A 57,361-nucleotide genomic window follows, 5' to 3' on the forward strand; every position below is an offset into this window, starting at 1 on the left:
TGATGGCGAAATCGTTCATACACGTGAAGAAGCAGCTGCTTTCTTCAAAGCGCAAGACGAAGCAACTAACCTTCCATACATCTACTTGAGTGCAGGTGTATCCGCTAAACTCTTCCAAAAAACTCTTGTCTTTGCCCATGAATCAGGCGCAAACTTCAATGGTGTTCTTTGTGGACGTGCTACATGGGCAGGATCAGTTGAAGCTTACATCAAAGATGGTGAAGCAGCAGCTCGCGAATGGCTTCGTACAACTGGATTTGAAAACATTGATGAACTCAATAAAGTACTTCAAACAACAGCTACTTCATGGACTGAACGTGTAGAAGCATAGATCAGAAATAGAAGAAACGACTTTTGTTAATAAAATATCTATGGTTTCTTGACAAAGGTGTTTGTAAATCATACAATAAAACCATAGAGAGCGAATGCGCTTTCTATGGTTTGTTTACTTAGTTGAAATAGAAAAAGGAGAGAAGGATGAAAGCATACACAGAACGTGTATTTGGGAAAGTTGATGGCAAAGATGTCCTCGCTTACCGTTTTGAAACGGAGGCAGGCTACCAACTGGAAATTATGACCTATGGAGCAACAATTCTACGCTATGTAACTCCAGATAAGGCTGGCAATTTTGCCAATGTTATCCTAGGTTTTGACGATTTCGAAAGCTATGTGGGAAATAGCCCTAAACATGGAGCAAGTGTAGGTCCAGTTGCGGGTCGTATCGCAGGTGCAACATTTGAACTCAATGGGAAGACCTATGAACTCGAAGTCAACAACGCAAGCAACTGTAATCACAGTGGCTCAACTGGTTGGGATTCTAGCTTGTTTGAGCTAGTCGAAGTGAATGATCATGGTTTGACTCTTTACACAGAAAGAACAGATGGGACTGGAGGTTTCCCTGGAAATCTTAAGATTTGGATTAGCTACAACTTGGAAGAAAGTGGTGCCTACGAAGTTAGTTACAAGGTAACGACAGACCAGGATACCTTGGTCAATCCAACCAACCACAGCTATTTCAACTTGTCTGGTGATTTCACTCAGACGATTGACCGTCATGTCTTCCAATTAAACACAGAAGGTATCTATCCAATCGCTCCTGACGGTGTTCCAGCTAAAACCCCAGATGCTAATCGTGATGTGGTCAAACATATCTATAATGGTGCCTTGTTGAAAGATATCTTTGCAGAAGAAGATGAGCAAATCCAACTCGTATCTGGTTTGGACCATCCATTTGCTCTTCCTGCAGGACATGACAATGCTGGATTCCTCTATGACCAAGGTTCAGGTCGCTTCTTGCTCTTCAAGACAGAGGCTCCTTGCTTTGTGGTCTACACAGCAAACTTTGTGGATGAGAGTGTCATTATCGCTGGTCAGCCAATGATTCAGCACAATGGGATTGCTCTAGAAGCGCAAGCTTTACCAGATGCTATTCATAGTGACCTTAAAGACCAAGTCATTCTCAAAGCAGGTGAAACTTTCACCAGCAAAACTCGTTACGAACTTGTTGTGAAATAATGATTGTTTTCTGAGTAAACCTAGACTTTAACCGTTAGTTATTTACTAGCTGTTAGAATCTAGGTTTTTTGATTCTTGAAAAATAAGGAAATAATCTCAAGTTTAGAAGATAATTCTATATATCAAATATTTTTACTGAATAAAGATGATTGACTTATATTGATAGTTGAATGCGTCAATAATATCTAATAGATATATTTATATGATAGCTCTTTTGCTAAAAATAAGGTATAATTAAAATGGAATAAATCTAGGCTTTTGACTAAAAAATACTAGATTTTTATAAAGATTTTTGGAAAAAAACTCTCTATAGAGACTCGTGTTCTTGGTCGAAGTTATAAGGGGAAGATTAGCAATGGTATCAGTATCTGGAAAATTCTGTATATTTTCACATAAAAATAAGCAACATCAGCGCTTTTTTCAACTGTTACCCGATGGTCAAATCAAGGATATTGGTGGAACCGGTCATGATAATGAGCGGTTTTGGCATATGCAGGAGAATAAAATTCAACTATTTTCTAGCTCGAAAGAATTGACGGCGATTTTTGACTGTTGCTATGAGGAAGTCGGCTATTCCTATTGGGAAGGTTTGCATCAGGGAACGATTCCTCTGGAAATTCGTGTCTATGATTCGCGTTCGGATCTGTTTGATTACCTTACGAAATTTACTAGTCGCTATTTGATTGACTACGGGGCCTTAACAGTGGGCAATCATACTTATGGTATTCCTCAATTAGTTGACTATGACCATGGAGGACAGGTCATTATTGGTGATTATTGTTCTATTGGACAAAATGTTCAATTTGTAACAGCAAATCATGATGTGGAATTGATTACTACTTATCCATTTAAGAGTTTGGAGTTGTTTTACACAGACAAGCCCCTGGATATGACGGATGACCACATATTGAAGAATCCTACTCGTGTTGGAAATGATGTTTGGATTGGAAACAATGTTCAGATTATGGCAGGGGTAACTATTGGAGATGGAGCGGTGATAGCAACAGGTGCTGTAGTGACTAAAGATGTGGAACCCTATGCTATTGTTGGAGGAAATCCTGCTAAGCTTATTCGTTATCGCATAGCAGATTCTACTGCCCGTAAGCAAATGCAAGAAATTGCCTGGTGGAACTGGTCAGAGGAATTGATTGCTGAGAGGCTGGACAAAATCATGAGTAAAGATATTTCAGCTTTCATCAAAGAATTTCTTCCACAAACTAGAGAAAGCTAGTAGTGAGTTGGCAATCTATTGGAGAGTTGTTTCCCCCTAATTTAAGAAAAGTACAAATAGAAATATAAAAAAATGACAGAAAAAATTAGTGTAATTGTACCCGTATATAACGTTGAAAAATACCTGAGACAATGTCTGGATAGCATTCTAAGACAAACCTATCAAAATCTAGAGATCCTGATCATCAATGATGGCTCAACTGATGGAAGTGATGCGATTTGTCGAGAATATCTTGAAAAAGATGCACGAATTTCCTATCATATTAAGGAAAATTCTGGTATTTCTGGCACAAGAAATGTTGGACTACAACTGGCATCTGGTGAATATGTGACCTTTGTAAATCCTGCAGATTGGTTAGAGAAAAATTACCTTGAAGAACTTTATGCTAGCTTAAAAGTTCATGATGCAGACATTTCTATAGCTAACTATTCTCTCTTTAAGGAATCAGAGAAGATTTTCTATTTTTATATAGGTGAGACTGATTATTATGAGCGTCTCTATTCGCCTTATCAGCTTTTAGATGAGCTTTATGAAACAAGATTTAACAAACATATTGCTTTAACATCTGCTTGGGGAAAACTCTATAAGCGTTCCATTTTGGAATCCTTACTTTTTTCAAATAATCGAGTTGAGAGAGATGGACTTTTTAATTTTAAAGCCTATCTTATGAGTCAAAGAGTAGTATATCTCAACAAAGCTCTCTATACTTGCCGTGAATATTCTGGAAGAGCTCTTGAGGAAAGGACGGAAGATAGGATATCGGATTTGATAGATAGTATGGAAGAACGACTAGTATTTTTAGCTAGCAAGGCTTATCCATTAGAGAAACATATAAAAGCCTATCGTACCACCTTAGAGTCTATCTTGGCAAACCTTGAGAATCAAGGCCTGAAGGATAAAGATGTTTATGCTCGTGTTCAGGAAAAATTACAGTTTTTAAAAACTAGACCACAAGCCTACAGTGAACAGAAACAAGCCATTGTACTTGCAGCTAATTATCCTTATGTTGATCAAGTGCTAGCAACCATTAAATCGGTTCTCTATCATCATAGAAATATTCGTTTCTATCTGATTAACGGTGATTTTCCACAGGAGTGGTTTACGGGAATCAATCGACATTTACAAGGTCTGGATAGTGAAATTATCAACTGCCGAGTCAGTATGGAGCAGATTCAACAGTACAAGACGGATATCTCCTATACAGTTTTCCTTCGCTATTTTATTTCTGATTTTGTTAAGGAGGACCGTGTCATATACATGGACTGTGATATGGTGGTAACAGGACCTCTAGATGAGCTCTATTCACTTGATTTAGAAGGTCATCCTATCGCGGCAGTTAGAGACTACGGAGGACGTGTTTTTTATAATCGTGAGATCTTTAATGCAGGATTTTTAGTCATTGATAATGCTTATTGGAAGGTACATCAAATGAGTCAATATCTGATTGAGATGACGAATAAATGGCATGATAAGGTAGATCAGGCAGACCAATCTATTCTCAATATGGTATTTGAAAATAATTGGTTGGAATTGCCTTTTGATTTTAATCATGTGGTACTTCATAGTCATTTTACAAACTACCAGATCCCAAATGGGCAGTCTTATCCTAAGGTTATCCATTATTTATCTCACAGAAAGCCTTGGTTTCCACTAGCCGCACAAACCTATCGTGATGTTTGGTGGTTTTATGCTCAATTAGATTGGTCAGAAGTATCAGAGAATATTGGTTTAGAGCCTCTTCGTGAGACGATGATTTATCCTAATGGCAGACCTTTTACCTGCCTCATTTACACAAGCATGGCAGAGATTCCACATTTGGAAGACTTCATTCGAGCACTTCCGCAAGTAAACTTTAAAATAGCAGCTCGTGTGCACGTAGCAGACAGTTTAGCAAGATTGATAAGGTATTCTAATGTAACAGTTTATTCTGGAATTAGTGAATTGCATGGACTAGATGATGAATTGGTTATGACAAGCAATGTTCTATTAGATATCAATCCAGGGGAAAAAACAATTGAAATTCTGGATCGTTTTAGTCAGGATCATAAACCAATCTTGGCATTCCAAGACTTAAAATCAACTGAGCATGGCCAACGACTTTTTGAAAGAGAGAACTGGCAAGAGCTAGCAAGGGCTATTGATAAGATTAGAAAAGGAGAGGATTAGAGATGGTGGACTTTCATAAAGCAGGTGAGTATCAATATATATCTATTTCTCCTACAGCTCAGGTTGAATTGGGACAAGATGTTACTTTACGCTCATTTGTATGTTTAGAAGTGGGGAGTGAAGCAACTTTCAAACTAGGAAATCGCGTCTTTTTCAATAATCATTGTAGTATACGTTGTGAACATCATATCGAGATTGGGAAAGATACCATGTTTGGAGATGGTGTGCGTATTTTTGATCATAATCACCAGTATTCTAATTATCATATTGAAAAAATTAGTTTTAATAAAGGGCCAGTTATCATTGGTAAAAACTGCTGGATTGGCTCTAATGTTGTCATTCTTAAAGGGGTAACAATTGGTGATAATGTTATCATCGGTGCAGGAGCAGTTATCCATAAGGATATTCCAAGTAATTCAATCGTAGTCAGTAAGGAAGAGTTGGTGATAAAGGAACGTCCCCAGTTGGATTACCATGTGTTTACGTTAACGGCTTCGGATACCCTAGAAAATCTAACATATCTTGTGGAACATTTGCCTGAGGTGGCCTTTCATATTGCAGCAAAAACAAATGTTTCGGATCGTTTAGAGGCCTTTAATGCTTATGACAACGTCACTCTTTATACAAATGTTCACCATGGTGACATTATCGAAGATTTATTGGAAAAAGCAGATATTTACTTAGATATCAATCACTGGGGACAGGTTGATGAGATTGTCGATCGTGCCATTGCTAAGGGAAAAACTGTGCTGGCCTTTGATAATGTAGCCCATCGAGCAGAACTCCGTGATAAAGTGTTTTCTCATGAAGAACCTCAAAAAATGGTAGATGAGATTCGACAAATTTTACAGGTAAATAGAGAAGAAAATGAACGTTAGACAAAAGGAATTGAAAAATGAGGAAAGCAATCGTACTTGGAGCAGATAATGGATATATGGATAAGGTAGAAACTACTATCAAGTCTGTTTGTGCTCATAACGATAATATAAAATTTTATGTCTTTAATGACGATCTACCTTCGGAATGGTTTCGTATTATGAATCAGCGATTGAAAGCTATTCATTCAGAAATTGTAAATGTAAAGATTTCTGACCACACCCTTAAAAACTACCGTTTGGCGATTAGTTATCTTTCGTACGCAGCTTATTTCCGCTATTTTATAGGAGAATTTGTTGAGGAAGATCGAGCGATTTATCTTGATTCCGATAACGATAGTAACAGGTTGCTTGGATGATTTATTTGCAATCGATTTGGAAGACTATTGGTTGGCAGGAGTAGCAGATTACTTTGACGGAGCCTATACAGGTGGTTTTAACTCAGGTATGATGGTGATTCCTGTTAAAAAGTGGAAGGATAATGATGTATCCACTCAGCTATTACAATTAACAGAACAACATCATCAAACAGTTTTTGGAGATCAAGGGATCTTAAATATCTTGTTCAAGGATAAGTGGAAAAAACTAGGACGCATTTATAATTTTATGGTTGGAATGGACACCTTGGCTCAAGTTGTCAATGACCAATCTTGGTATCAGTCTGCTCTTCCAGATGGTGTTTTTCCTGTAATTATTCACTATACAGGAGAGAAGCCTTGGTATCATCTATCAAAGAATCGTTATCGATCTACGTGGTGGTTTTATAATAGTGTTGACTGGTCAGATATTCTCTTGAGAAAGAACCCAATAAAATCTCAAAAAGCAGGGGATTTTAACACTCTGATTGAACCTCCTCGCTTTCATACTGCAATTTTTACAAATTCATGTGAATTGGAGCAGATTGAAAAACTGTTAACAGAGTTTCCGCAGATACATTTTTCAATCCTTGCCCATACTTCATTTGCTTCATCAGTTATTGATTTGCAACGTTTTACCAATGTATCTGTGTACCCTGGTTTTATTCCTTTCAATTTCGATGAGGTGATGAATAAGCTAGATTTTTATTTGGATATCAATAATGGAAATCAGATTGCTGACATTATCCATAAAGTACATGCATTAGGGAAACCAATTTATTCATTTGATGTTACCAATCATGATGACAGCGGACAGAATAAAGTGTATGCAGTTTCTGAAGTGATGCAAATGATTGAAGATATTAGAAGCCATCTAGCTACAATAGAAAGAAATTAGAAAAATGCATAAAATAATTGCTATGGGAGCCGATAATGGCTACATGAGTAAGGTAGAGACAACGATTAAATCAATAGCTGCCTTTAATGATCAATTCAAGATTTATATATTTAATGATGATCTGCCGTCTGAGTGGTTTCGTGTCATGAATCAGCGGTTAAAGCCCCTTGATTCGGAAGTTATTAATGTAAAGATTTCTGACAATCATCTCCGAAAATATAATTTACCAACGGCGCATTTATCATACGCAGCTTATTTTCGCTTTTTTATTCCAGACATACTGAAGGAAGATAAGGTTTTATATCTTGATTCGGATATTATTGTTAATGGAGATTTAACACCCCTTTTTGCAATAGATCTAGGTGATAGCCCAGTCGCAGCAGTTAGAGATGAATTGCAGCAAACAAATTTCAATTCAGGAGTTTTATTGATAAATAATGCCCATTGGAGAGAGCATGCGATTTCAACAAAATTGTTTGAATTAGCGGATCAGTACCATGAGGTTGAGTTTGGTGATCAAGGAATTTTAAATCGATTTTTTGTAGGGCAATGGAAAGAGCTAGATGTCAATTACAATTTTATGGTTGGAATGGATACTATTGCGACACGTTTTCAAAAAGATGGATGGTATGTAAAAGCGAATCAATATGAGTCAGCGGTTTCTGTTATTCATTATACAGACGGGAAACCATGGTCAGCTATATATAAGAATCGCTTGGGAGATAGATGGTGGTTCTTCTATGCTTTAGATTGGTCAGATATTATCTTGCGGAAAGAGATTATCAGACATGGTTTAGAGGAGCTTACAGAAAAAGAAAAATATCATACTGCAATCTTTACAAATGCTTGCGAGATGGAGCACTTGGAGTTTTTGATAAAAGCACTACCTAATGTTCATTTTCATATTTTGGCTCATACTAGTTTTGCTTCTCAAGTGGTCGATTTACAACGATATTTAAATGTGTCCATTTACCCACAGTTCAATCCTTATAATTTTGAAAATGTTCTTAGTAAAATCGATTTTTATTTAGATATCAATCATTTTAATGAAATTATGAATATCACTCAGGAAATTCATAATTTAGGGAAACCGATCTTTGCTTTTGATAATACCAGTAAGGATCAAACGGGAGAAAGTCAGATTTTTTCTTCGCAAGCTCCTGAAACGATGGTAGTGGCGATAAAAGCTTACCTCAATTCGTTAGATAAATGAGATATTTTTAGTAGATAATCTAATCATCCGCTAGTTCACTTCTTTTATGGAGTCCATGCTTTGATGCTTGTGATTAGAGTTTAGTTTGGAGTTAAAGAATGCTTTACACTTTTAATCTTATGGTTGGTTTAGAACCAAATGGTGTAGATGTTGCTCAAGCATATCGTGGGAAGGTTTTTCGCGACTTGGGCCTCCCTGCCTGTTTTGTTTTTACACAAGTCCCTCCTCGATTTAAATGGGACTATTACCTATCTTTGGGTCATCTTGAGGAAGAAATCCTGTTAGCACATATGTTGTTGACAGATCAGCGTGATATGAGCTTGGGAATCCGTATAGATGATATGAAACAGCTCTTACATTTGACTGCTGAATATAAGGAAAATAATTGTGAATTGATTTTTCAGGAACAAGATGGTATCATTACCATTCTGCATAAAAATAGTCTAAAACCGGATTATGTGGATTATGTAGATTATTATGCATTTGGTCGTTTACTTCGTAGAGAACATTATGGTAAGAAAAAACTGTTCACAGAATTTTTCACAGCAGTGGATGCTGGATTTGGTCTAGTAGCTAGAGTTGTTCGCCGACTGTTTCATAATAGAGATGGTTCAGTAGCCTTTGAAGAGATTAAGAAAGAACCAGGTGAGGATACTGAAGCAGTTTATCGGTGCGGAGCAGAATGGTTCTATAGTGAGTCTGAATTTTTAGAGCGAGTCTTATCAGAGTTGCAGTTTAGTAAAGAGGATCATGTATTTCTTGATCGTATAGGGGGTCTTCCCTTTACATCCCCTCTTTTACGTTTAAAAGGTGAAGCGAAAGTATCCTGTGTTGTGCACTCTATCCATTATTGGGGAGATCAGATTAATTCTGAATATTATTACCTCTTTCAATATGCCGAAGAATTTGATGGTATTTTAGTATCAACGCAAGCACAGAAGGATGAATTGGAAAAACATTTAGCATTACTAGGAAAAACTGGTCAAGTTCGCGTTCTTCCAGTAGCTGCCCTATACCAGTTGCAACTAGCTGATGAACGAAAACCATATTCTGTGATGCTCGCCGCTCGATTTGTACGTCGAAAACGATTAGACCTAGCAATTAAAGCAATCGTTGCTTTTCATGAAATTTGTCCAGACGTCAACTTAGACATATATGGTCAAGGGATGCTGTGGCAGGATATTGAAGCAGAGATTGCCAATCTAGGAGCGCAAGATTATATTCAACTTAAGGGGCATCAGACAATTAAGAATCGCTTCAAAGAGTATGAGCTTTACCTGGCTACCTCGGAATGGGAAACTTTTGGTATAACTTTGTTAGAAGCAATTGGTTCTGGACAAGCTCTTGTTGGTCTAGATGTACCATATGGAAATCAGACCTTTATTCAGGAGGGTAAAAATGGTTATTTAGTTCCTTTTGATGCTCGTTCGGATGAGGAAATTGTGGTTGATTTAACAAAAGCTTTAGAGAAAGCCTTCAAACAAATCAAACAGTTCAGGGAAGGCTCTTATCGCTTGGCTGAAGAATATTTATCAGACTGCATAACAAAACAATGGTATGAATTGTTGACTAGAGAATGGGAATAAAAAAAGAAATGATGTATTATTATCTGACGAGGGAATGGTCTTCAGATGACGATCGCCTAAAAAAAGATTTAGAACTTATGGGGATGGAACTGAAACTATTAACGATTAACAATATTTTTACTAGTTTTTTTTCTAATCATGAAAATTCAAGTCCCTTACACATGACCCAACTTCCCTTACCTCGATTTTGGGAGGTTCTTTCTTCAGGAGATATCATAGCGGAAGGAAATAAAAAAGGGAAGATTTACTGCTATCCTCAGTGGCCACAAATGGTGGAGGTAGTCGAATGGTATGATAACAAAGGTGTTTGTTGTGCAAGAGATCATTACGATTTATCGGGAACTTGTTTTCATAGAGAAATTTGGAGTGGTGGAAAAAAAGAGATAGACATTTATGGTCAGGAAAATCAAGAGCAACTCTATCTTTTTTCATCTCATGATCGTGCACTTTATCGAGAAGCAAATGGTCGGGAACAGGGCTTTTCTTCAATTGATGAAGCAAGAAAACTGATTTTAGATAAACAATTATCTACAGGTGATTGTTTAGTATTATCAGATATAAGCTTACTTAGGGATATGCCTAACCTCTCATCTAATCAGTTAGTATTTTATATGAGAGAAGAGTTATCCGCGAAAGATATTTCATATCTAAAAGAGCGTTGTGGGAAATTACTGACCCGAGATTTGAAATTAAAGACAGACAATATGAATCTTCCCCTGATTTATCTGCCAACGTTTCTTGGTGCCTTTAGGGAGTTTCGTCCGCATATTTTAATTTTGACAGATACGCAAGAACTAGAGCAAATTGAAGTCCTTGTATCTGCCCTACCAGATTTTGAATTTCATATTGCTGCTTTAACAGTAATGGGAGGGCGCCTGCTAGATCTGGATTGTCATGCAAATGTTCATCTCTACCCAGGTCTGTCTAGAGAGATATATGAGAAACTTTTACAAACGTGTAGCATTTATCTGGATATTTCTCATGCGCAGGAAATACTTGATGGCAACCGTGCAGCTCTTGAAAATGGCATGATCCTTTATGCTTTTAAGGAAACGTGCCACCAGCCAGAGTTTTATGCCACTGACCATGTGTTTCCAAGGGATTGTATCGCAGATATGATTGACGAACTATCCCAACTTGCAAATCCAGAAAAATATCAATCTGCTTATGATAAACAAAAGATGAATCCGTACTTAGTGACCAGGGAAGAATTGAAGTTACTTCTTTAAATGACGAATAAATAAGGGAAGTATCGTGAATTCCAAATATGTTTATGGCATCTATTGTTATACTGGGGATAATATAGAAGAATAGTACTAAATAAAATCTAGATCTTGTCCGATATGTATTCGTAGGGTTCAAGTTTACTTTATTCGTTTAAAAATAAATAAGTATTTAATAGATAGGATAATTGAGAAAAGAAAAGGAGAATGGGGTAGTGAGAAGGGCAATCGTACTTGCAGGTGATAATGGTTATATGGAGAAGTTAGAAGTTGCCATAAAATCTATTGTTGCAACAAACAGTCATATTAATTTTTATGTTATCAATGATAATCTTCCTCAGGAGTGGTTCTGGTTGATGAATAATCGCTTAGAGTCTGTTCAGTCAGAAATTCAGAATGTTAAAATTTCTTCCGATCAGATAAAGGGCTATTCCTTGCCTATGGATCATCTTTCTTATGCAACTTTTTATCGCTATTTTATTGGTGAAGTAGTCGCAGAGAATCGAGCTCTTTATATAGATGCAGATATCGTTGTTACAGGCGATTTAACTCCTCTCTTTGAGATGGATTTAGAAGGATATGCTTTAGCAGCTGTAACTGATGGTTTAGATGTGAATAAATTCAATGCAGGTGTTTTACTGATTGATACTGCTCTTTGGAGAGAAGAAAATGTCTGTCAGCAACTATTGGAGTTAACCAATCGTTATCATGAGGAAGAATTTGGTGATCAAGGGATCTTAAATCGACATTTTAAAGGACGCTGGAAAAAATTACCAGAAAAATATAATGTGATGGTTGGTATGGATACCTTTGCTCATACTTTTAATGCTTTTGAGTGGTATGATCGAGCGAATCAGTTAGAAAAGGAAGCGGTTATCATTCATTATGCAGGAGATAAGCCATGGAATCAGTGGAATTTGAATCGTTGTCGCGATATTTGGTGGTTCTATTATGGATTAGAATGGTCTGAAGTCTTACTTAGAAAGAGTGTTCTCAAACATGGGTTTAAGGATCTGGTAAAGAGGCCTCGTTATCATACAGCGATATTCACAAATTCAGCTGCGATGGAACAACTTGAAACTTTGATAGAAGCACTACCTGATGTTCAGTTTGAAATTTTAGCACATACAAATTTTGCACCAGGTGTCATTGCTTTGGAGTCTTATCCAAACGTTTCTCTCTACCCTCGATTTACTCTTTATAACGCTCAGGTAGCGTTAGAGCATATGGATTTTTATCTGGATATTAATTACCATGAAGAAATTTACGATATTATTAACAAGGTAACTGCACTGGAAAAACCTATCTTTTCTTTTGATGTTACCCAACATAGTCATAGTGAGAATGAAAATAATGCTTACTGTTTCAGTGTAGATAAAGTTGAGGATATGATTGCCTCAATCCAGCAATATTTGAAGAACTTAGACTAAAAATTGAATAAAGAGAGAAATAAAAATGGAAAAAATAAGTGTTATTGTCCCTGTTTATATGTCAGAGGCCTATCTTGAAAAATGTTTAGATAGCATTCTTCAACAAACTTATCAAAATCTTGAAGTTATTTTAATCAATGATGGCTCAACTGATGGTTCGGCAACTATTTGTCAGCGATATAAAAATCAAGATGCGCGTGTTAAAGTTTACCATAAGCCAAATGGAGGAGTTGCTTCCAGTCGCAATCGTGCCTTGGAAGCTGTGACAGGTGATTACATTGTCTTTGTTGATAATGATGATTGGCTAGAGTTAGACCATATCCAAAGCCTTTATGATTTATTGAAAAAAACGGATGCAGATATTGCAATTGGTAATTTCACTCAGTTTATTGAAGATCAGGGGAGTTTTTTAATCCATGTAGGTGCAGACAACTATTTTGAACAAGTGTTCAGCCCTTTCGATTGGTTCCATCATCAATATGATGGAAAGTATAATCTTAGTCAATGTTTTACAGTTCCGTGGGCAAAACTCTATAAAGCAGAGCTTTTCAAGGATATTGTCTATCCAACGGATCAGAAGGTAGAGGACGATTATACGACCTATAAGGTTTACCTTCAAGCAGATAAGATAGCCTATATGAATAAAGCCATTTATATTCATAGAAAACGCTCCACAAGTGTGACTAGAACAGTTAATCTTGCAGATGTTTATCCTTTAAAGAGTATTGAAGAGCGTCTGACTATTTTGAATCTGATTGGGGCACCTCAGGAGTTGTTGGATAAGGAAATTCAGGCTTATAAATGGCGATTATCCATTCATGAAGAAGAATCATTGAAACGCGGAGATATGGAAGCTTATCAACAGATTTTGGTGAAAAAAGCTATTGAGAGTAAGCAGCGGTAAGAGTTATAAGTCTTATAGAATAGTTGATTAAAGAAAAATACTTGACATAACTTGTCGTGAAATAATAAAAATTCTCTGAAGTCTTATGACTTCAGAGAATTTTTTCTTATTCTTCATCTGGTGTGAGAATCATCGGAATGATGATTGGTTCACGTTCAGTATTTTCGTAAAGGAATGGTCGAATGGCGTTTACGATAGCGCCATTGACAGACTGGACGCTGGCATCTTTGTTTTTCAATGCGATACGAATGGCATTGAAAAGGATACGTTGGCTTTGGCGAATCAAGTCGCCGGACTCTCTCATGTAGACAAATCCACGGCTGAGAATATCTGGTCCAGATAGAATCATCTGAGACTTGAAGTCAACGGTTGCGACAGCCAGTACAACACCATCTTCAGATAGGTCTCGGCGATCTTTAAGCACAGCTGCACCGATTTCACCGATACGATTACCATCGACGTAGATATCCTGAGCGTTGAAATGACCTGCGATACGGGCAGAATTTGCAGTAAGGGCAAGCACATCACCATTGCTCATGATAAAGATATTGTCCTTCTCAACCCCAGTATCCACCGCTAGTCCAGCGTGGACTTTCTGCATGCGGTATTCACCGTGAACAGGCATGAAGTATTTTGGCTTGATGAGGCGGAGCATGAGTTTTTGCTCTTGCTGACCACCGTGTCCAGATGTATGGATATTGTTAATCTTACCATGGATGACTTCAATACCAGCTTCAGAAATGATGTTAATCAATTTGTTGACGCTAGTGGTGTTTCCTGGAATTGGGCTAGATGAGAAGATAACGGTATCACCAGGTTGGAGTTGCACTTGACGGTGAGTTCCGTTAGCGATACGAGAGAGGGCTGCCATAGGTTCGCCCTGACTACCTGTACAGAGGATAAGGATCTCACCCGCAGGGTAGTCTTTGATTTCATTTGGCTCGATAAAGGTTCCCTTAGGAGCCTTGATGTAACCTAGTTCAATCCCGTTGACAATGGCTTTTTCCATAGAGCGTCCAAAGACAGCAATCTTACGCCCTGTTTTAACAGCAGCATCAGTTGCTTGTTGGAGACGGAAGATATTTGAGGCAAAGGATGCAAAGATGATGCGTCCCTCGATACCTTGGATAATCTTCATGATCGACTGGCCGACAACCTTTTCAGAGTTTGTAAAGGTTGGAACCTCAGCATTGGTCGAGTCAGAGAGCAAACAAAGCACTCCATCTTCACCTAGGGCTGCCATACGGTGCAAGTCTGCAGGTTCACCAACTGGTGTAAAGTCGAACTTGAAGTCACCTGTACAGACGATTTTCCCTTGAGGTGTATGGATGACAATTCCCAATGGCTCTGGAATCGAGTGGGTTGTTCTAAAGAAAGTTGCTTTAAGATTTTTAAAAGTCAACTCCGTGTTGTGGTTGATTTCGTGAAGTGTAGCGTTGCGTAAAAGTCCATGTTCTTCGAGTTTTCCACGGATCAAGGCAAGGGCCAGTGGACCTGCATAGATAGGGATATTGGCTTGCTTAAGCAAGAAAGGAATCCCTCCGATATGGTCCTCGTGTCCGTGTGTAATCAAAAGAGCCTTAACGCGGTCGATATTTTCTACAATGTAGGAGTAATCAGGGATAACGTAGTCGATACCGAGAAGGTCATCCTCTGGGAATTTAATCCCTGCATCAACGATGATGATTTCATCTTGATATTCGATACCATATGTGTTTTTTCCGATTTCTCCTAGACCACCAATGGCAAAAACGCCGACTTCTTCTGGTTTAAGAGTGTAGGCCATATTAGAACTCCGTAATTTCGAATGCGCCAGTTTCTTTTTCGTAGTCTAGCAATTTGTCAGACAAGAGTTCGATAAACTCGATATTATATTCTGGACGATTTTCTTCGACAAGTTGGCGAGCAGCGATACGTCCTTCAAGTTCTGAACTAGCATCGATGTCCAAGTAGAGTGAGCGTGTTGTTTCACGACGTGGGCTGCGTTCTTTTGTTTCTTGATAAAAAATTTTGTAAATCATATGTTTCCTTTCTGCTTTCAGGTCAGCTATATTCAAAAATGCTCAGTTTGAAGCTGGTTTGATTCCAGTTCATTTTTTGTCTTTATTGACCTTGATTCGTTACAATTATCTCAATTATAACATAAAAAGGGGAATTAGTAAAAGCAGGAAACATGAAAGTAAGGAGCTTGAAATGCGTTTCATTTTACCTTGTATAAGTATTTGAAGACATCAGATGCAAGTGCTATAATAAAGTTAGAAAAGAGGTTTTTCCTTATGAAGGAGGGCACGATATGTTTCAACTAGCTATTGTCATTCGTCTTCTGGTCTTTGCGGTATTTGTTGCTTGTGTTTATGGTGGCAATCTACTATTTCTTCGTCTAGAACATAGAAAACTAGCTGTATATTGGAAAATTGTCTTTGTAACACTGTATTCCATTTTCCTTCTTCTGGTGACCTATGTGGTCTGGCTTGTATTTTACTTTGGTTTGAATGCTTAGCTTCAGTTGTTTATTTATATCTGCTGATTGAACGAATGCATATCTTTAAAATAGGTTATAAAAAAATAGCGAACTCAGCTGCACAAAAAATCCACCCCAACTATTAAGATAGGGTGGATTTTTCAAATTCGGTGTCCAATTTTCCCTCAAACGAAGGTCATATTTTCAGGCCTTATCCTTATTTTTACAGTAGTGATTGTTCTGTTCAAAAATAGAGTTGAAGCATAAAAATAAAACAATACAAACAGATAAATCAATTGGCAATGGTATAGTAGTAATGCTTAAATCGTTGAGAATACTGATCAAACTGTAAGAGATGAAGAAAATAAAATTCATCCTTCTATAAATGTATCTTTTATCTAGCATGACTTATCCAAACTTTTTACGGAGATTTTTTCCAATGGTGTAAGCTGCCATAAATAAAGCTATACCAACACCTACACCAAAACCACCCTTGATTTCTTGCAATTCTTTATTAGAAATTTCATGATATTTGTCTAAATCTTTAATCATACTAACCTCCTAAAAACTAACCAGCTGCTAAGCCAGAGCCTACAAGTGCTGTTCCGCCAGCAACAGCTTTCCAAGAAACTGCTACACCAAAGATAACCAAGGGAGCGAGACCACCATCAATATCTGATAATTCATTTTCAGATAGCGATACAAATTGATTGTCAATATTTTCGAAATTTGTCATTGAACTTTCCTCCTTTTTTCTTGTTCACTTTTATATTCGGAAACGAAAAGGAAAAGTTGCAATGTTTTTGAAGATTTCTTTTCACTGTGATTTTTGATACAAAACAAAGAAAATTCCCATGTGCCTTCTTTTGTAGTATAATAGTAAGCAGACAAAAAGATAGGAATGTGTTATGAAAGTATTAGCTTTTGATACGTCCAGCAAGGCTCTTTCTCTAGCTATTTTAGAGGACAAGCAGCTTCTTGCCGAGACGACAATCAATATCAAAAAAAATCACAGTATTACCCTTATGCCAGCCATCGATTTTTTGATGACCAGTCTAGATTTGACGCCCAAAGATTTGGATCGAATCGTTGTCGCAGAGGGGCCAGGTAGCTACACAGGTTTGCGAATCGCGGTAGCAACTGCCAAGACCTTGGCTCATACCCTGAACATTGAGTTAGTGGGCATGTCCAGCCTTTTGGCTCTGGTACCGAACCAACAGGAGGGTTTGATTGTCCCTTTGATGGATGCACGTCGCAACAATGTTTATGCAGGATTTTATGAAAATGCTCAGCCTGTCTTTCCAGAGGCGCATCTGTCCTTTGCAGAAGTTTTGGAGCAAGTCAAAGATGCTGAACGGGTAACCTTTGTCGGTGAAGTGGGAGCCTTTGCTGAGCAAATCCAAGAGCGTTTACCACAAGCCAACTACCAAGAAACTTTGCCAAATGCAGCTAACCTAGCCCTCTGGGCCTGGGACAAGGAAGCAGACTCCTTGCACGACTTCGTGCCGAATTACCTCAAACGTGTCGAGGCTGAGGAAAACTGGCTCAAGAATCACACTGAGTCTGGTGGGTCCTACATTAAACGCCTATGATAGAAATCAAACGAATCCAACAGCAACCTGACTTGGCTCAAGCCATCTATGCTGTCATGGTAGATGTATACCCAGTCAGTCCTTGGACTCTGGAACAAATCCAAGCAGACCTGTCCCAAGACCAGACCTGGTATGCTCTAGCTTACGATTGCTCTGAAGTGATTGGTTTTTTAGCCGTTCAGGAAAATATCTTTGAGGCAGAAGTCCTGCAAATCGCTGTCAAAAAAGCCTATCAAGGTCAGGGAATTGCGTCAGACTTATTTGCTCTATTACCGACAGATAAGGAGATTTTCCTCGAAGTCAGAAAGTCAAATCAACGAGCGCAAGCATTTTACAAGAAAGAAAGAATGGCAGTCATCGCTGAACGAAAAGCCTATTACCATGATCCAGTCGAGGACGCCATTATCATGAAGAGAGAAATAGATGAAGGATAGATATATTTTAGCATTTGAAACATCTTGCGATGAGACCAGTGTCGCCGTCTTAAAAAACGACGACGAGCTCTTATCCAATGTCATTGCTAGTCAAATTGAGAGTCACAAACGTTTTGGGGGTGTAGTGCCAGAAGTGGCCAGTCGTCACCATGTCGAGGTCATTACAGCCTGTATTGAGGAGGCGCTAGCAGAAGCAGGGATTACCGAAGAGGACATAACAGCTGTTGCGGTTACCTATGGGCCAGGATTGGTTGGAGCACTGCTAGTTGGTTTGTCAGCTGCCAAGGCCTTTGCTTGGGCTCATGGCCTTCCTTTGATTCCTGTGAACCATATGGCTGGTCACCTCATGGCGGCTCAAAGTGTGGAGCCTTTGGAATTCCCCTTACTAGCTCTATTAGTCAGTGGTGGACACACAGAGTTGGTCTATGTTTCTGAGGCTGGTGATTATAAGATTGTTGGTGAAACCCGTGATGATGCAGTTGGTGAAGCCTATGATAAGGTCGGACGTGTCATGGGCTTGACCTATCCAGCAGGTCGGGAGATTGACGAGTTAGCCCACCAAGGTCAGGATATTTATGATTTCCCACGTGCTATGATCAAGGAAGATAATCTGGAGTTCTCATTCTCAGGTTTGAAATCTGCCTTTATCAATCTTCACCACAATGCCGAGCAAAAGGGAGAAAGCTTATCCAAGGAAGACCTGTCAGCCTCCTTCCAAGCTGCAGTCATGGATATTCTCATAGCAAAAACTAAAAAAGCCTTAGAGAAATACCCTGTTAAAACCCTGGTTGTGGCTGGTGGTGTAGCTGCAAATAAAGGTCTTAGAGAACGTCTAGCAGCCGAAATCACCGATGTCAAGGTCATCATTCCACCTCTGCGTCTTTGCGGAGACAATGCAGGCATGATTGCCTACGCAAGCGTTAGCGAGTGGAACAAAGAAAACTTTGCAGGATTGGAGCTAAATGCCAAACCTAGCCTCGCTTTTGATACTATAGAATGAAAAGTCAGCTTGAAGCTGGCTTTTTTGCTAAAATATTTTATAATATGTTAAAAAAGTAAAAAGTTTTTACGAATAGAATAGTAAAGAGTATCTTAAAAAGGGAGTTTGGTCATGATTGAAAAACAGGAATTAGGAGAATTTTACAAGGAATTGCGCCTGGCGAGAAAGCTCAAGCAGTCAGATGTGGCTTGTGCTGGACTAACAGCCTCTCAGCTATCCAAGTTCGAACTGGGGCAGTCCATGCTGTCTGCGGATAAGTTGATCCTAGCTATCCAAGGGATAAATATGACCTTCGATGAGTTTGGGCACAAGCTCAACAACTACCAAGAATCTCCACATATGCGATTTGGTAGAAGGATTGTGGATCGCTTTGCCCATCAAGATATTGCTGGTTTAGAGCAACTCTTGGAGGAAGTCGAACAAGAACAGATGGCGCAGACTTATCGCCGTTTGAACTCTATTGTGATTAAAGATGCTATCCATTCACTAGATAAAAGCTACCCACTAGCAGAGGAGGATAGCGAGTTTTTAACCACCTATCTCTATGCTATCGAGTCTTGGACCTGGTTTGAACTCTATATCTTTTGCAATACCATGCCTTTTTTGAGCAACCAAGATTTGATATTTTTATCAACCTCCTTACTTGAAAAATCCAAGGAATTTAAAGAATTGGCACACAATAGACTGTATATGAAAAGTGGCTTTCTAAATATCATCTCAGAGCTTATGGAGCGCAAACTTTTCTCCTACATCCCAATCTTTGAGTCCGAGTTGGAGAGTATGCTCCGTCCGTATGATGTTTTTGAGAAAGTATCATGGCAATTTTTAAAGAAATTGAGTGTTTTCCTTCAAACCAAGGGAAGCAATCAAAAAGAGATTGAACACTTTATCCAATCTCTGCAAATATTAGAAAATCCACAATTAACAGCCCTTTTTGAACTACGCTTACAGCAATATAAAGAACTTATCGATTAGTTAGAAATCGCAAATGTGAAATTCCTACCAGAAAAAATGTCAAATATGCGATTTTTTAAAATATAGAATTTTTCGTGTTATACTGTCTTCATTCCATAGTATAGGAGAAAATAGAATGAAAAAAATCATCTCACGCTACTACTTTTTTATAGCCATTCTACTTGTCATTGCTTACCAGTACTTCAGTGGTCTGGTTTTAAACAATGATTTTACTGCTGGTCTATCTAAATTTGGCTATTATTTTTCGGATATGATGTTGAACTTTCTTGTGGTTCTGCTTGTTTTTATTTTTATGGTAGGGGCAGGAAAATGGCAACAAATCAACAGTAGAAAATTTAAAGGGTCCTATCTTTTTTATTCCTTTTTAGCTTTTCTTGCTTTATTTATTTGGAATTTCGTTACATTTTTCCTATTCCCACCTACCCAAAATGGACTTGCTTACCAACTCGCTGTTCCGACTTTTACAGGCGCTACGGCATTTTTGATGTATTTTTTCTATCCTGTGATTGCAGGTCCCATTTTTGAAGAGATGATTTATCGTGGATTGGTGATGACCACTTTGGAAAAAGGGAAAAAATGGGGACTGGATGTGCTTGGTTCTGCTGCTTTATTTGGAATCTTGCATATCAGTAATTATGGTTGGGTCTTGACAGACTTTTTCGTATATATGGGCGGCGGTATTATATTTGCGGTCTTGTTTAGAGTGACAAAGTCTATTTATTGGCCTATTGGACTGCATATAGTCTATAACGGTATCGGGCATATACTTCCTTTGCTGTTTTAGAGGATTTTGAGAATCATAAATCAAGGGATGAGTCCTCATCGTGGTGCTTTTGCTTGGGTTGTAGATCCATCAGTTGAGTTGTTTAAGCGTAGTAGAAGATAGAATACTATAGGAGTTGATTAAATGAAGAAAATGAAAGAAATGAAATTTCACCTAGCAACTGGCTTGTTGCTTTTGATCTATTACCTCATTTTTAATGTCATACCAGACTTAGATTTTACTGTAGCTTTGTCTGATGAGATCTACTATGTGTTCCAGGTTTTATTCGTACTTATCCTGGGAACTGTATCTACAATTATTTTTGTCAAAAGTGAACATTGGAAAGAGTATGGTCGTTTCCAGTTTCGTTGGTCTTACCTAGGTGTTTTCTTTCTTTCTTTTTTCTTATTATTTGTGTGGGCAAATCTAGCAACTCGTATCTTTCCTCGTACGCAAAATGGAAGTACGGTAGTGGAAGTAGCCACCAGTTTGACAGGAATTAGCTATTTTATTACGCGTGTACTTTACGGTAGTCTTATCGCACCTGTAGCAGAAGAAATCGTGTGTCGTGGCTTTTTGATGACAAGCTTGTCTAAATTTAAAAACTATTATATTGATGTTCTTGTTTCTGCTGCCATATTTGGCGCTATGCATGTTTTACAGCATGGTTGGATAACGACAGATTTCATACTCTACTTTGTAATGGGCTTGATATTTTGCATGATGTTTCGCTATACACGCTCTATTTATTGGGCCATAGCTTTACATGCTTCATGGAATACCTTCTTGCTTATTGTTAGTTTATTGGTGTTTGGATTTTAGAAGGGTGATATATGAAAAAGATCATCTCACGTTACTACTTGTTTGTAGCTATTCTACTTATCATTGCGGACCAGTTCTTCATCCGTCTGGTTTTACACAGCGACTTTGCTGCTGGTCTATCTGATTTTAGCTATTACTTTTCGGATATGATGCTAAATTTTCTTGTAGTTTTGCTTGCTCTTATTGCCATGGTTTGGTCAGGGAAATGGCAACAAATAAACAGTAGAAAATTTAAAGTGTCCTATCTTTTCTATTTCTTTTTAGCTCTTCTAGCTTTTTTTGTTTGAAATTTCGTTACATTTTTTATTTTCCCGTCCACCCAAAATGAAATTTCTTATCAACTGGATCTTCCTACTTTTACAGGTCCTACTGCATTTTTGATGTATTTTTTCTATCCAGTGATTGCAGGTCCCATTTTTGAAGAGATGATCTATCGTGGATTGGTGATGACCGCTTTGGAAAAAGGGAAGAAATGGGGACTGGATGTACTTGGTTCGGCTGCTTTATTTGGAATTCTGCATATCAGTAATCATGGTTGGGTTCTGACAGACTTTTTCGTATATATGGGTGGCGGTCTAATAATGGGAGTCTTTTTTAGAGTGACAAAGTCTATTTATTGGCCTATTGGATTGCATATAGTCAATAATGCCATTGCTCAAATTCTACCATTGTTGTTTTAGAGGTTTTTAAGAATCATAAATCAAGGGATGAGTCCTAATCGTAGTGCTTATGATTGGATGAGATGGATTTGGGGAAGTTTAGCTGGAAGATGGTGTAACTAAAACTTTAAAGGATCAATGATGAAAAGGAAAGAAACGAAATTTTACTTGACAACTGTTTTGATCATAGCCACCTATTACTTAATTTTTAATTTTGTAGCAAGGTTAGAATTTGTTAATCAATTATCAGATTCTGGGTTTTATGGCTTGCAAATTTTATTGATCGCCCTTGAGGGGATTGCTGCTACTGTGGTTCTTGTAAAGAGTCAAGGTTGGAAAGAATGCGGTCGTTACCAGTTTCGTTGGGCTTATCTGGGTGTCTTCTTTCTTTTCTTTATACTGATGTTTGTGTGGGTAAATATAACGACTCTGATTTTTCCTAGCACGCAAAATGGGAGCGAAATGATGAAAGAAGTTGCCAATTTGACAGGAATTAGCTACTTTATAATGCGCATTCTCTATGGCAGTCTCATTGCTCCTATCGTTGAAGAGTTGGTTTTTCGTGGGCTTCTAATGACAGCGTTGTCCAAATTTAAAAAGTATTATGTTGATGTCGTCGTTTCCTCCACACTCTTTAGTCTCATCCATGTTTTACAATATGGATGGGTGTTAACAGACTTCATCGTTTATGCAGGTGCAGGTCTGTTACTCTCTATGCTATTTCGTTATACTCATTCAGTGTATTGGTCAATGGCTTTTCATATCTTGTGGAATACATTTTTAATCATTGCCAGTTTATTGGTATTTGGGTACTAAATCTAAAATAGTTTATAAGTTGCATCGTAAGACTGGCCTCCCAGTCTTTTTCTGTTCTTGTCAATCAGCAGACTTTGTTCTATTTTACGAATATGTTATAATAATGTTTGCTGTGACTGTTTGAAAAGCAGTTGCTGAAGGAATGATTAGTGAGGAAGTTTATGAAAGAAAAAGGATTTTGGGAAGGTGTGCAGGCAGCCATGCCGACGGCTCTGGGTTATGTTAGTATTGGCCTTGCCTGTGGGATTATCGGTTCGCCCTATGTGACACCAGTAGAAATGGGCCTAATGAGTCTCTTTGTCTATGCTGGAAGTGCCCAGTTTGCTATGATAGCCTTGATAGCAGTTCAAGCCCCTGTGGCAGCTATTGCTATGACGGTCTTTTTGATTAATCTGCGTCTCTTTTTGTTGAGCTTACATGCGTCGACTTATTTCCGTCATACCAGTCTTTGGCAAAACATCGGTATGTCTAGCCTCTTGACTGATGAGACCTATGGCGTTTTGATGGGCGAGTTGGTGCATACGGATAAGGTTAACCCCATGTGGATGCACGGGAACAACCTTAACAGCTATCTAGCCTGGTTTGTCGGAACTGTTGTCGGAACTGCTCTAGGTGGACTTCTACCAAATCCAGAAATTTTTGGCTTAGATTTTGCCCTAGTGGGGATGTTTATTGGGATTTTTACTTCCCAGTTTCAGATTATGCAAAAACGGATTCCTTTGCGCAATCTCTTCATAATTTTAGCAGTTGTAGCTGTATCTTTCTTTTTGCTCTTGACGGTGGTGTCTCAGTCATTAGCTGTCTTGTTTGCGACCTTGCTAGGTTGTACCATGGGGGTGGTTTTGGATGGTCAGTAAGTATATTTTAGTAGCAATTGTCTTTTCTGGCTTGGTGACCTGGATTCCAAGAATGATTCCTTTTATCCTAGCCAAGTACAAGGGTTTGCCACCTATTGTCGAGCGCTTTTTGAAATTTCTACCAGTTTCTATTATCTTTGCCTTGATTCTTTCAAGTGTTGTGGCAGGAAAAGTTGGAAGCCTTCCACAGATAAAGTGGTTAGACTTTTTAGCAGTCTTTCCAACGGCTTTTGTAGCCTTTCGCTATCGCAATCTGGTAGGGACTGTTCTCTTTGGGGTGGTCTTGATAGCAGTCCTACGTTTGGTCTTTTAATCAGCCATAAAGAAAACCTATCACAAATATAGAAATCATATAATAGCGTAATTCCTTTTTTTCTGTTAAGATAAGATTGTATTCTATTTTGGAGGAAATATCATGAAAAAAATCGTTAAATATTCATCACTTGCTGCCCTAGGGCTTGTAGCCGCAGGTGTATTGGCAGCTTGCTCAGGTGGTGAAAAGAAAGAGGCAGCATCTGGTGAAGCAACATCTGATAAGAAAGAAATCGTTGTAGCAACTAACGCGTCACCAAAACCATTTAACTATGAAGAAAACGGTGAGTTAACTGGTTTTGAGATTGAGGTCGTTCGCGCCATCTTTAAAGACTCAGACAAGTATACTGTCAAGTTTGAAAAGACAGAATGGTCAGGTATATTTGCAGGTCTTGACGCAGATCGTTACCAAATGGCAGTTAACAACATCAGCTACACTAAAGAACGTGCAGAAAAGTACCTTTACGCAGCACCAACTGCTAAAAACCCTAATGTTCTCGTAGTTAAGAAAGATGATAACAGTATCAAGTCGCTTGATGATATCGGTGGAAAATCTACTGAAGTCGTTCAAGGAACAACATCAGCTAAACAATTGGAAGAATACAACAAACAACACGCAGATAACCCAACTGTCCTTAACTACACAAAAGCTGACTTCCAACAAATCATGGGACGCTTGAGCGATGGCCAGTTTGACTACAAGATTTTTGATAAAATCGGTGTAGAAACAGTTATCAAAAACCAAGGTTTGGATAACTTGAAAGTCATCGAACTTCCAAGCGACCAACAACCTTACGTTTACCCACTTCTTGCCAAAGGTCAAGATGAATTGAAATCATTTGTTGACAAACGCATCCAAGAACTATACAAAGACGGAACTCTTGAAAAATTATCTCAACAATTCTTTGGTGGTTCTTACCTCCCAGCAGAAGCTGATATTAAATAAGTTTGTAAATCATCCATTCTCTCGTAGGTGGATGATTTTGTCCTCTTTGAGTATATAGTTTTAAACTATAAGTCTACCTATCTTAAAACAATTTGCTAAATCAAATAAAGTATGAGATACTATTACAGTATTATTTTTAAAGGAGAACGAATCATGAAAATCAAAAAATGGTTAGGCGTAGCAGCTATCGCTACAGTAGCAGGACTTGCACTTGCAGCTTGCGGAAATTCAGAAAAGAAAGCAGACAATGCAACTACAGTTAAAATTGCGACTGTTAACCGTAGCGGTTCAGAAGAAGCACGCTGGGACAAAGTTCAAGAATTGGTTGAAAAAGACGGAATTAAATTGGAATTCACAGAGTTTACAGACTACTCACAACCAAACAAAGCAACTGCTGATGGTGAAGTAGACTTGAACGCTTTCCAACACTACAACTTCTTGAACAACTGGAACAAAGAAAACGGTAAGGACCTTGTAGCGATTGCAGATACTTATATCTCACCAATCCGCCTTTACTCAGGTAAAAACGGGGAAGAAAACAAGTACACTAAAGTGGAAGAAATCCCAAATAACGGTGAAATCGCAATTCCAAACGATGCTACTAACGAAAGCCGTGCCCTTTACCTTCTTCAATCAGCAGGTTTGATTAAATTGGATGTTTCAGGAACTGAACTTGCTACAATCGCAAACATCAAAGAAAATCCAAAGAACTTGAAAATCACTGAGTTGGATGCTAGCCAAACAGCTCGTTCATTGACATCAGTTGATGCAGCAGTTGTAAACAACACTTTTGTTACAGAAGCAAAATTGGACTACAAGAAAGCACTCTTTAAAGAGCAAGCTGACGAAAACTCAAAACAATGGTACAACATCATCGTTGCGAAAAAAGATTGGGAATCATCACCTAAAGCTGATGCAATCAAGAAAATTATCGCAGCTTACCACACTGACGAAGTGAAAAAAGTCATCGAAGAAACTTCAGACGGCTTGGATCAACCAGTTTGGTAATAAACACAGGGAGGTGGGAGAGATTTTTTCCACCTCTTGCTTTTATATAGAGACTAAAGAAAAGGAACATCCACTTGTATTGATTCCAAAGGTACAAGTCCTAGTAGAAAGGTAGAGAGAAAATGGTTTTCCCTAGCCAAGAAGAACAAATTGAAAAGTTTGAAAAGGATCATGTGGCGCAACATTACTTTGAAGTTTTGCGGACCTTGATTTCTAAAAAATCAGTCTTTGCCCAACAAGTCGGCTTGAAAGAAGTGGCTCGTTATCTAGGCGAGATCTTCAAGCGTGTAGGTGCAGAGGTCGAGATTGATGAGAGTTATACGGCACCCTTTGTCATGGCGCATTTTAAAAGTTCACGCCCAAATGCCAAGACTATCATTTTCTACAACCACTATGACACAGTACCTGCGGATGGCGACCAAGTCTGGACAGAGGATCCATTTACGCTTTCTGTCCGTGATGGCATCATGTATGGACGCGGGGTTGATGATGACAAGGGACATATCACTGCCCGCTTGAGTGCTCTTAGAAAATACATGCAGCATCATGATGATCTACCAGTCAATATCAGTTTCATCATGGAAGGCGCAGAGGAATCTGCCTCTATGGACTTGGACAAATATCTAGAAAAACATGCGGACAAGCTTCGTGGTGCAGATTTATTGGTCTGGGAACAAGGAACCAAAAATGCCTTGGAACAGCTAGAAATCTCTGGTGGGAACAAAGGAATTGTGACTTTTGATGCCAAGGTCAAGAGTGCCGATGTGGATATCCACTCTAGCTATGGCGGTATTGTAGAGTCAGCGCCTTGGTATCTGATTCAAGCCTTGACTAGTTTGCGAGCTGCAGATGGACGTATTTTAGTTGAGGGCTTGTACGATGAGGTTCAAGAGCCTAATGAACGAGAGTTAGCCTTGGTTGAAACCTATGCTCAACGCAATCCAGAGGAAATCAGCCAGATTTATGGCTTGGAATTGCCACTTTTACAAGAGGAACGTACAGCCTTTCTAAAGCGTTTCTTCTTTGAACCAGCACTCAATATCGAAGGGATTCAGTCTGGTTATCAGGGGCAAGGAGTTAAAACGATTCTACCAGCAGAGGCTAGTGCCAAGCTAGAAGTTCGTTTGGTTCCTGGCTTGGACCCACATGATGTTTTGGATAAAATCCGGAAACAACTAGACAAAAATGGCTTTGATAAGGTAGAATTATACTATACCTTGGGTGAGATGAGTTATCGAAGTGATATGAGTGCACCATCTATTCTCAATGTTATTGAGTTAGCCAAGAAATTCTATCCACAGGGCGTATCTGTCTTGCCGACTACAGCTGGGACAGGACCTATGCATACGGTCTTTGATGCTTTAGAAGTACCTATGGTTGCCTTTGGTCTAGGAAATGCTAATAGCCGAGACCATGGTGGAGATGAGAATGTACGAATCGCCGATTATTACACCCATATTGAATTAGTAGAGGAGCTGATTAGAAGCTATGAGTAGAGATATTATCAAGTTAGATCAGATCGATGTGACTTTTCACCAAAAGAAAAGAACCATCACAGCGGTCAAGGATGTGACTATTCACATCCAAGAAGGGGATATCTACGGAATCGTTGGATATTCTGGAGCAGGGAAATCAACCCTAGTTCGTGTGATTAACCTCTTGCAAAAACCATCTGCAGGTCGAATTACTGTAGATAATGATGTAATTTTTGATGGCAAGGTTACCTTAACTGCTGAGCAATTACGTCATAAACGTCAAGATATTGGGATGATTTTCCAACACTTTAACCTGATGAGTCAGAAAACAGCAGAGGAAAACGTAGCCTTTGCCCTCAAACACTCTGGGCTCAGCAAGGAAGAAAAGAAGGCTAAAGTAGCTAAATTGCTCGACTTGGTGGGCTTGGCTGACCGTGCCGAAAACTATCCTTCACAACTATCTGGAGGTCAAAAACAACGTGTGGCTATTGCGCGTGCCTTGGCCAATGATCCAAAAATTTTGATTTCAGATGAGTCAACTTCAGCTCTTGATCCAAAGACAACGAAACAAATCTTGTCACTCTTGCAAGAACTGAACCGTAAACTAGGTTTGACCATTGTCTTGATTACACACGAGATGCAGATTGTCAAAGACATTGCTAACCGTGTTGCTGTTATGCAGGATGGTCGCTTGATTGAAGAGGGCAGCGTTCTTGAAATCTTCTCAGATCCTAAACAACCTTTGACTCAAGACTTCATCTCAACAGCCACAGGTATTGACGAAGCTATGGTCAAGATTGAGAAACAAGAAATCGTAGAGCACTTATCTGACAATAGTATTCTGGTACAACTCAAGTATGCAGGAGCTTCTACAGATGAGCCACTTTTAAATGAATTGTATAAGCACTACCAAGTAACAGCAAATATTCTCTATGGAAACATCGAAATTTTGGATGGTACTCCTGTTGGTGAGCTTGTGGTTGTCTTGTCAGGGGAAAAAGAAGCCTTGGCAAGCGCTCAAGAGGCCATCCGTCAGGCTGGTGTGCAACTAAAAGTATTGAAGGGAGGACAGTAAGATGGCAGAATTGATTAAAGCATACTTACCAAACGTCTATAAGATGGGTTGGTCTGGTCAAGCTGGCTGGGGAACAGCTATCTACTTGACTCTTTATATGACGGTTCTTTCCTTTATCATCGGAGGTTTCCTAGGACTGGTTGCAGGGCTTTTCCTTGTCTTGACAGCTCCAGGTGGGGTCTTGGAAAATAAAGTTGTTTTTTGGATTTTGGATAAGATTACCTCTATTTTCCGTGCGGTACCATTTATCATTCTCTTGGCAGTCTTGTCACCCTTCTCTCATCTAATCGTAGGAACAAGCATTGGTCCAAATGCGGCTATCGTTCCGCTATCTTTTGCAGTCTTTGCCTTCTTTGCCCGTCAAGTACAGGTGGTATTGGCTGAGCTAGATGGTGGTGTCATTGAGGCAGCTCAAGCTAGTGGAGCGACTTTCTGGGATATCGTGGGTGTTTACCTATCAGAAGGACTTCCAGATTTAATCCGTGTGACGACTGTAACCTTGATTTCACTAGTCGGTGAAACAGCCATGGCGGGAGCGGTCGGAGCAGGTGGTATCGGTAACGTAGCCATCGCTTATGGTTTTAACCGTTACAATCACGATGTGACCATCTTGGCAACCATTATTATCATTTTGATTATCTTTACGATTCAGTTCTTGGGAGACTTCTTGACCAAGAAATTAAGTCATAAATAAAAAAAGAGCCAGCTGGCTCTCAGATTGAAGAAAAAGTTCGTTGTGGACAATTTTCTTCAATCTTTTTCTTTTATTAGAGAAAATAAAAAAACTCTTAAAAATAGCATGTTTCAGCATTTCTAAGAGTTTTCAAGATGTAGTAACTAAGCTCCTTTAATTACCGAAAGGGTTTGTCAATCTACTGAGAGATGTGTGGCTCTTTTTCTATCACATTTTGTCTGCAAACTTCTTACTAAGTTTTTGTCCGATCAAGGCACCGAGTAGAGCACCGATAAGGACGCTTGCTACAAAGAGAAGAATGGTAATGAGATTTGGCGCAACCATGATGCGATCAATATAGTTCTGAGATTTTCCACGAGCAACTAGGGTTGCTATGTAAGCTTGAGGTGTCAACCACATGAGTAGGATGGGACCAGTAGTACCAAAAGCAAAAACTAGGAAGGAAAGAAGGTTCTTGACCTTATCTTTGTAGTGTCCAAGATGAGCAATGCCATCTGCTGCAAGACCGCAGATGATTCCTGGAAGAAAGGCACCAGCACCATGCTTGCTTCCGAGGAAAAAGAGAGAGATAACGAGCCCAATCGTAGTAATAGCTCCAAAACGAGGAACCTTTGCTAAAAGTATCATATAGACACTACCACCCACAAGAGCAGAAAAGGCAGGGGCGTAAAACATATTTCCAGTGTGGTCGACAAGGTTTCCTAGTAGAACTCCTACTCCGATGCAGAGAAAGTAGACAAGGGCAGCTACAAGGGTCGTCAAGATATTCTTTTTCATAAATTCTCCTTCGTATATCTGATGTTTTTCATTGTACCATGCTTGGCTCAGATTGTAAATGCTGGTTTGGAACTAGTATTTATTAGGAAATGTGGTAAAATAGGAAAAAATAAAAGACGAGTGGTAAGAGGATGAAGAATTTAGGAAAAGTTTTTAAAGAGTTACGAGAATCAAGAAAAATTTCCTTGAGAAAAGCAACAGGTGGACGCTTTTCAGCATCCTTATTGTCGCGTTTTGAAAATGGTCAGAGTGAAATATCTGCTCCAAAGTTAATCACAGCTTTGGAGAATATTCATGCGAGTATGGAAGAATTGTTATTTTTGGCGAGAGGTTTTCATCAGGATGCCTATTCTGAATTTAGAAACAGAATAGTTGAGGCTATTGACCCTCAAGATTTGACATCCTTGCGCACTCTCTACCAGAGAGAGTATCAACAACTTCCTTTTTCAAAAGATAGACAGCAACACATTCTCAATGCGATTTTAATAAAATCTTATATGAAAGCCATTGATGAGACGGTTACATTGACCGCTGAGGAAGAAAGAGTCCTACATGATTATCTATTTTCTGTCGAAATTTGGGGACACTATGAACTTTCGTTCTTTTCTTCCTGCTCTCCTCTTTTATCAGTCCAGCTTTTGACAAAGTATACTCGGGAAATGTTGCGGAAGTCAGATTTCTTGCAAGGAGTTGGGAAAAATCGAAATATGATGCACACCTTGCTCCTCAATGGTTTTATGGCCTGTATTGAAGTTGATGATTTTACCAATGCCCTCTATTTCAAAAAACAAATTGAAAAGAACTTCTTTGAAGAAAATGAAACCTATTTTCGAATAGTCTACCTATGGGCAGAAGGTTTGCTTGATAGTAAGCAAGGAAGAGCGGAGGAAGGACAGAGAAAGATGGAGGACGCTGTCCGTATTTTTGAAATGATTGGTTGTAGCAAATCTGCAGACTATTATAGAAGTGCCAGGGAGTGTTGAATATTTGCAACTAGGTAAATTAAATTGAAACGATAGGACTGTGAAGATACTTATTAGTAGTAGAAAATTCTAGCGTTTTCGTTATTCGTTTAATCTGTTGCATATATTCAAAAAATATTCTCAAGGTCTTCTTGATGCTATACTAGAGCTACCATAAAAGTAGAATGTGAGAAAGAAAGGAATCTATATGAAACTATTACTAAGAAATCAAGCATACAGAGTTTTGAGCTTATCACGATTTTTCAATGCTTTTGGTGCTTCCATTTTTAATTTAGTATTTGTGGTCTATGCCTCGACTTTGCCAGAGGCTTCTGTTGCCGTTGCCATGGCGAATGTTGTGATGATGCTTCCAACTCTTTTTACAGTTTTTGTGGGAATTCGGGCTGATTACACGAGGGACAAGGTCAAATGGATGACCTATGTCGGTTTATTTCAGGCGGTTTTATTTTTTCTAGCAGCCCTAGTTGTTCAGCAAGCTAGTTTCTTTGCCTTTTCGACCCTTTGCCTCATCAATGTCCTTAGTGATGTAGCCAGTGATTTTGCTGGTGGCTTGCGAATGCCTCTCGTTAAAGAAAAGGTAGCAGAGTCAGATCTGATGGAGGCCTATTCCTTTTCACAGTTTATTACCTACATCTCTGCGATTGGCGGCCAAGCTTTTGGAGTTTGGCTATTAGGGGTGTCAACACAGAACTTTTCGCTCGTAGCGGGAATCAATGCCATATTTTTCCTAGTGTCAGCTCTCATTCTCTTTTTAGGAAGGGCTGAATTAAGCTTATCAACTCCACTTGTTGATAGTAAATCACTGAAAAATGAGAAACTTTCTATCGAAGATCAGTTTTTAACGATTTACCGAAACTTACGTCTCGTTTTTCTTAAAAGTGGACAGAAAAACTTTGGTTTTATGCTCTTTGCTATCTTGATTATCAATGCTTTGGGTGGTGCCTTAGGTGGTATCTATAACATCTTCCTTTTAACTCATTCCTTACTGAATTTTTCCTACAAGGATGCATTGTTTATCTTACAATTGATTACCTTATTAGCGGTTATCATCAGTAGCCTTACGGGCAATGATTATTTTGGGAAGCAATCTCTGCCTAGATTGATGATGTGGGTTACATTAGGAGCCAGTCTAGTTGGTCTATCTAATTTGTTAAACCAAGTCTTGCTCGGGATGCTTTTCGTCTTTTTTACCATGTATGTTTCTGGGAAAATTTCTCCAAAGATTAGTGCTCTGCTCATGAAAAATCTCGCTCCAGAGGTTCTCTCTCGTACCAGTAATTTTTTAGGTTTGTTGTTTACTCTATCTATACCAGTGGGGACGGCTTGTTTTTCACTGGTGGCAGTATGGAATATACAGTTAACATGGGCTCTGTTTGTTGGGCTTTCCTTGCTTGCGATTCTCCTAGCTAGTCTTAATCTCAAAAATGAAATTTAGATGTTAGTCTTCTTTTCACACTGTCCCAATTTTCTCATTTATGGTAAAATAGGACTATTAAGTTATAAAGAGGATTCCCTATGAAATTACAAAAACCAAAAGGAACGCAGGATATTTTACCTGCTGAGTCTGCCAAATGGCAGTATGTTGAAGGATTTGCGCGTGAAATCTTCAAACGCTACAACTACGCAGAAGTACGTACTCCAATTTTTGAGCACTACGAAGTCATCAGTCGTTCTGTTGGAGACACAACTGATATCGTAACCAAGGAAATGTACGATTTTTACGACAAGGGAGACCGTCATATTACCCTCCGTCCAGAAGGAACTGCTCCAGTTGTTCGTTCTTATGTGGAAAATAAACTTTTTGCGCCAGAAGTTCAAAAACCAAGTAAATTCTACTACATGGGTCCAATGTTCCGCTATGAGCGCCCACAAGCAGGTCGTTTACGCCAATTCCACCAGATTGGAGTGGAGTGCTTTGGATCTAGCAATCCAGCTACCGATGTAGAAACGATCGCTATGGCAGCCCACTTCTTGAAAGCAATCGGTGTTCAAGGTGTCAAACTACACCTCAACACTCTTGGAAATCCTGAGAGCCGTGCGGCTTACCGTCAGGCCTTGATTGACTACTTAACACCGCTCAAGGAGACCTTGTCTAAGGATAGCCAACGTCGCTTGGAGGAAAATCCTCTCCGTGTCTTGGACTCTAAGGAAAAAGAAGACAAGGTGGCTGTGGAGAATGCACCATCTATATTGGATTACCTGGATGCAGAAAGCCAAGCTCACTTTGATGCTGTTCGTCAGATGTTGGAAAATCTCGGAGTAGACTATATCATCGATACCAACATGGTGCGTGGTTTGGACTACTATAACCACACGATTTTTGAGTTTATCACAGAAATCGAGGGCAATGACTTGACAGTCTGTGCAGGTGGTCGCTATGATGGCTTAGTTGCTTATTTCGGTGGTCCTGAGACTGCTGGATTTGGTTTTGGACTTGGTGTTGAGCGTCTTCTTTTGGTCCTTGAAAAACAAGGTGTAGCACTTCCTATCGAAAACGCCCTAGATGTCTATATCGCCGTTCTCGGTGAAGGAGCAAATCTTAAAGCCTTGGAGTTGGTACAAGCTCTTCGCCTACAAGGTTTCAAAGCAGAGCGTGATTACCTCAACCGTAAACTCAAAGCGCAATTCAAGTCAGCCGATGTTTTTGCTGCTAAGACTCTTATCACTCTTGGAGAGAGCGAAGTCGAAAGCGGACAAGTGACAGTCAAGAACAACCAAACTCGAGAAGAAGTTCAAGTTTCACTTGAAACAATCAGCCAAAACTTCTCAGAAATCTTTGCAAAATTAGGATTTTAATAACAGATAAACTGGTCAGGATCTTACTCCTGACCGTTTTCTTTTGCAAAATGACAAAAATCATAAACTTTTTGACAAATATGCTTGTCAAAAAGAAAAAGATGTGTTACAATATAATCAAGTTAAGAGAAAAGGAGAAAGGAACAATTATGTGGGCATTAGGATTTGTACCTCTTGTGATTATGTTTTGTATCTACCATTCTCAAAAGGTCAAGAAACTAGAGAATAAAATCAAAAAGTTTGAGCGAAAAGAGAAAGGTAATACAGAAATGTCAAGATTATTAAAAGAAATGATTGGGAGAACGCCGGTCATCGTTGGACAATTATTTGGAACAGATAACTGGGAAGTTGTGGATGTTGATGAGGAATGGGTCAAGCTACGACGTGTAGATAAAAAGGGAAAAGAAAAATTCAAACTACAACGCATTGAGGATATCCAAACGATTCAATTTGACGGAAAGTAGGTGTGTGACATGCAACTAAAAAATCGTCTAAAAGAGCTTCGGGCTCGCGATGGCCTGAATCAAACTGAACTGGCCAAGCTAGCAGGCGTATCCAGGCAAACCATCAGTCTATTGGAGCGGGATGAGTACACGCCCTCCATCGTCATTGCTCTGAAGATTGCTCAGATCTTTAATGAGCCAGTCGAGTCAGTTTTTCGCTTAGAGGAGGATGAGTGATGAACAAGTATAAAGTGATTTATTATCTATGTATCGTTGTGTTTATCGTGAATCTTTTGGCCATGATTGGAACCCTATTTGGTTGGTTTACAATTGTTGAAAGTAAATATCTCTTCTGGATTAATATAGTGCTACTATTAGTCTTTAGATGGGTAGAGAAAAAAATAAAGTTCAAAGAGCTCGTAAAAGGAGAGAAATGATGTTGAGACATAAACTGTTCTATTATGTAGCACTTGTAGCTCTATTGGTCGGCGTGTTTCTAATTATTGGGACAGACTTAGGCTGGTTTAATCTGTATCAAAGTGAGCAATCCTTTTGGATTTACTTTGGCCTCATCCCAGTAGTTGAATGGATTGAAAAGAAATTAAAAAATGTAGAAGTTGTAAGAGGAGAAGAATCATGAAAGAATTTTTAGCAGGTTTTCAAGTCGATACTGAAGACAAAGCACTTGCAGGTGTCTGTGCAGGTTTAGGAAACTATTTTAACATCCAAACCAATATCGTTCGTTTGGTGACGATCTTCTTGTTTCTTTCTTCGACGGAGATTGGGATTATAATAGTGGCTCTCTATGCTTATCTAGCAGGTTGGCTAGGTAAAGAGTCATTGGGAGATAGAGCGAAAAAAGCAAGAAACCAAGCTATTCTCTTATTTGTTGTTTGTTTGCTTTTGGTGTCGCTTGGAGCAGAAGGTTTGACAGCTATTTTTGAATCAGGTAAAGCCTTTGGTCAGTGGTTGGCTGGTTTAGTTTAGAGGGAGTATGAATATGAAAAAGAAACGAGTGCTATATTTCTTATTATTGTTTATATCAGTATTTATTACAGGTATGTTTATGGGACGTGCTTTGGCAATGGGAGTCAGTTTCAATCTAACAGATTTGATTCCTTGGTTTTCTGGCTCTAGTTTATTATTGGCATTGATTAGTATCCTTTTGGCTTTCAATTTCCTAAAGAAAAGTAGGGAATTTCACTCCTTGTATCAAGAGGAAATGGATGATAATCTGAATGAAACCTATTATGTGCAAATGTATCGAAATCTTGAGTTTGGAACAATTGCTTCTAACATAGTTTCAGTTACGACTTTGTTAGCATTTTTTATATCGGCGACTGAAGTGCTTATACTTGGTAATAGTTATCTAACTTTAGCACTCTCTTTTCTAGGGTTGATGTTGCTATTTGTTGTTCAAAAACATCTTTTGAAGACAATTTCTATTGTTCGTCAGTTTGATTTGGCATTTTTCTCCATGCCAAAGGATGTGTTAGATTATGTCAATTCTTACGATGAAGGAGAGCGACAAGCTAATTTGGAACAGAGTTTTCGGATTTTATTTCAATTAAACCAATATATTTTACAAGGTTTGTATATTTTTATTACTATCGTTTCTGTGCTTACAAGAGAAATTCAGTTATTAGCTCTTTTAGCCGTAGCGGTAGTCCATATTTATATCAATGTAATGCAAATACCTATGGTGAAACGTTATTTCAAATAGGAACAATCACTGAAACTACTAAAAGTTATTAGTTGGTTTAGATAGGGGCCAGAAAATGAATAATAATCGTAGATGGTGGAGAGTGGGAGTGTGTATGTTAAGTGCTTTTGTAGGAGTCTTTGCTTACACTCTTAGAGGTATAGTTGAACAGATTCAAATGTCACAAGTCTTACCTACTATTTATGGACTTACTCTCGTTATTGGAGGACTTTCCTTCATCTTAGCCATGTATTATCTTGGTAAGAGTCGAGAAGTTTATACTCTTTATCAAAGGGGGACAGAGGAAGAAGATAGTGATCAGACTTATGTAAGAGCCTATCGTTACTTGGATTATGGTTCGGTTTCTTCCAATGTTTTGATGATAGCAATGATGACCAGTGGGATTATACTGATTTCTCCGATATTTAAGAATACCTTGCTAATTCTTCCAGCTCTTATTCTATTATGCTTATACATTATTGTTGCCAATTACTTGTTGCGAACTATTTTTATCGTTCGACACTATAAACTGTCTGCTTATTACACTCCAAAAGATATTTTAGATTATCTTAACAGTTATGATGAGGGAGAAAAGCAGGCAGAGATGGAGAGTGCCTTTTTAACTCTGTTTAGGCTGGATCAAATTTTACTGCCATCACTCTATTTTTTATTGATAGTATTATCAGTTGTTTTACGAGAAATACAAGTGGTTGCCTTAGTTCTTTTAGTTGTCATCCATATCTATATCAATGTTGCACATTTACGAAAAACAAAACGTTATTTTAAATAGGAGAATCTTATGAAAACACTTAAAAATATTGGCTGGTATAGTCTTACTTTCTTATCATTTATTATGGTCTATAGTTTTATTCAGGGCGTAGGCTTAGAAGCCATGAAAATGGGTGCGCCTGAATATGTTGCTGTCCCAATTTATGTCTTATTAGCAGGAATTTTCACCTTCGTTACCTACAAGTGGTATAAGACAGGAACCGTTACGATTGAAAAAACAGCCCTCAACAAATACATCTGGTTGCCTGCCTTGGTGTGGGCCCTTGTCATTGTTGCTCAATTCTTTTTGCCAAATGATCCATCAGTCAATCAACAGACGGCAGAACAATTGACTCATAATCAACCTCTCTTCGCTTTCTTCATGATAGTTGTCTTTGCGCCCCTGACAGAAGAGTTAACCTTTAGAGGTATGCTAGCTCGTTATGTCTTCCCTCAACAGGATAACATCAAGCAGACAGCTCTCTTTCTACTAGTAACAAGCATCATCTTTGCCCTCGTTCATTTCCCTGGAACTCCACAACAATTCCTAGTGTATGGTTCCCTCGGTTTGAGCTTGGGGTTGGCTTATATCAGCAAGGGTGGACTGGCTTACAGCATTGCTTTACATGCTTTAAATAATTTAATCGGATTTTTAATGATTCTCATGCTATAATAGACTCAGGAGGAAGTCATGAAACGAGTGATATTATTAGCAGTGATTCAGGCAGTTGTTCTCTTCTTTATCATTGGAGCGCTTGCCTATGCTTTTAAAGGGGATTTCTTTTATAACCATCTAGCAGTTATCTTTGCACCAATTGCAGGTATTATGCGATTTGCGACAGCCTATGCAACGGAGATTGTTCTCCCTAAAAAGGCTGCAGAGATTGCTGAAAAGCGTAAAAAATAAAGAAATTCCAAGTAAAATAAGATCCAGCGAATGACTTTGCTGGATTTTTTCATTTATAGCAGGATTCTTCTCAACTTTTCTGATGATTTTCATGAAGAGCCTGCGCTTTTATGGTAAAATAGTAACAGAATAAAAGAGGAGAGAAAACATGAAACGTAGTATGTATGCTGGTCGTGTTCGTGAGGAGCACATCGGACAAGAAATTACCTTGAAAGGCTGGGTTGCACGTCGTCGTGACCTTGGTGGTTTGATCTTTATCGATCTTCGCGACCGTGAAGGAATCATGCAGTTGGTTATCAACCCAGAAAAAGTATCTGCAGAGGTGATGGCAACAGCTGAAAGCCTTCGTAGTGAATTTGTCATCGAGGTGACTGGTCAAGTTGCTGCACGTGAGCAGGCCAATGATAAGTTGGCGACTGGAGCAGTTGAACTGAATGTAACAGCTCTTACTGTACTTAACACAGCTAAAACAACACCATTTGAAATCAAGGATGGTATTGAAGCAAACGATGATACGCGTCTACGTTACCGTTACCTTGACCTTCGTCGTCCAGAAATGTTGGAAAATCTTAAACTTCGTGCCAAGGTAACGCATTCTATCCGCAACTACTTGGATGAGTTGGAATTTATCGATGTGGAAACACCATTCCTTTCTAAATCAACACCAGAAGGGGCGCGTGACTATTTGGTGCCATCTCGTGTTAATAAAGGGCATTTCTATGCTCTTCCTCAAAGTCCGCAGATTACAAAACAGTTGTTGATGAATGCTGGGTTTGATCGTTACTACCAAATTGTTAAATGTTTCCGTGACGAAGACTTGCGTGGTGACCGCCAACCTGAATTTACTCAGGTCGACTTGGAAACTTCATTCTTGACTGAGCAAGAAATCCAAGACATCACAGAAGGCTTGATTGCGCGCGTGATGAAGGAAACAAAAGGCATCGAAGTAACACTGCCATTCCCTCGAATGAAGTATGATGATGCTATGGCTCTTTATGGTTCTGACAAGCCTGATACTCGTTTTGAAATGTTGCTTCAAGACTTGACAGATCTTGTCAAGGGTGTTGATTTCAAGGTCTTCTCAGAAGCACCTGCCGTTAAAGCCATTGTAGTTCAAGGCGCAGCAGACAACTACTCTCGTAAAGACATCGACAAGATGACAGAAGTAGCTAAACAGTATGGTGCCAAAGGTCTTGCTTGGGTCAAGGTAGTTGATGGAGAATTAAATGGACCAGTTGCGAAATTCTTGACTGGTATCCAAGCAGACTTGACAACAGCGCTTGGTCTTGAAGATAAGGACTTGGTTCTCTTTGTGGCTGATACGCTTGAAGTAGCTAATGCAACTCTTGGTGCCCTTCGTGGACGTATTGCTAAAGAACTAGGCTTGATTGATAATGATAAATTTAACTTCCTTTGGGTTGTTGACTGGCCAATGTTTGAATGGTCTGAAGAAGAAGGCCGTTATATGAGCGCCCACCATCCATTTACCCTTCCTCAAGCAGAAACTGCTCACGAGCTCGAGGGTGAATTGGCTAAGGTTCGTGCCATTGCCTATGATATCGTCCTAAACGGTTATGAACTTGGTGGCGGTAGCCTTCGTATCAACCAAAAAGAACTGCAAGAACGTATGTTCAAAGCTCTTGGTTTCTCAGCTGAAGAAGCCAATGACCAGTTTGGTTTCCTTTTGGAAGCCATGGACTATGGATTCCCACCACACGGTGGTTTGGCTATCGGTCTTGACCGTTTTGTCATGTTACTCGCTGGAGAAGAAAATATCCGTGAAGTCATCGCCTTTCCTAAGAACAACAAAGCAACTGATCCAATGACGCAAGCACCATCAACAGTAGCTCTTAAACAATTAGAGGAACTTAATCTACAAGTAGAACAAGATGAAACAAACGAAACTAACTAAAAAGTGGAATCATTATCTTCGCCGCTTTGCTTATCGAGTAAAGATTTTGCGTGTTTTACAAAGTATTTCTCGAGAAAAATACGATGAAAAAATCTCAGCTTCTCTGGTATATGGTTTTCTATCAGCAGTAGCTGTCAATTTCTTTTTCCAACCAGGGCACGTTTATTCAAGTGGTGCGACAGGTTTGGCCCAGATTATATCTGCTCTAAGTAACCACTGGTTTGGGTTTCATTTCCCAATCTCAGTAGCATTTTATACCATCAATATTCCTCTCATGATTTTGGCCTGGTATCAAATTGGACATAAGTTCACGATTTTTACCTTTATCACGGTATCTATGAGTTCGCTCTTTATCCAGTTTGTGCCGGTGGTGGTCTTGACAGAAGATCCAATCATCAATGCCCTTTTTGGGGGTGTTGTCATGGGGCTTGGAATCGGATTTGCGCTACGTCATAACATCTCCAGTGGCGGAACAGATATTGTCAGCCTAACCATTCGTAAGAAGACAGGTCGTAACGTCGGAAGCATCTCTTTCTTGGTGAACGGTACCATCATGTTGATTGCTGGAGTGACCTTTGGTTGGAAATATGCCCTTTATTCCATGATTACTATCTTTGTCTCAAGTCGTGTGACAGATGCAGTTTTCACCAAACAAAAACGCATGCAGGCCATGATTGTTACTAGCAATCCAGATGCAGTCATTGAGAAAATCCATCATAAATTGCACCGTGGAGCGACTATGATCCATGATGCTGAAGGAACTTATAACCACGAACGTAAGGCTGTTTTGATTACGGTTATCACTCGTGCAGAGTTCAATGATTTTAAACTGATCATGAAGCAAGTTGATCCAACAGCCTTTGTTTCTGTTTCAGAAAATGTTCATATCCTAGGCCGATTTGTCGAAGTCGAAAACTAATCAATTATAAAAATAGATTACAAAAAACCAACTCTAAGCAAAAGTGTTAGAGCTGGTTTTTCTTATTTTTCAATGATTTCATGCGCAATGACTTGACGATAGCAGATTTGACGATTTTCTTTGACATCATTGATGATTTGAAGAATAGTCTCAAACGAAGTGCGGCCGAGAGCTAGACTATTAATATTGACATAGGCTGCTAGGTTTAATTTTGGATTTACAGAGTCAAAGCTAAGAACAGGGACATTCAGCTGATGTTCGTTGAGGTAGTTACAAACACCTTCAGCTAAGAGGTTATCTGTTGTGATAACAGCATCGGTTTTTGGATCGTATTCAAAAAGTTGTTTGCTAAATTTATATCCCTTTTCTTCAAGAAATCCATCAGCGAAAAAGGTACGATGACTATCAAGAGATAGTTTGTGTTCTTGGAGGGCTTGCTCGTAACCTGTTAGACGATCCTGCGTAACGTAGAGTTTCTTGGTACCGCCGATGAAAGCAATGCGGCTGCATCCTTTTTTGATGAAGTATTCTGTCGCATCAAAACCAGCTTGAATATTATCATTGTCAACAAGTGAAATGAAGGGTGATAGTGATTTCCCAAGGATGAGGAAGGGAAATTGTTCTTCAGTAACGAGTTTAACCAAGGGGTCATTTTCTTGGGCATACAAGAAGATAAGACCGTCTACACGCTTTCCATAAACCATCTGTGAAATTGCATTTAAGCGCTCTTTTTCGTCTTTTCCAGTTGCAATCTGGATAGCATAGTGATTTTCTGAAGCAACTTGTGCAATTCCTCTAAGGACAGAAGGAAAGAAAGGATTTTGATAGAAAACGTCTGAATCATCTGGAAGAACCAGGCCGATAACCTGCGTATAACTACTAACCAGGCTTCGGGCATTAAGATTAGGATGATAGTTGAGTTCTTTCATTACCTTTCGAACTCGTTTTTTGGTTTCATCGCTAATGGTTGATTTGTTTTGAATAACACGGGTTACGGTTGAGGGTGAGACCCCTGCAGCCTTGGCCACGTCTTTAATCGTAACAGGCATAATAATCTCCTACTTGTGGTAGTCTGGATCACGGAAATGCGTTTTGTAAAAGATAGTGACCAGGTATAGAACAAATAAAATGTTTTGAACAGTAATTAAAGTTGCCATATTTTGGCCTAGGAGACCGAGAATCATGGCAAGTAAGGTTGGTAATCCTAAACAGTTCAAGATGAAATGATAGCACTCTTTATAGCTTTTAAATGAAAAGAGACGTGATTTTTTCGTAAAGTAGAGCAAGAGGCTAGAACCTAGAGCAACGATGAAAAAATTAAGTCCGAAGAGGAAGCTAGAACCTAACACAAGAAAGAGGCTAACATAGATACGATTCTGTTGATACCAGTCTTTAGAAATGTCTTGTGTTAAGCTTTCCTTGCTTTGGAAACTATCGGTCGTGATCGCATGATAGCGAATGCTAGTCAATTCTTTTCCTTGCTTACTGATGACGAGTTGCTCAGGTTCAAAGTTAAGAAGTAATTCTTCAGGAAAGTTTGAACTAGAAGCGTCTCCGATTTGAACAGAAGCTAGATGAGGAGTTGAACCAGTATAGCTCAGCTTCCCATCATTAATCTGAGTATTTGCAGCTAAATCTTGTACGACATCGTCCGTCAGAGGAGCGTAGACATCATCGATGAAGGTTTCTAAAGGATAGGTGTCCTGAGAGCTGTTCTGGATGGCAATAGGAACCATAGACAAGCTAATCAAGAAAACACTGGTAAAAATCAGTTGAAACCAGTTTAGACCGAAACGATGAGAGAGGGGCTTACGAAATCCCCAAATACTATTAAAATAAGAAAATGGATATGGTAGCATAAATCTCTTTCTATAGGCATTTTTCTATACGAGTATTATATAGAGAAATGGTTTTTATTTCAAGCAGGGGAGACAAATCCTTGTTAAAAGTAGACTTTTAATAAAAATTATCAACTAGCCATGAGGGGATTTTCAATAAGTTCTTGTTTTTCATCAGACTATATCAGCACAAGTTCAAAAAAGAAAAAGGGTGGCGGGGGTATATTACCCCTTGTCGCCACCGCTTGTAAGTCCTGAAACGAAGTTCTTTTGCAAGAAGAAGAAAAGTGTACAGATTGGAAGAGCGATGAGGATAGCACCTGCTGAGAAGTAGGCGATCTTCATGTTCTTCACATTGCTAACGAAGGTTTGTAGACCAACGGCAACTGTAAAGTATTCTTTTTCACGAAGCAAGAAACTAGAGAGGATATAGTCTCCGAAAGGTCCCATAAAGGCCCAGAGTGCTTGTACAGCAACCATTGGGCGAACAAGAGGGAGAACGATTTGCCAGAAGCGGCGGAAATGTCCTGCACCATCAAGTTTTGCAGACTCATCAAGAGACATTGGCACGGTGTCAAAGTAACCTTTCATCAACCAAGCATTCATAGGGATACCACCACCAACGTAGAGGAAGATGAGGAACCAGCTATGGTTAAGGGCATTCAACATGAGGGCCATAACGAAGAAGGCAGTCAAAGCGGCCATTGTTGGCACCATTTGGATAATCAAGAAGAAGACCAAACTTTGTTTACGAGCCAAGAAGTTGTAACGGCTATAGGCATAACCAGCAAGTACGATAATACTTGTTTGTACAACCATAGTGATCAAAGCGATGATCAAAGTGTTGAGGTACCATGTACCGTACAAGGTTTCTGTAAAGAGCCCTTTGAAGTTATCAAAATTGAAGTCGATGTTAGTATCGAGTTTAAAGGCTGCGACGTTACCTGCCTTGAAGGCTGACATGATAGTAATCAACAGTGGATAGATAATCACGATTGAAAGGCCAATCAAATAGAGGTAAGTAAGGGTTTGAGTCAGTCTACGTTTGAGTTTGATTGAGTTATTCATCTTAGACGTCCTCCATATCAAATGCGTGTAGTTTCTTGAATGCGATCATAGAGATTGAGATGACAATGATAGAAATAATCAAGGTAACAGCTGCCGCCATTGAGTATTGAGGTGATGTACCTGTTGTCAAGCGGTAGATCCATGAGATCAAGATATCAGTTGAACCAGCTCCCCCTCCGACAGTACCAGGTCCTCCACCATTGAAGAGGTACATGATAGAGAAGTTGTTAAAGTTGAAGGTGTATTGGCTAATCAAAGTAGGTGCTGCAACAGCCAAGATCATTGGGAAAGTGATGTTGCGGAATTTTTGCCAAGCATTGGCACCGTCAATATAAGCTGCTTCGTAAAGGTCGTTAGGAATAGATTGCAAGATACCCAAGGTCAAAACGTAGATGTATGGGAATCCGAGCCAGCCTTGCATCATAATCAAGGCAACCTTAGTCCAAGTTGGGTCTGTTTTCCAAGGAATAAGCGCCCCATCAAGGAAAGGAAGAACCTTAGCAAAGAGAGGGATAACTTGGGTATTGATTGCTCCAACACTATCGTTAAACATGTTTGAGAATGTCAAGATAGTGATGAAGGCTGGGACAGCCCAAGGAAGAAGGAAAATAACACCAAAGATACGTTTTCCTTTGATAAATGGTTGGTTAGCAATGATAGCTGTGAAGATACCAATCACGATCTGTAAAGTTGAGGCAGATAAAGCCCAAATGATAGTCCAAGAAAGAACAGAACCAAAGGCAGAACGGAAGGTACTCAAGCTCCAAATGTTTGTAAAGTTGGTCAAACCAACCCAGTCTAACAATTTGTTTGGTGGCAAGTGTTGGAAGTCATAGTTTGTGAAGGCAATCATCAAGGTTACGACAACGGGGAAGATGATTGCAAAGGTCATGGCAATATAAGACGGAATAATCAAGAGGTAAGGGAAGCCATTTTCATAGATTCCTTTGATCATATCTTTTAGCGTAAGTGGTACTGGAATTCCATTGTTAATACGTTTTGCGATAGTATGTGCATCTTTAATATTTGAGAAATAAAAGAGTACATAAACGACTACAAAGATTAAATGGAAGGCACCACGAATTAGCATGAAGAGGGAATTATCACGACCTGGCTTGTCACCAAGAGTAATGAGGTTGCTCAATTCAGGGGCTGCAAGTGCTAGGAAATAAAGGACAAATACGATGGTTACACCAAGGAAGATAAAACCTTTGGCCTTTTGTTTATTGTAAATCTGTCCTAACCCAGGAATGATAGACAGCAGTGCTGCTTTACTAGGTTGTTGCTTTTCCATAATAACTCCTTTCATAGGATACTGGTTTCTAATTAAAACCTAAACTATATATGTTTTTATTGATAAATTCAAAGGGGGATTTGAATTCCACCCCCCTTGAACAAATTTTTTATTCACCAAATTTTTGTTTGATTGTTTCTTTGATCAATGTTACAGCATCGTTTGCAGCTGTCTTAGCATCTTTCTTACCACTTACAGCTTCAAATAGCATTGTTTTAGCTGGGTCCCAAACAGCTGACATTTGAGGGATGTTTGGCATTGGTTGAGCGTTTTGGAACTGTTTGATAACAGCTGTTGTCAACTCATCGTTTTTACCTTCAGCATATGAACGAGCCTCAGTGTTAGCTGGGATTTCGTTAGTTTTATCGTAGAAGGCTTTTTGTTCTTCAGTTGAAACAAGGAAGTCTACAAATTTTTGAGCAGCTTCAAGGTTCTTAGTACTTGATGGGATGATCCAAGCTTTACCACCACCGAATGTTTCATAGTTTTTACCGTTTGGAAGAGTTGGGATAGTCGCAACACTGTAGTTTACTTTAGCATCTTTGAAGGCCTGAGCTTTCCAAGGACCATCAATGATAGCAGCTGTTTTACCTTCTTGGAATTGAGTTTGGATTAGGTTTGGAGCTCCTTCTGTATCTTGCATACCTTTAGGCCATTTTTCGTACCAAGTTTTAGCGTAGTTGATAGCAGTGATAGCTCCTTCGTTTGCAAGTCCGATATCTTTAGAATCTTTACCGTTTTGGCCGAATACGTAACCGCCGTTACCAGCAAGAAGTCCGTATGCATAGTAGAAGTTTGTCCAGTCAGCAAGGAAGGCAGTTGTTTTACCATCTTCACCAGCGAAGGCATATTTGCTATCTTTAGCAAGTTCTTCTAATTCAGCAAAAGTTTTTGGAGCTTCTTTAATCAAGTCTTTATTATAGTACAAAACAAGTGACTCGATAACAGCAGGAGCACCGTAAACTTTACCGTCAGCAGCTGTTACAAGAGATTTAGTTTTATCATCTGTTTTAGCACCGTCGCTCAATTTCACTTCTGAAAGTTGTCCGTCTTTACCAAGGCTACCTACTCGGTCGTATGGTGCCATCATAACGTCAGCAGCTTTACCAGATTGGTTATCTAGAGAAAGGTTATCGAGACCACCCATTTGGTCTCCTGTTTTGATAGTAACTTTTACTCCAGCTTCTTTTTCGTAAGCTTGTGCAGCTGATTCAGCAAATGCTTTATATTGGTCTTCAACGTATAAAGTAAGTTCTTTACCTTCAGATGAACCAGAATCAGCCGCTTTATCAGCAGTTTTGCTTCCGCAAGCTACCAAAAGTAAGCTAGCAAGAGTAGCAGTACCAAGTACAGCTGCGCTCTTCATGAATTTTGTTGACATAGTGTATTCCTCCTAAAGAATAACAAATTTTAATTTCGAGGAAACGCAAACGTTTTCCCTTATGACTTTAGTATAGCACAAACAGAAAACGGTTGCAAGTCTTTTTTTAGAAAAAAATTTAAAAAGCTTGTTACTAGCTAATTCCTAAAATTGTTTGTATAATAGAAGAGAAAGATGTAATCGTGTAAATTTCGATTCAAAAATAATTGAAGGGAAACGATTGCATGATTTAGAGGAAATTTAATAGGAGATGAAAAAATAAGAATATAGTATTTTTAAAAAGCTATAAAGGCAAATAATTTGAAAAAGTTTTTTTACAAACGCTTGCATTTATTTTAGAAATGGGTTATACTTTAGTTAGCGCAAACGTTTGCGCATAAAAAATGAAATATTTAACTATAAACACTTGAGGTGCTAATATGAAAAAACGTCAAAGTGGTGTGTTGATGCACATCTCATCACTTCCAGGAGCTTACGGAATCGGATCATTTGGTCAAAGCGCCTATGATTTCGTTGACTTCTTGGTTCGCACTAAGCAACGCTACTGGCAAATCCTTCCATTGGGAACAACAAGCTATGGTGACTCACCTTACCAATCATTCTCAGCTTTTGCAGGTAATACTCACTTTATCGATCTTGATATCTTGGTTGAGCAAGGTCTCTTGGAAGCTAGTGATCTTGAAGGGATTGACTTTGGTAGCAACCCAACTGAAGTTGACTACGCTAAAATCTACTATGCACGTCGTCCGCTTCTAGAGAAAGCTGTCAAACGTTTCCTTGAAGTTGGAGATGTGAAAGACTTCGAAAAATTTGCTCAAGAAAATCAATCATGGCTTGAACTATTTGCAGAGTATATGGCTATCAAGGAGCATTTTGATAATCTTGCTTGGACAGAGTGGCCAGATGCAGATATTCGTTCGCGTAAAGCTTCAACTCTTGAAAGCTACCGTGAGAAATTAGCTGACAAGCTTGTTTACCACCGCGTAACCCAATACCTTTTCTTCCAACAATGGTTGAAATTGAAAGCATACGCTAACGAAAACCACATCGAGATTGTGGGTGATATGCCAATCTATGTTGCTGAAGATTCAAGCGATATGTGGGCAAATCCACACCTCTTTAAAACAGATGAAAACGGGAAAGCAACTTGCATCGCAGGATGCCCACCAGATGAGTTTTCTGCTACTGGTCAGCTTTGGGGGAACCCAATCTATGACTGGGAAGCAATGGATCGCGATGGTTACAAATGGTGGATTGAACGCTTGCGTGAAAGCTTTAAAATCTACGATATCGTGCGTATCGACCACTTCCGTGGATTTGAGTCTTATTGGGAAATCCCAGCTGGTTCTGAAACCGCAGCACCTGGTAAATGGGTGAAAGGACCTGACTACAAACTCTTTGCAGCTGTTAAAGAAGAACTTGGTGACTTGAACATCATCGCTGAAGACCTTGGTTTCATGACTGATGAAGTTATTGAACTACGTGAGCGTACTGGATTCCCAGGAATGAAGGTCCTTCAATTTGCCTTCAATCCAGAAGACGAAAGTATCGATAGCCCACACTTGGCACCAGCTAACTCTGTTATGTACACAGGAACACATGATAACAACACTGTTCTGGGTTGGTACCGTGATGAGATTGATGATCCAACTCGTGAGTACATGGCACGCTACACAAACCGTAAAGAGTACGAAACAGTGGTGCATGCTATGCTTCGTACAGCCTTCGCATCAGTAAGTTTCATGACGATTGCAACTATGCAAGATTTGCTAGAGTTGGATGGTTCAGCTCGTATGAACTTCCCATCTACTCTTGGTGGAAACTGGTCATGGCGTATGACAGAGGAACAATTGACTCCTGCTGTCGAAGAAACTTTGCTTGACTTGACTACAATTTATCGCCGTATCAATGAAAATTTGGTAGAATTAAAGAAATAAGACATTATCAGGAGACATAAAAATGTTACCATTAAAAGAATTTGTACAAAATCGTTACAATAAATCTATCGCAGAATGTAGCAATGAGGAGCTTTACCTTGCTCTTCTTAACTACAGCAAACTTGCAAGCAGCCAAAAACCGGTGAACACTGGTAAGAAAAAAGTTTACTACATCTCAGCTGAGTTCTTGATTGGTAAACTCTTGTCAAACAACTTGATTAACCTTGGTCTTTATGACGAAGTTAAAAAAGAACTTGCTGACGCAGGTAAAGAGTTGATCGAAATCGAAGAAGTAGAATTGGAACCATCACTTGGTAATGGTGGTTTGGGACGTTTGGCAGCCTGCTTTATCGACTCAATCGCTACACTTGGATTGAATGGTGACGGTGTTGGTTTGAACTACCACTTTGGTCTTTTCCAACAAGTGCTTAAAAACAACCAACAAGAAACTATTCCTAACGCTTGGTTGACTGACCAAAACTGGTTGGTTCGCTCAAGCCGTAGCTACCAAGTGCCATTTGCACACTTTACATTGACATCTACTCTTTACGATATCGATGTACCTGGTTACAAAACTGCTACTAAAAACCGTTTGCGTTTGTTTGACTTGGATTCAGTTGATTCATCTATCATTGAAGATGGCATTAACTTTGACAAGACAGATATCGCTCACAACTTGACTCTTTTCCTTTACCCAGATGATAGCGACAAACAAGGTGAATTGCTCCGTATCTTCCAACAATACTTCATGGTTTCAAACGGTGCACAATTGATCATCGATGAAGCAATCGAAAAAGGAAGCAACTTGCATGACCTTGCTGACTACGCAGTTGTACAAATCAACGATACTCACCCATCAATGGTGATTCCTGAATTGATCCGTCTTTTGACTGAACGTGGTATCGAACTTGATGAAGCAATCTCTATCGTTCGTAGCATGACTGCTTACACAAACCACACAATTCTTGCTGAAGCCCTTGAAAAATGGCCTCTTGAATTCTTGGAAGAAGTGGTTCCTCACTTGGTACCAATCATCAAAGAATTGGACCGTCGTGTTAAAGCAGAATACAAAGATCCAGCTGTTCAAATCATTGATGAAAACGATCGTGTACACATGGCCCACATGGATATCCACTATGGATACAGCGTAAACGGGGTTGCCGCTCTTCACACTGAAATCTTGAAGAACTCAGAGTTGAAAGCTTTCTACGACATCTACCCAGAAAAATTCAACAACAAAACAAACGGTATCACATTCCGTCGTTGGCTTATGCATGCGAACCCAAGCTTGTCTCACTACTTGGATGAGATTCTTGGCCGCGAATGGCACCATGAAGCTTCTAAATTGGAAGACCTTCTTTCATACGAAGACAAGGCTGCTGTCAAAGAAAAATTGGAAAGCATCAAAGCTCACAACAAACGTAAATTGGCTCGTCACTTGAAAGAGCACCAAGGTGTGGAAATCAATACAAACTCTATCTTTGACATCCAAATCAAACGTCTTCACGAGTACAAACGTCAACAAATGAACGCTTTGTATGTAATCCATAAATACCTTGACATCAAGGCTGGTAACATCCCTGCTCGTCCAATCACAGTCTTCTTTGGTGGTAAAGCAGCTCCTGCCTACACAATTGCTCAAGACATCATCCACTTGATCCTTTGCTTGTCAGAAGTGATTGCTAATGACCCAGCAGTTGCACCACACTTACAAGTGGTTATGGTTGAAAACTACAACGTTACTGCAGCAAGCTTCTTGATTCCAGCGTGTGATATCTCTGAACAAATCTCACTTGCTTCTAAGGAGGCTTCAGGTACTGGTAACATGAAATTCATGTTGAACGGAGCTTTGACTCTTGGTACTATGGATGGAGCTAACGTGGAAATCGCTGAGTTGGTTGGAGACGAAAACATCTACATCTTTGGTGAAGATTCAGAAACTGTTATCGACCTTTACGCAAAATCAGCTTACAAATCAAGCGAATTCTACGCTCGTAAAGCGATCAAACCATTGGTTGACTTTATCGTGAGCGACGCTGTTCTTGCAGTTGGTAAGATTGAACGCTTGGAACGTCTTTATAACGAATTAATCAACAAAGACTGGTTCATGACTCTTCTTGACTTGGAAGACTACATCAAAGTGAAAGAGCAAATGCTTGCTGACTACGAAGACCGTGACGCATGGTTGGATAAAGTCATCGTTAACATTTCTAAAGCAGGATTCTTCTCATCTGACCGTACAATCGCTCAGTATAACGAAGATATCTGGCACTTGAACTAAGATATACAATTTAATAGTTATTACACTATCTAGCAAAAAAGCGAGTTTCAATTGAAATTCGCTTTTTTTGAATGTTATGGACTTGAGGTTGACTGGTCTCAAAAGAAAAGATAATTTGTCAATAATTTCTAGACTTAAAAATCAGACCTAGCGAACACTAAGAAGGCTGGTTGTACTACCTTTAAACCTCAGGTTCTTCTTAGCTATTACCTCAAATTTCTTGTATTTGTTTACAAACAGTATTATAATAGTATTATAGTAAAGAAAGAGGGTGTTCTTATGTGGAAAAAATATTTTTCAAAATATAAATGGACTGATTTATTTTGGATTCTTTTTGTAATTTGGTCATGCCTTTATATGGGTAATAGTTTCTCGTTTCCGCTTACTCATCAAGAAATCTCTTTTCATGGATGTTGTTATGGGGTATCACTTGCCTTATATCACTTGCTATTTATTGATAAATTTGTCATTTCGAATCGAAAATAAATGGAGAGGTCAAAACTTTTAATACTTTTCGGAAAGACAGTTAAAATCGTGTTTTAAACCCGCATCTCAAGAAGAGGTGCGGGCTTTGTAGTATCTCAAAAATTTATTTACAGTGCTTTTCCGACCAGAATCTCTGCTTCGATGGTAATTTCTGTCAACTGACTCCAGTTAATCTTGCTCTGGTCGACATGAAAGAGCAGGGGCGTCATGCTGAGTAAGGCTTGGCGTTGCTCTGTTGTGATAGGTTTGGTCAGAGAAACAATCTGACTAGATTGGATGCTGAAGTGTTCTTGGAAGTGTTCCTTAATATCTTGATTAGAATAATCCTTCTTTGTCAGCTGGTCCTGTACCATTTGACGGATTTCCTTGAGGTGGTTTTCAGTAGGAATGACCTTGATTAAGATGCCGTCCTTTGATAAGACTCGTCGGAATTCTCCGTAGTTGGCAGGTGAGAAAATATCAAGTAGGATATCCATGCTGGCGTCTTTTATAGGAAGGCGAGCTAAGTCACCAACAAACCAATTGACTGCCCAGTTGGGTTCACTTTTGGCAGCGATTTGAATCGAGTCTTTTGAAATGTCAAAGGCATAAAAGGTTTTTTCAGGGTGCACTTCTTGGAGTTTACGAGAGTAGAAGCCTTCGCCACAACCTATATCCAAGACTATTTTTGCGGATGGTTTAGTCGCTAGTAAGTCCGAGATGCCTTCTAAAATAGCCTGATAAAACCCAGCTTCTAGGATTTGCTGGCGATTTTGGAAGTTTTCCTTGTCGTAGTTGGCAGATTGCTTGATTTGAGGTGCCAGATTGACATAGCCGAATTTTGCAAGGTCAAAAGAATGGCGATTATCACACTTGAGACTAGTTTCTACCAAGGTGAGTTTTTTTTGGCAGATAGGGCAGGAAAAGGCAGTCGCAGAAGCAAAACGCTGGAGTTTTGGTTTGAGGTTTGTATTCATAGTTTAAGTGTATCAAAAGAGGCAAATGAAAGCAACTTTAGGAATAAGTAGATGGGAGATTCAGTAGAAATAAAACTAATTCTCCAATTTATAGAATAAAATTGCTTTTATATCTAAATTTCTATATAATAATGATAAGGAGGAAATAAGTATGTTAAAAGAAGTATTAACCGTTGCAAAAGTTGCGAAAAAATCATCACTCTTTTTGGGTGGTGTCGCATTTGGTACCCTTGGCTTGAAAATCTTAGCAAGTAAGGAAGCTAAAAAAGGTTATTCTAAAGCTTTGGCTAAGGCTTACAAGTTGAAAGACGGGCTAGATGCATCTGTTTCTGTTGTGAAACAACATGGAGACGATGTCTTGCAAGATGCCAAATATTTGTACGAGCAAGAGAAAAAAGAAGAGCAATTAGATAGCCTTATAGGAGAATAATATGTCTTTTAAAGTGCTACATAGAGGATACCAACATATCCGACTATCATCTTCTTTTTCACTCACCTTGGATATTCAAGACTATCTTCGTTCCTTGGCGAGAGATGAAAAGGGGATTGAGTCTATCCAGTTTTACATGGATCAACAGCACTTTACTCTACGTATAAAAGAAGGCTTTTCTGTATTAGATAATGCAGAAGCCTTTTTAAAAAGAATTGATAAAGGGAAAGTTTCTGAGTTGATGACTCTTCCCATTCGTAGAGAAGAGAGTGCTTATTCTATTGTTTCAGGTGCAGCGATTAAGCGTATACTTTTTCGTAGTTTTGTGCCGTATCCTATTCGCTATATATGGACTTGTTATCAGGCTTTTGGCTATATTAGAGAAGCCTATCAAACACTAGCGCGTAAGGAACTAACGATGGAGGTCTTGGACTGTTCGGCGATTTTATTGTCCTTGTTTATGAACCAATCCAAGACAGCTAGCAATATCATGTTTATGCTTGATTTGGGGAATCATTTAGATCAGTGGTCCTTGAAAAAAACTGCAACAGATTTAGAACAAAGCCTTCTTGCAAAAGAGAGCGATGTATTCTTAGTACAGGGCGATACGGTTGTTAGTATCAAGAGTTCCGATGTTCAAATAGGAGATGTCTTGGTCCTATCTCAAGGAAATGAAATTCTGTTTGATGGACAAGTAGTTTCAGGTTTAGGTATGGTCAACGAAAGTTCCTTGACGGGAGAGAGTTTTCCAGTTGAAAAAAGAGAGTCTGATTTAGTTTGTGCAAATACAGTATTAGAAACTGGAGAGTTACGCATTCGTGTAACCGATAATCAGATGAACAGCCGGATTTTACAACTGATTGAGTTGATGAAGAAATCTGAAGAAAACAAGAAAACGAAACAACGCTATTTCATCAAGATGGCGGATAAGGTCGTCAAATATAATTTCTTGGGGGCTGGGCTGACTTACCTATTGACAGGTTCTTTTTCTAAGGCTATTTCTTTCCTATTGGTCGATTTCTCCTGCGCTTTGAAAATCTCTACTCCTGTAGCTTATTTGACAGCTATCAAGGAGGGGTTGAATCGTGAAATGGTGATTAAGGATGGAGATGTTCTGGAGAAATACCTGGAAGTTGATACTTTCTTGTTTGATAAGACGGGAACAATCACAACTAGTTATCCTATAGTTGAAAAGGTGTTACCTTTTGGGGACTATAGTGAGGAAGATATTCTCAGAATCAGTGCCTGTCTTGAGGAACACATTTATCATCCTATTGCTAATGCCATCGTCAAGCAAGCTGAGATAGAGGGGATTGAACATGAGGAAATGCATGGGAAACTCCAATATATTGCAAGCAAGGGGATCAAATCTCATATAGATGGGCAACCAGTTCTTATTGGGAATTATGTCTTGATGCAGGATGAGCAGATTCATATCAGTTCAGAACAAAATGCTTTAATTGAAGAGTACAAGAGTCACTACAATCTCTTATTCTTGGCTTATCAGAATGAATTGATTGGAATGTTCTGCATTCATACTCCTTTGAGAAAAGAAGCAAAAGCAGCCTTGGAGAAACTTAAGGCACAAGGGAAAAAATTGATTCTGGCAACAGGGGACACCTTGGTTAGAACAGAGGAATTAGTCAAAGATTTGCCCTTTGATCAGGTCTATACAGACTTGAAACCTGATGGAAAATTTGAGTTAGTAGAGGAACTGCAGAAAGCAGGTCACACTATTTTGATGGTTGGAGATGGCTTGAATGACTCAGCGGCTCTAACCCTATCAGATATCGGTGTGGTGATGAATGAGAGTGCAGATATTTCTAAGCAGATGAGTGATATCTTATTGCTAGATAATCGCTTGGATTTCTTCCAAGAGTTGGATTCGCTATCATCATCTTTGCAAACACTCATCAAGAAGAATATTCAAGATACCGTTGTCGTAAATAGTAGTTTGATTGGCTTTGGCTTGTTTAATTGGCTCAGTCCTTCAAATCTCTCTATCTTACATAATCTAACAACCTTGCGCATTGTACTGCGTAGCCTGTCTATTAAGGCTAGATAGATGAAAGTTATTAACAGCAAAAAGGAGTTACCTTTCTCGAGGGTAACTCCTTTGTTTATAGGTAAATGTTGAACAGTTTAGTAAGTCAATACAAAATATTTTTTCTTCCCACGGCGGATAACGGTCAGTTCGTTCTCTAACTTATCTGCGTCACTCAAGACATAGTCAAGGTCTTGGATGCGGTCGCCGTTGACGTAGATAGCTCCGTTTTGGACGTCTTCACGGGCTTGGCGTTTTGAGTTAACTACACCAGATGAGACGAGCAGTTCCACGATATTGTGGTTTTCATCTGCTTGAACTTGGTAGTTTGGCACTCCACGAAGTCCTTGTTTGAGTTCTTTAACAGAAAGGTTTTTGATGTTTCCTGCAAAGAGTTGTTCAGTGATGTTGAGGGCTTCTTTGTAAGCTTCTTCTCCGTGAACAAGAGTCACGACTTCACGAGCGAGAATTTTTTGAGCCAAGCGTTCGTGTGGCGCTGCTTCAAATTGTTTACGGATTTCTTCAATCTCATCAAGTGACAAGAAAGTAAAGATTTTCAAGAAGCGAACAGCGTCTGCGTCCATAACGTTCATCCAGAATTGGTACATTTCATATGGGGAAGTCTTTTCAGGATTGAGCCAGACTGCGTTTCCTTCTGATTTACCAAATTTCTTACCAGTTGCGTCTGTGATGAGTGGAACAGTGATTACGTGACCAGTCTTATCAGCCTTACGACGAAGCAACTCTGTACCAGCAGTCATATTTCCCCATTGGTCAGAACCACCGATTTGGAGGGTTACATTGTGCTCTTGGTTAAGGACAAAGAAGTCATACCCTTGCATGATTTGGTAGGCAAACTCAGTGTAAGAAATCCCAGTTTCAATACGTTTCTTCACAGACTCCTTGCTCATCATGTAGTTGACAGTGAAGTATTTTCCGATATCACGGAGGAAGTCAATGAAGCTGATGCTGCCAAACCAGTCGTAGTTGTTGACCATGACAGCTTTATTTTCACCATTTTCAAAATCAAGAAAGCGAGAAAGTTGTCCTTGGATAGACTTGACCCAGCCATCTACTGTGTCTTTTGTTTGGAGACTACGTTCAGCATCTTTGAAGGACGGATCTCCGATGAGACCTGTAGCACCGCCAACGAGCGCATAAGGTTTGTGACCTGCTAGCTGCAAACGACGACTTGTCAAGATAGCGACAAGGTGGCCTAGGTGAAGGCTGTCAGCAGTTGGATCGTAGCCAGTATAATAAGAAACTTGACCTTCTTCTAGGGCTTTACGCAAAGCTTCTTCATCAGTCGTTTGAAAAATCAAACCACGCTCTTTTAGCTCATCAAAAATGTGCATGTGTCTTTTCTCCTTTTTAAAATATTGTTTCTACCTATTTTACCACAAACTTGGCAAATAACCTAGTAAAATCGGGAAGAAAGTTGCTTCTTGGACTTTTTTGGAAACGAGTGAAATATGGTATAATAGCACTAGCTTATACTCAATGAAAATCAAAGAGCAAACTAGGAAAATAGCCGAAGGCTGTACTCGAGTACGGCAAGGCGAGACTGACGTGGTTTGAATTTGATTTTTGAAGAGTATTATTTTCAGAGAAATAGATAAAAACAGTTAAGAAAGGGGCTGAAAGATGTCTCATATTATTGAATTGCCAGAGGTTTTGGCCAACCAGATTGCGGCAGGAGAAGTGATCGAACGTCCTGCCAGCGTAGTTAAAGAGTTGGTTGAAAATGCTATCGATGCTGGTTCTAGCCAGATTATCGTTGAGATCGAAGAAGCTGGTCTTAAGAAAATCCAAATTACCGATAATGGTCACGGGATTGCACACGATGAAGTAGAGTTGGCCCTCCGCCGTCATGCGACTAGCAAGATTAAGAATCAAGCTGATCTTTTTCGGATTCGGACCCTCGGTTTTCGTGGTGAAGCCCTGCCCTCTATCGCTTCTGTCAGTGTTCTGACTCTTTTGACAGCAGTGGATGGAGCAAGTCACGGGACCAAGCTAGTGGCTCGTGGGGGAGAAGTAGAAGAAGTTGTGCCTGCGACCAGTCCTGTTGGGACCAAGGTTTGTGTGGAGGATCTCTTTTTCAACACACCAGCTCGTCTCAAGTATATGAAGAGCCAGCAGGCAGAGTTATCTCATATCATCGATATCGTTAACCGTCTAGGCTTGGCCCATCCGGAGATTTCCTTTAGCCTGATTAGTGATGGCAAGGAAATGACACGGACAGCTGGTACGGGTCAACTGCGTCAGGCCATTGCTGGTATTTATGGTTTAGCCAGTGCCAAAAAAATGGTTGAAATTGAGAATTCTGACCTAGACTTTGAAATTTCTGGTTTTGTCTCATTGCCGGAATTGACACGGGCTAATCGCAACTATATCAGCCTCTTTATCAATGGCCGTTATATCAAAAACTTCCTACTCAATCGAGCTATTTTAGATGGTTACGGCAGCAAGCTCATGGTGGGACGTTTTCCACTAGCCGTTATTCACATCCATATCGATCCTTATCTGGCGGATGTCAATGTGCATCCAACTAAGCAAGAAGTGCGAATTTCCAAGGAAAGAGAGCTGATGGCGCTAGTTTCAGAAGCTATCGCAAAGAGTCTCAAGGAACAGACCTTGATTCCAGATGCTCTGGAAAATCTTGCCAAATCTACTGTTCGTAATCGTGAAAAAGTAGAGCAAACCATTCTCCCACTTAAAGAAAACAATCTCTACTACGAGCAAACGGAAGCAACAAGCTCTATTCCAGCTGAGGTTTCAGACAGTCAAGTAGACTTGACTGGAGAGAAACAGGATTTGAACCTCTTCGCCAAGGAAACCTTGGATCAGATGACCAAGTCAGCCAAACTGCATTTTGCAGAGAGAAAGCCTGTCAGCTACGACCAACTAGATCATCCAGAGTTAGATATGGCTAGTTTGGATAAGGCTTATGACAAGCTGGAACGAGAAGAGTCTTCTAGTTTCCCAGAGTTGGAATTTTTCGGGCAGATGCACGGCACCTACCTCTTTGCCCAAGGTCGAGATGGGCTCTACATCATAGACCAGCATGCGGCCCAGGAGCGGGTTAAGTATGAAGAGTACCGTGAAAGCATTGGCAATGTTGACCAGAGCCAGCAGCAACTCCTAGTACCTTAC

The 57,361-nt window shown here is 39.4% G+C and carries 56 protein-coding genes and 3 pseudogenes (1 of these 59 running past the window's edge); 47 read left to right on the forward strand and 12 right to left on the reverse strand.

All coding sequences use genetic code 11. From position 1 onward, the window contains the following. From HMPREF2728_RS03020 to HMPREF2728_RS03070, 11 genes and pseudogenes are all read left to right on the forward strand, one after another. Window positions 1–331: pseudogene (locus HMPREF2728_RS03020) on the forward strand (tagatose-bisphosphate aldolase); the annotation flags it as partial. Window positions 332–477: 146 nt separating this feature from the next. After that, window positions 478–1,515, forward strand: coding sequence for an aldose epimerase family protein (locus HMPREF2728_RS03025; RefSeq protein ID WP_060955068.1), 1,038 nt, complete (start codon window positions 478–480; stop codon window positions 1,513–1,515). 355 nt (window positions 1,516–1,870) lie between these two features. Beyond that, complete coding sequence (locus HMPREF2728_RS03030) at window positions 1,871–2,746, forward strand: CatB-related O-acetyltransferase (protein WP_060955069.1); 876 nt, start codon at window positions 1,871–1,873, stop codon at window positions 2,744–2,746. 72 nt (window positions 2,747–2,818) lie between these two features. Then, on the forward strand, window positions 2,819–4,912 hold the full coding sequence (locus HMPREF2728_RS03035; RefSeq protein ID WP_060955070.1) for a glycosyltransferase: 2,094 nt from the start codon (window positions 2,819–2,821) through the stop codon (window positions 4,910–4,912). A gap of 2 nt (window positions 4,913–4,914) precedes the next feature. Beyond that, window positions 4,915–5,790, forward strand: a complete 876-nt coding sequence (locus tag HMPREF2728_RS03040; RefSeq protein ID WP_060955071.1) for a DapH/DapD/GlmU-related protein — start codon at window positions 4,915–4,917, stop codon at window positions 5,788–5,790. Between the two features lie 17 nt (window positions 5,791–5,807). Continuing rightward, window positions 5,808–7,041 (forward strand): annotated as a pseudogene (locus HMPREF2728_RS03045) (glycosyltransferase family 8 protein). 4 nt (window positions 7,042–7,045) lie between these two features. Continuing rightward, window positions 7,046–8,254, forward strand: a complete 1,209-nt coding sequence (locus HMPREF2728_RS03050) for a glycosyltransferase family 8 protein (protein ID WP_060955072.1) — start codon at window positions 7,046–7,048, stop codon at window positions 8,252–8,254. A 98-nt stretch (window positions 8,255–8,352) separates the two neighbouring features. Beyond that, on the forward strand, window positions 8,353–9,840 hold the full coding sequence (locus tag HMPREF2728_RS03055) for a glycosyltransferase (RefSeq protein ID WP_060955073.1): 1,488 nt from the start codon (window positions 8,353–8,355) through the stop codon (window positions 9,838–9,840). A gap of 8 nt (window positions 9,841–9,848) precedes the next feature. Continuing rightward, on the forward strand, window positions 9,849–11,069 hold the full coding sequence (locus tag HMPREF2728_RS03060; protein ID WP_060956344.1) for a glycosyltransferase family protein: 1,221 nt from the start codon (window positions 9,849–9,851) through the stop codon (window positions 11,067–11,069). 209 nt (window positions 11,070–11,278) lie between these two features. Continuing rightward, on the forward strand, window positions 11,279–12,493 hold the full coding sequence (locus tag HMPREF2728_RS03065; RefSeq protein ID WP_060955074.1) for a glycosyltransferase: 1,215 nt from the start codon (window positions 11,279–11,281) through the stop codon (window positions 12,491–12,493). A 25-nt stretch (window positions 12,494–12,518) separates the two neighbouring features. Next, entirely contained in the window at window positions 12,519–13,397 is an 879-nt protein-coding gene (locus HMPREF2728_RS03070) for a glycosyltransferase family 2 protein (protein WP_060955075.1), read from the forward strand. 106 nt (window positions 13,398–13,503) lie between these two features. On the opposite strand, the gene rnjA is transcribed toward HMPREF2728_RS03070, so the two are convergent. Then, window positions 13,504–15,183, reverse strand: coding sequence for a ribonuclease J1 (gene rnjA / locus HMPREF2728_RS03075; protein ID WP_060955076.1), 1,680 nt, complete (start codon window positions 15,181–15,183; stop codon window positions 13,504–13,506). 1 nt (window position 15,184) lies between these two features. Further along, window positions 15,185–15,418 (reverse strand): DNA-dependent RNA polymerase subunit epsilon, encoded by a 234-nt coding sequence (locus HMPREF2728_RS03080; RefSeq protein WP_060955077.1) that lies wholly within the window; start codon window positions 15,416–15,418, stop codon window positions 15,185–15,187. Window positions 15,419–15,690: 272 nt separating this feature from the next. On the opposite strand from HMPREF2728_RS03080, the gene HMPREF2728_RS03085 reads away from it, so the two are divergent. Then, window positions 15,691–15,897 carry a hypothetical protein gene (locus HMPREF2728_RS03085; protein WP_060955078.1) on the forward strand — a complete coding sequence of 69 codons (207 nt, stop codon included), beginning with the start codon at window positions 15,691–15,693 and terminating at the stop codon, window positions 15,895–15,897. Between the two features lie 369 nt (window positions 15,898–16,266). Here the strand turns inward: HMPREF2728_RS03085 and HMPREF2728_RS03090 are convergent, their stop codons facing one another. Then, window positions 16,267–16,410: a bacteriocin gene (locus tag HMPREF2728_RS03090; RefSeq protein WP_060955079.1), complete on the reverse strand. Its 144-nt coding sequence runs from the start codon at window positions 16,408–16,410 to the stop codon at window positions 16,267–16,269. 16 nt (window positions 16,411–16,426) lie between these two features. Next, window positions 16,427–16,594 carry a class IIb bacteriocin, lactobin A/cerein 7B family gene (locus HMPREF2728_RS10265; RefSeq protein ID WP_060955080.1) on the reverse strand — a complete coding sequence of 56 codons (168 nt, stop codon included), beginning with the start codon at window positions 16,592–16,594 and terminating at the stop codon, window positions 16,427–16,429. Between the two features lie 172 nt (window positions 16,595–16,766). On the opposite strand from HMPREF2728_RS10265, the gene tsaB reads away from it, so the two are divergent. The 15 genes and pseudogenes from tsaB to HMPREF2728_RS03165 all read left to right on the forward strand — a co-directional run bounded on the left by tsaB (window position 16,767) and on the right by HMPREF2728_RS03165 (window position 29,286). After that, entirely contained in the window at window positions 16,767–17,450 is a 684-nt protein-coding gene (gene tsaB / locus HMPREF2728_RS03095) for a tRNA (adenosine(37)-N6)-threonylcarbamoyltransferase complex dimerization subunit type 1 TsaB (RefSeq protein ID WP_075227003.1), read from the forward strand. Next, a complete protein-coding gene (rimI, locus tag HMPREF2728_RS03100) occupies window positions 17,447–17,884 on the forward strand; it encodes a ribosomal protein S18-alanine N-acetyltransferase (protein ID WP_075227004.1) in 438 nt (145 codons plus the stop codon). The genes tsaB and rimI overlap by 4 nt, the downstream gene beginning before the upstream one ends. Beyond that, a complete protein-coding gene (tsaD, locus tag HMPREF2728_RS03105) occupies window positions 17,874–18,884 on the forward strand; it encodes a tRNA (adenosine(37)-N6)-threonylcarbamoyltransferase complex transferase subunit TsaD (protein ID WP_075227005.1) in 1,011 nt (336 codons plus the stop codon). The genes rimI and tsaD overlap by 11 nt, the downstream gene beginning before the upstream one ends. Before the next feature lie 111 nt (window positions 18,885–18,995). Beyond that, a complete protein-coding gene (locus tag HMPREF2728_RS03110; RefSeq protein ID WP_075227006.1) occupies window positions 18,996–19,859 on the forward strand; it encodes an XRE/MutR family transcriptional regulator in 864 nt (287 codons plus the stop codon). Window positions 19,860–19,974: 115 nt separating this feature from the next. Beyond that, the gene (locus tag HMPREF2728_RS03115; RefSeq protein ID WP_075227007.1) at window positions 19,975–20,643 is read left to right on the forward strand and encodes a CPBP family intramembrane glutamic endopeptidase; all 669 of its coding nucleotides are present in this window, start codon (window positions 19,975–19,977) and stop codon (window positions 20,641–20,643) included. 123 nt (window positions 20,644–20,766) lie between these two features. Beyond that, window positions 20,767–21,444: a CPBP family intramembrane glutamic endopeptidase gene (locus HMPREF2728_RS03120; RefSeq protein ID WP_075227008.1), complete on the forward strand. Its 678-nt coding sequence runs from the start codon at window positions 20,767–20,769 to the stop codon at window positions 21,442–21,444. A gap of 11 nt (window positions 21,445–21,455) precedes the next feature. Further along, a pseudogene (locus HMPREF2728_RS03125) lies at window positions 21,456–22,124 on the forward strand (lysostaphin resistance A-like protein). Between the two features lie 120 nt (window positions 22,125–22,244). Continuing rightward, the gene (locus tag HMPREF2728_RS03130) at window positions 22,245–22,919 is read left to right on the forward strand and encodes a CPBP family intramembrane glutamic endopeptidase (RefSeq protein ID WP_075227084.1); all 675 of its coding nucleotides are present in this window, start codon (window positions 22,245–22,247) and stop codon (window positions 22,917–22,919) included. A gap of 161 nt (window positions 22,920–23,080) precedes the next feature. Then, window positions 23,081–23,776, forward strand: a complete 696-nt coding sequence (locus tag HMPREF2728_RS03135; protein WP_148130252.1) for an AzlC family ABC transporter permease — start codon at window positions 23,081–23,083, stop codon at window positions 23,774–23,776. Further along, on the forward strand, window positions 23,766–24,089 hold the full coding sequence (locus HMPREF2728_RS03140) for an AzlD domain-containing protein (protein WP_060955089.1): 324 nt from the start codon (window positions 23,766–23,768) through the stop codon (window positions 24,087–24,089). The genes HMPREF2728_RS03135 and HMPREF2728_RS03140 overlap by 11 nt, the downstream gene beginning before the upstream one ends. 102 nt (window positions 24,090–24,191) lie before the next feature. Continuing rightward, the gene (locus HMPREF2728_RS03145; RefSeq protein ID WP_060955090.1) at window positions 24,192–25,034 is read left to right on the forward strand and encodes an amino acid ABC transporter substrate-binding protein; all 843 of its coding nucleotides are present in this window, start codon (window positions 24,192–24,194) and stop codon (window positions 25,032–25,034) included. A 153-nt stretch (window positions 25,035–25,187) separates the two neighbouring features. Next, entirely contained in the window at window positions 25,188–26,042 is an 855-nt protein-coding gene (locus HMPREF2728_RS03150) for a MetQ/NlpA family ABC transporter substrate-binding protein (RefSeq protein WP_075227009.1), read from the forward strand. Window positions 26,043–26,164: 122 nt separating this feature from the next. Further along, window positions 26,165–27,538, forward strand: coding sequence for a M20 family metallopeptidase (locus HMPREF2728_RS03155; protein WP_000231835.1), 1,374 nt, complete (start codon window positions 26,165–26,167; stop codon window positions 27,536–27,538). Next, window positions 27,531–28,592, forward strand: a complete 1,062-nt coding sequence (locus tag HMPREF2728_RS03160) for a methionine ABC transporter ATP-binding protein (RefSeq protein ID WP_075227010.1) — start codon at window positions 27,531–27,533, stop codon at window positions 28,590–28,592. The genes HMPREF2728_RS03155 and HMPREF2728_RS03160 overlap by 8 nt, the downstream gene beginning before the upstream one ends. Before the next feature lies 1 nt (window position 28,593). After that, window positions 28,594–29,286 (forward strand): methionine ABC transporter permease, encoded by a 693-nt coding sequence (locus HMPREF2728_RS03165; RefSeq protein ID WP_049495467.1) that lies wholly within the window; start codon window positions 28,594–28,596, stop codon window positions 29,284–29,286. A gap of 207 nt (window positions 29,287–29,493) precedes the next feature. Here the strand turns inward: HMPREF2728_RS03165 and HMPREF2728_RS03170 are convergent, their stop codons facing one another. Beyond that, window positions 29,494–30,063: an MptD family putative ECF transporter S component gene (locus HMPREF2728_RS03170; protein WP_061863704.1), complete on the reverse strand. Its 570-nt coding sequence runs from the start codon at window positions 30,061–30,063 to the stop codon at window positions 29,494–29,496. Window positions 30,064–30,194: 131 nt separating this feature from the next. Here HMPREF2728_RS03170 and HMPREF2728_RS03175 point away from each other — a divergent pair, with 131 nt between their 5' ends. From HMPREF2728_RS03175 to HMPREF2728_RS03240, 14 genes are all read left to right on the forward strand, one after another. Beyond that, a complete protein-coding gene (locus tag HMPREF2728_RS03175) occupies window positions 30,195–31,046 on the forward strand; it encodes an Rgg/GadR/MutR family transcriptional regulator (protein WP_075227011.1) in 852 nt (283 codons plus the stop codon). A gap of 187 nt (window positions 31,047–31,233) precedes the next feature. Next, window positions 31,234–32,481 carry an MFS transporter gene (locus HMPREF2728_RS03180; RefSeq protein WP_075227012.1) on the forward strand — a complete coding sequence of 416 codons (1,248 nt, stop codon included), beginning with the start codon at window positions 31,234–31,236 and terminating at the stop codon, window positions 32,479–32,481. 80 nt (window positions 32,482–32,561) lie between these two features. Next, window positions 32,562–33,842, forward strand: a complete 1,281-nt coding sequence (gene hisS, locus HMPREF2728_RS03185; protein WP_075227013.1) for a histidine--tRNA ligase — start codon at window positions 32,562–32,564, stop codon at window positions 33,840–33,842. Next, complete coding sequence (locus HMPREF2728_RS03190; RefSeq protein ID WP_060955097.1) at window positions 33,842–34,306, forward strand: hypothetical protein; 465 nt, start codon at window positions 33,842–33,844, stop codon at window positions 34,304–34,306. Before hisS ends, HMPREF2728_RS03190 begins: the two co-directional genes overlap by 1 nt. Before the next feature lie 9 nt (window positions 34,307–34,315). Then, on the forward strand, window positions 34,316–34,522 hold the full coding sequence (locus HMPREF2728_RS03195; protein WP_001176235.1) for a helix-turn-helix transcriptional regulator: 207 nt from the start codon (window positions 34,316–34,318) through the stop codon (window positions 34,520–34,522). Beyond that, window positions 34,522–34,722, forward strand: coding sequence for a hypothetical protein (locus tag HMPREF2728_RS03200; protein ID WP_060955098.1), 201 nt, complete (start codon window positions 34,522–34,524; stop codon window positions 34,720–34,722). The genes HMPREF2728_RS03195 and HMPREF2728_RS03200 overlap by 1 nt, the downstream gene beginning before the upstream one ends. Continuing rightward, window positions 34,722–34,925 (forward strand): hypothetical protein, encoded by a 204-nt coding sequence (locus HMPREF2728_RS03205; RefSeq protein WP_060955099.1) that lies wholly within the window; start codon window positions 34,722–34,724, stop codon window positions 34,923–34,925. Before HMPREF2728_RS03200 ends, HMPREF2728_RS03205 begins: the two co-directional genes overlap by 1 nt. After that, window positions 34,922–35,272, forward strand: a complete 351-nt coding sequence (locus tag HMPREF2728_RS03210) for a PspC domain-containing protein (RefSeq protein ID WP_045762548.1) — start codon at window positions 34,922–34,924, stop codon at window positions 35,270–35,272. The genes HMPREF2728_RS03205 and HMPREF2728_RS03210 overlap by 4 nt, the downstream gene beginning before the upstream one ends. A 7-nt stretch (window positions 35,273–35,279) precedes the next feature. Further along, window positions 35,280–36,008, forward strand: a complete 729-nt coding sequence (locus HMPREF2728_RS03215; RefSeq protein ID WP_075227014.1) for a DUF3169 family protein — start codon at window positions 35,280–35,282, stop codon at window positions 36,006–36,008. 94 nt (window positions 36,009–36,102) lie between these two features. Next, window positions 36,103–36,777: a DUF3169 family protein gene (locus HMPREF2728_RS03220; RefSeq protein WP_045762549.1), complete on the forward strand. Its 675-nt coding sequence runs from the start codon at window positions 36,103–36,105 to the stop codon at window positions 36,775–36,777. Between the two features lie 9 nt (window positions 36,778–36,786). Continuing rightward, complete coding sequence (locus tag HMPREF2728_RS03225) at window positions 36,787–37,428, forward strand: CPBP family intramembrane glutamic endopeptidase (RefSeq protein WP_060955101.1); 642 nt, start codon at window positions 36,787–36,789, stop codon at window positions 37,426–37,428. An 18-nt stretch (window positions 37,429–37,446) separates the two neighbouring features. Continuing rightward, window positions 37,447–37,662, forward strand: a complete 216-nt coding sequence (locus HMPREF2728_RS03230; protein ID WP_060955102.1) for a hypothetical protein — start codon at window positions 37,447–37,449, stop codon at window positions 37,660–37,662. 148 nt (window positions 37,663–37,810) lie between these two features. After that, entirely contained in the window at window positions 37,811–39,574 is a 1,764-nt protein-coding gene (gene aspS / locus HMPREF2728_RS03235; RefSeq protein ID WP_060955103.1) for an aspartate--tRNA ligase, read from the forward strand. After that, window positions 39,552–40,493, forward strand: a complete 942-nt coding sequence (locus tag HMPREF2728_RS03240) for a YitT family protein (protein ID WP_060955104.1) — start codon at window positions 39,552–39,554, stop codon at window positions 40,491–40,493. The genes aspS and HMPREF2728_RS03240 overlap by 23 nt, the downstream gene beginning before the upstream one ends. 62 nt (window positions 40,494–40,555) lie before the next feature. Here HMPREF2728_RS03240 and HMPREF2728_RS03245 read toward each other — a convergent pair whose 3' ends face one another. The 5 genes from HMPREF2728_RS03245 to HMPREF2728_RS03265 all read right to left on the reverse strand — a co-directional run bounded on the left by HMPREF2728_RS03245 (window position 40,556) and on the right by HMPREF2728_RS03265 (window position 46,074). Next, window positions 40,556–41,542: a LacI family DNA-binding transcriptional regulator gene (locus tag HMPREF2728_RS03245; protein WP_075227015.1), complete on the reverse strand. Its 987-nt coding sequence runs from the start codon at window positions 41,540–41,542 to the stop codon at window positions 40,556–40,558. A 9-nt stretch (window positions 41,543–41,551) separates the two neighbouring features. Continuing rightward, on the reverse strand, window positions 41,552–42,352 hold the full coding sequence (locus HMPREF2728_RS03250; protein WP_060955106.1) for a DUF1189 domain-containing protein: 801 nt from the start codon (window positions 42,350–42,352) through the stop codon (window positions 41,552–41,554). Window positions 42,353–42,556: 204 nt separating this feature from the next. Then, complete coding sequence (locus HMPREF2728_RS03255) at window positions 42,557–43,399, reverse strand: sugar ABC transporter permease (protein ID WP_049531176.1); 843 nt, start codon at window positions 43,397–43,399, stop codon at window positions 42,557–42,559. Window position 43,400: 1 nt separating this feature from the next. Next, window positions 43,401–44,693, reverse strand: coding sequence for a carbohydrate ABC transporter permease (locus HMPREF2728_RS03260; protein WP_075227016.1), 1,293 nt, complete (start codon window positions 44,691–44,693; stop codon window positions 43,401–43,403). A gap of 109 nt (window positions 44,694–44,802) precedes the next feature. Next, window positions 44,803–46,074, reverse strand: coding sequence for an extracellular solute-binding protein (locus HMPREF2728_RS03265; RefSeq protein WP_006146133.1), 1,272 nt, complete (start codon window positions 46,072–46,074; stop codon window positions 44,803–44,805). Window positions 46,075–46,493: 419 nt separating this feature from the next. On the opposite strand from HMPREF2728_RS03265, the gene malQ reads away from it, so the two are divergent. From malQ to HMPREF2728_RS11010, 3 genes are all read left to right on the forward strand, one after another. Further along, window positions 46,494–48,011, forward strand: coding sequence for a 4-alpha-glucanotransferase (gene malQ, locus HMPREF2728_RS03270; protein WP_075227017.1), 1,518 nt, complete (start codon window positions 46,494–46,496; stop codon window positions 48,009–48,011). A 22-nt stretch (window positions 48,012–48,033) separates the two neighbouring features. Continuing rightward, entirely contained in the window at window positions 48,034–50,292 is a 2,259-nt protein-coding gene (glgP, locus tag HMPREF2728_RS03275) for a glycogen/starch/alpha-glucan family phosphorylase (protein ID WP_075227018.1), read from the forward strand. Between the two features lie 279 nt (window positions 50,293–50,571). Further along, window positions 50,572–50,778: a hypothetical protein gene (locus tag HMPREF2728_RS11010; protein WP_083280541.1), complete on the forward strand. Its 207-nt coding sequence runs from the start codon at window positions 50,572–50,574 to the stop codon at window positions 50,776–50,778. Between the two features lie 107 nt (window positions 50,779–50,885). On the opposite strand, the gene HMPREF2728_RS03280 is transcribed toward HMPREF2728_RS11010, so the two are convergent. Beyond that, window positions 50,886–51,734: a putative RNA methyltransferase gene (locus tag HMPREF2728_RS03280; RefSeq protein WP_075227019.1), complete on the reverse strand. Its 849-nt coding sequence runs from the start codon at window positions 51,732–51,734 to the stop codon at window positions 50,886–50,888. Between the two features lie 151 nt (window positions 51,735–51,885). On the opposite strand from HMPREF2728_RS03280, the gene HMPREF2728_RS03285 reads away from it, so the two are divergent. Further along, window positions 51,886–52,164, forward strand: a complete 279-nt coding sequence (locus HMPREF2728_RS03285) for a DUF6110 family protein (protein WP_000910910.1) — start codon at window positions 51,886–51,888, stop codon at window positions 52,162–52,164. 1 nt (window position 52,165) lies between these two features. Continuing rightward, the gene (locus HMPREF2728_RS03290) at window positions 52,166–54,229 is read left to right on the forward strand and encodes a heavy metal translocating P-type ATPase (protein WP_075227020.1); all 2,064 of its coding nucleotides are present in this window, start codon (window positions 52,166–52,168) and stop codon (window positions 54,227–54,229) included. Between the two features lie 77 nt (window positions 54,230–54,306). On the opposite strand, the gene tyrS is transcribed toward HMPREF2728_RS03290, so the two are convergent. Beyond that, entirely contained in the window at window positions 54,307–55,563 is a 1,257-nt protein-coding gene (gene tyrS / locus HMPREF2728_RS03295; protein WP_075227021.1) for a tyrosine--tRNA ligase, read from the reverse strand. Between the two features lie 289 nt (window positions 55,564–55,852). On the opposite strand from tyrS, the gene mutL reads away from it, so the two are divergent. Then, window positions 55,853–57,361 carry the 5' portion of a DNA mismatch repair endonuclease MutL gene (gene mutL, locus HMPREF2728_RS03300; RefSeq protein ID WP_075227022.1) on the forward strand. Its footprint extends 441 nt past the window's final position, so only the first 1,509 of its 1,950 coding nucleotides appear in the window; the start codon lies at window positions 55,853–55,855; its stop codon lies off the right edge, out of view.

It is taken from the genome of Streptococcus sp. HMSC061D10, from assembly GCF_001808865.1.
Taxonomy (GTDB): domain Bacteria; phylum Bacillota; class Bacilli; order Lactobacillales; family Streptococcaceae; genus Streptococcus.

Coding starts and splice junctions, on each gene's coding strand:
- tyrS (WP_075227021.1), bottom strand. CDS start 55,563: ATGCACATTTTTGATGAGCTAAAAGAGCGTGGTTTGATTTTTCAAACG.
- HMPREF2728_RS03090 (WP_060955079.1), bottom strand. CDS start 16,410: ATGATTAAAGATTTAGACAAATATCATGAAATTTCTAATAAAGAATTG.
- HMPREF2728_RS03200 (WP_060955098.1), top strand. CDS start 34,522: ATGAACAAGTATAAAGTGATTTATTATCTATGTATCGTTGTGTTTATC.
- malQ (WP_075227017.1), top strand. CDS start 46,494: ATGAAAAAACGTCAAAGTGGTGTGTTGATGCACATCTCATCACTTCCA.
- HMPREF2728_RS03255 (WP_049531176.1), bottom strand. CDS start 43,399: ATGAATAACTCAATCAAACTCAAACGTAGACTGACTCAAACCCTTACT.
- HMPREF2728_RS03035 (WP_060955070.1), top strand. CDS start 2,819: ATGACAGAAAAAATTAGTGTAATTGTACCCGTATATAACGTTGAAAAA.
- HMPREF2728_RS03285 (WP_000910910.1), top strand. CDS start 51,886: ATGTTAAAAGAAGTATTAACCGTTGCAAAAGTTGCGAAAAAATCATCA.
- HMPREF2728_RS03265 (WP_006146133.1), bottom strand. CDS start 46,074: ATGTCAACAAAATTCATGAAGAGCGCAGCTGTACTTGGTACTGCTACT.
- HMPREF2728_RS03280 (WP_075227019.1), bottom strand. CDS start 51,734: ATGAATACAAACCTCAAACCAAAACTCCAGCGTTTTGCTTCTGCGACT.
- HMPREF2728_RS03120 (WP_075227008.1), top strand. CDS start 20,767: ATGAAGAAAATGAAAGAAATGAAATTTCACCTAGCAACTGGCTTGTTG.
- HMPREF2728_RS03115 (WP_075227007.1), top strand. CDS start 19,975: ATGAAAAAAATCATCTCACGCTACTACTTTTTTATAGCCATTCTACTT.
- HMPREF2728_RS03230 (WP_060955102.1), top strand. CDS start 37,447: ATGAAACGAGTGATATTATTAGCAGTGATTCAGGCAGTTGTTCTCTTC.
- HMPREF2728_RS03025 (WP_060955068.1), top strand. CDS start 478: ATGAAAGCATACACAGAACGTGTATTTGGGAAAGTTGATGGCAAAGAT.
- HMPREF2728_RS03165 (WP_049495467.1), top strand. CDS start 28,594: ATGGCAGAATTGATTAAAGCATACTTACCAAACGTCTATAAGATGGGT.
- HMPREF2728_RS03195 (WP_001176235.1), top strand. CDS start 34,316: ATGCAACTAAAAAATCGTCTAAAAGAGCTTCGGGCTCGCGATGGCCTG.
- HMPREF2728_RS03240 (WP_060955104.1), top strand. CDS start 39,552: ATGAAACAAACGAAACTAACTAAAAAGTGGAATCATTATCTTCGCCGC.
- HMPREF2728_RS03060 (WP_060956344.1), top strand. CDS start 9,849: ATGATGTATTATTATCTGACGAGGGAATGGTCTTCAGATGACGATCGC.
- rimI (WP_075227004.1), top strand. CDS start 17,447: ATGATAGAAATCAAACGAATCCAACAGCAACCTGACTTGGCTCAAGCC.
- tsaD (WP_075227005.1), top strand. CDS start 17,874: ATGAAGGATAGATATATTTTAGCATTTGAAACATCTTGCGATGAGACC.
- HMPREF2728_RS03145 (WP_060955090.1), top strand. CDS start 24,192: ATGAAAAAAATCGTTAAATATTCATCACTTGCTGCCCTAGGGCTTGTA.
- HMPREF2728_RS03040 (WP_060955071.1), top strand. CDS start 4,915: ATGGTGGACTTTCATAAAGCAGGTGAGTATCAATATATATCTATTTCT.
- aspS (WP_060955103.1), top strand. CDS start 37,811: ATGAAACGTAGTATGTATGCTGGTCGTGTTCGTGAGGAGCACATCGGA.
- HMPREF2728_RS03175 (WP_075227011.1), top strand. CDS start 30,195: ATGAAGAATTTAGGAAAAGTTTTTAAAGAGTTACGAGAATCAAGAAAA.
- HMPREF2728_RS03150 (WP_075227009.1), top strand. CDS start 25,188: ATGAAAATCAAAAAATGGTTAGGCGTAGCAGCTATCGCTACAGTAGCA.
- HMPREF2728_RS03210 (WP_045762548.1), top strand. CDS start 34,922: ATGAAAGAATTTTTAGCAGGTTTTCAAGTCGATACTGAAGACAAAGCA.
- tsaB (WP_075227003.1), top strand. CDS start 16,767: ATGAAAGTATTAGCTTTTGATACGTCCAGCAAGGCTCTTTCTCTAGCT.
- HMPREF2728_RS03225 (WP_060955101.1), top strand. CDS start 36,787: ATGAAAACACTTAAAAATATTGGCTGGTATAGTCTTACTTTCTTATCA.
- HMPREF2728_RS03290 (WP_075227020.1), top strand. CDS start 52,166: ATGTCTTTTAAAGTGCTACATAGAGGATACCAACATATCCGACTATCA.
- HMPREF2728_RS03250 (WP_060955106.1), bottom strand. CDS start 42,352: ATGCTACCATATCCATTTTCTTATTTTAATAGTATTTGGGGATTTCGT.
- HMPREF2728_RS03030 (WP_060955069.1), top strand. CDS start 1,871: ATGGTATCAGTATCTGGAAAATTCTGTATATTTTCACATAAAAATAAG.
- HMPREF2728_RS03160 (WP_075227010.1), top strand. CDS start 27,531: ATGAGTAGAGATATTATCAAGTTAGATCAGATCGATGTGACTTTTCAC.
- HMPREF2728_RS03055 (WP_060955073.1), top strand. CDS start 8,353: ATGCTTTACACTTTTAATCTTATGGTTGGTTTAGAACCAAATGGTGTA.
- HMPREF2728_RS03220 (WP_045762549.1), top strand. CDS start 36,103: ATGTTAAGTGCTTTTGTAGGAGTCTTTGCTTACACTCTTAGAGGTATA.
- HMPREF2728_RS03215 (WP_075227014.1), top strand. CDS start 35,280: ATGAATATGAAAAAGAAACGAGTGCTATATTTCTTATTATTGTTTATA.
- HMPREF2728_RS03180 (WP_075227012.1), top strand. CDS start 31,234: ATGAAACTATTACTAAGAAATCAAGCATACAGAGTTTTGAGCTTATCA.
- HMPREF2728_RS03085 (WP_060955078.1), top strand. CDS start 15,691: ATGTTTCAACTAGCTATTGTCATTCGTCTTCTGGTCTTTGCGGTATTT.
- HMPREF2728_RS03135 (WP_148130252.1), top strand. CDS start 23,081: ATGAAAGAAAAAGGATTTTGGGAAGGTGTGCAGGCAGCCATGCCGACG.
- hisS (WP_075227013.1), top strand. CDS start 32,562: ATGAAATTACAAAAACCAAAAGGAACGCAGGATATTTTACCTGCTGAG.
- HMPREF2728_RS10265 (WP_060955080.1), bottom strand. CDS start 16,594: ATGACAAATTTCGAAAATATTGACAATCAATTTGTATCGCTATCTGAA.
- HMPREF2728_RS03205 (WP_060955099.1), top strand. CDS start 34,722: ATGTTGAGACATAAACTGTTCTATTATGTAGCACTTGTAGCTCTATTG.
- HMPREF2728_RS03070 (WP_060955075.1), top strand. CDS start 12,519: ATGGAAAAAATAAGTGTTATTGTCCCTGTTTATATGTCAGAGGCCTAT.
- HMPREF2728_RS03260 (WP_075227016.1), bottom strand. CDS start 44,693: ATGGAAAAGCAACAACCTAGTAAAGCAGCACTGCTGTCTATCATTCCT.
- HMPREF2728_RS03155 (WP_000231835.1), top strand. CDS start 26,165: ATGGTTTTCCCTAGCCAAGAAGAACAAATTGAAAAGTTTGAAAAGGAT.
- HMPREF2728_RS03110 (WP_075227006.1), top strand. CDS start 18,996: ATGATTGAAAAACAGGAATTAGGAGAATTTTACAAGGAATTGCGCCTG.
- HMPREF2728_RS11010 (WP_083280541.1), top strand. CDS start 50,572: ATGTGGAAAAAATATTTTTCAAAATATAAATGGACTGATTTATTTTGG.
- rnjA (WP_060955076.1), bottom strand. CDS start 15,183: ATGGCCTACACTCTTAAACCAGAAGAAGTCGGCGTTTTTGCCATTGGT.
- HMPREF2728_RS03245 (WP_075227015.1), bottom strand. CDS start 41,542: ATGCCTGTTACGATTAAAGACGTGGCCAAGGCTGCAGGGGTCTCACCC.
- HMPREF2728_RS03080 (WP_060955077.1), bottom strand. CDS start 15,418: ATGATTTACAAAATTTTTTATCAAGAAACAAAAGAACGCAGCCCACGT.
- glgP (WP_075227018.1), top strand. CDS start 48,034: ATGTTACCATTAAAAGAATTTGTACAAAATCGTTACAATAAATCTATC.
- HMPREF2728_RS03130 (WP_075227084.1), top strand. CDS start 22,245: ATGAAAAGGAAAGAAACGAAATTTTACTTGACAACTGTTTTGATCATA.
- HMPREF2728_RS03170 (WP_061863704.1), bottom strand. CDS start 30,063: ATGAAAAAGAATATCTTGACGACCCTTGTAGCTGCCCTTGTCTACTTT.
- HMPREF2728_RS03050 (WP_060955072.1), top strand. CDS start 7,046: ATGCATAAAATAATTGCTATGGGAGCCGATAATGGCTACATGAGTAAG.
- HMPREF2728_RS03140 (WP_060955089.1), top strand. CDS start 23,766: ATGGTCAGTAAGTATATTTTAGTAGCAATTGTCTTTTCTGGCTTGGTG.